Below are 56,094 nucleotides of genomic sequence, written 5' to 3' on the forward strand. Positions count from 1 at the left end.
GGCTGGGCCACGTTGTGGCTGCAGGTGCGCTACCCGAAAATTTTCGGCGGTACCTGGTCGACCTCGCCGGATCCTTCGGATTTCCACGATTTCACCGGCGTCGATCTTTATGCGCCCAACGCCAACATGTATCGCAAGGCCGATGGAACGGCCACGCCGCTGGTGCGCGACAAGGGCCAGGTGATCGCCACTTTTGAGACGTTCGCCAAGCTTGAGCAGGTGATCAACGCCTATGGCGGCCAGCTGGCCTCATTCGAATGGGTGTTCTCGCCGCGTGGCGCCGATGGCCGGCCCGTGCCGATGTTCGACCGCGCCACCGGCAAGGTGGATCCGGCCGTGGTGGCGTACTGGCGCGATCACTTCGACATTGCCTATCGTTTGAAGCGTGACTGGCCGCAGCTGAAGGGCGACCTGGACGGCAAGATCCACGTCTATGTCGGCACGGCCGATACCTTCTACCTCGACGGCGCCGCGCACCGGTTGAAGGACACGCTCGATGCCCTGCATGCAACGTCGAGCGTCCAGTTCATCGAAGGCCGCACGCATTTCAACCTGTATGTGGAAGGCGACGACCGCCAGGCGCTATTGAAGAAGATCGCCTGGCAGATGTACGCCGTGGCGCGGCCTAACGCGGCACCTGCAAGCCACCCATGACGCCGCGCGGGCTCAGGGTGAGCTGCCAAAGCTGATCGCGCCGGCTTCGGAAGATCGCGGCCGAGCACGACAGGTAGAACAGCCACATCCTGCGGAAGCGTTCATCGTAGCGGTCGCGCAACAACGGCCACCCGGCTTCGAAATTGGCACGCCAGCCCTGCAGGGTCAGGTCGTAGTCGGCCCCGAAGTTATGCCAGTCTTCCACCACGAACAGCCCTTCGAGCCCGTGTGTTACCTGGGATGCGTTGGGGATAAGCGAGTTGGGGAAGATGTAACGGTCAATCCAGGGGTCCGGACGGGTCACGGTGGCATGTGATCCGATGCAATGCAGCAGCACCAGGCCATCGTCGTTGACACAACGCCGCGCCATCTCGAACCACGCTCGATGGTTCTTGGCGCCCACGTGTTCGAACATGCCCACTGAAAGGATCGCGTCGAAGCGCTCGTCGAGTTCGTGGTAGTCCTGCAGGCGGATCTCGATCGGCAGGCCTGCGCACAACTGGCGGGCGTAGGCGGCCTGTTCGGCGGACACGGTGATACCCACGCCAGTCACGCCGTAGCGCTCGGCGGCGAATTTCAACGCCTCGCCCCACCCGCAACCCACGTCCAGCACGCGCTGGCCGGGCTTCAATTGCAGCTTGCGACAGATCAGGTCGAGCTTGTCTTCCTGGGCCTGGTCCAGGTCTCGGGCCCGGGACCAGTAACCGCATGAATACACCAGGCGCTTGCCAAGCATGACAGCGAACAGATCGTTGCCCAGGTCGTAGTGGCGCTTACCCACCTCCCAGGCATGGGCACCACGCTGCACGTTGATCAGCCGCGCCTTCAGGTGGGCAAGCAGGGTGTCGATGGTGGTGAGCGCGTCGTCCAGGTTCGCGCGAAGTACCCGGGTGAAGAAGCCGGCAAGGTCGGCCGCGTCCCACCAGCCATCCATGTAACTTTCGCCCAGGCCCAGGGTGCCGTGGGCGAACACGCGCGCATAGAAACCGTCGTTGAGCACGTGAAGGTCCGTCGGACCGGGACCGTCCAGGGCCACGCCGGCCTGGGCAAGCAGGTCGCGGGCGCGTTGCTTGAGCGAATCGGAATTCACGCCAAACCCCCCTTCGGTTAGCACGCCACGACTCATTGTGCCGTGGCAAGGGCATCAGGCGCTACGGGTAAGCATCCGCACCAGGGCAAGTCCGGCGATCACGGCGGCAATGGAGCCTGCGAGGTTAATCATGATGTGGGCGGCGAACCATCCGTACTGGCCCTTCAGAAGCAAGGTGGCGGACTCTGCGGCGAAGGTTGAAAACGTGGTGAGGCCGCCTAAAAAACCGGTGGCGATGAGCAGGCGCAGCTCCGGTGACAGGGCAGGGTAGTGCTCGACCACGCCCAGCGTGCAACCCATCAGCAATCCGCCCACCAGGTTGGCGGCAAGCGTGCCCATCGGCAGGTTCGGTACCGCCGCGTTGAAGGCCAGGGCCAGCCCCCAGCGCAACCAGCAACCGAGCATGCCGCCAACCCCAACGGCAAGGAACGCGTTCAAACCCATGTCGTTTAACCTGAGCATATAAAGGTTGGTCGTCACTATACTTGTCGTCTGATGACTTCGCCCGCCCATACCCTCCGGCGCAACCTGCCGTGGTTGCTGGCTGGCCTGTCGATGATCGGCCCGTTTTCGATCGACGCCATTTTCCCGGGCTTCCCGGACATCGGCCATGCCTTCGGCGTAGGCGAGGTCGCGCTGCAGCAGACCATCAGCGTCTACCTGTTTGCCTATGCCGCGATGAACCTGTTCCACGGCGCCATCTCCGACGCCTTCGGGCGCAAGCCGGTCATCGTCATCGGCATGGGGTTGTATGCACTGGCCTCGGCGGGCGCCGCCATGGCCACGTCCTTCACGGGCCTGCTTGCCTTCCGGATGCTCCAGGGGCTCTGCGCCGGCGCCGGCATCGTGGTTGGCCGTGCCGTGGTGCGCGACACCCTGCATGGGGAAGATGCACAGAAGATGATGTCGAAGGTGATGATGATCTTCGGCGTTGCGCCGGCGGTGGCGCCCATGGTCGGTGCATGGCTGCTCGGTATCGATGGCTGGCGCGGCATTTTCTGGGCGCTCACGGGTTTTGCCGTAGTTCTCACGGTGGCCCTGTGGCGTTTCCTTGATGAAACGCACCCGCACGAGGCCCGCACCAGCTTCCGTCCCAGGCCGCTGCTGGCTTCCTACGCGAACATCGCCCGGGACCGGCCGTTCTGGCCGCTGATGATCGCCGCATCCATCAACTTCTCCGGACTGTTCCTGTACATCGCCTCGGCGCCGCGGATGATTCGCGAACTGTTGGGGCTTTCCGCGCAGGGTTTTCCGTGGTTGTTCATTCCCGTGATAAGCGGCATGGTGGCCGGCGCCTTCGCCTCCGGCCGCCTGGCCGGGCGCATGACGCCCACGCGCACGGTGAACATCGGCTACGTGCTGATGCTGGGAAGTTGCGCCATCAACATCGTGCTGGCGCTCGCCTTGCCGCATCCGATGGTGCCGTGGTCCACGCTGCCCCTGCTGCTTTACGGCGCCGGCGTGCAGATGGCCTTTCCCACGCTCACCCTGCTGTTGCTGGACCGCTTTCCCCGCCAGCGCGGCGGAGCGTCTTCCGTTCAGGCCTTCGCCAGCCTGCTGTTCACGGCCATCGTCGCTGGCGTGCTGTCACCTTTACTGTCGGTGGACATGCTTGGGCTGGCATTGGGAGCCAGCGCCTTGTGCGGCATCGGTCTGGTGTCGTGGCGGTGGTATTTGAGGCTGGTCTGATCGTCATGAATCTGATCGTCATAAATTTGGGTGAAAAGTACAGGAAAGGCCGACTGTTGTCGGTTACGATTTCGCTCCCAGGAATCCTGGATCCGTCATGGGCCACTTAATTTCGTTGAAGGCCTTGCGCGATATCGTGGCTGCGGATGGTCTGCAGAATGTCCGCATCGTCCACGAGACGGCCCATTGGTGCATCGAGTTGGTGATGTGCGGCACGCGTAAGACACTGGCTACGGTTGCCGGCGACGTGCGCCGATTTTCTTCTCGTGACATCGCGATCAAACTGTTAGCCAAACCAGGTTCACATCAAGGGAGTTTCGCCATGGAATTGGCAGCGCTCGTGTTCGACGAGTCCTTCGACAACCTCGTTACCCCGTCATCGGGGAATAGTGCTTCCTACGAGGCTTACGTCGAGGAAGAAATTCGCAGATCGTACGCCACGAAAGGTCCTGTACTGCCTGCTGGGGAAGTGAACGGACGCATGGCGGTACTCAAGGCATCATTCCCCACCAAAAAACCAGGTTAGTTATGGCCGTAAGTTGGGCTCGCGCCGCTTATATGAGGCGCGCAGAGCTATTCCTTCGCCTAGCCACGATTGATCCGGCGGCTGCCCGTCGGCAGGACGACTATATCGAGCGCGCGGCGGACATGCTTGATGGTGTTGTCACGTATAAACGGGGATCCGTTCCCGGGACATACGTATGTCCATGCAATGATGGCAAGCACGTGCTTGTGTACAGCCGCGAGGGTGATAGTGTTCGTGTAGTGAGTCTAATTTCCAGCTCTAGTGGCTGGACGCTGTGATGGATCCAGCATTGGCCGGCTAGCTGGAGATGTACCCCGCGCCGGTGACATACGCCCTGGCTTCCGCGGCATCGTTTTCGAACCACGCCTTGGTCGATCCCAGTCTGAACGTGTAACCCCACGTATCCATGTCCTGCATCACGCGTTCGCTTCCCACGCCAGGCAAATCGTCGGCCAGCACGATCTGCAGATAACAGGTTGCGTCTTCTTCTTCGATCGAATCGGTGGCGTCGGTGTGCACGGCGACGCGGCGTTCCGGTGACATCACCAGCAGGTGGCTGGCTTCGTGCAGCAGGGAGTGCACGGGAGTATCGGGCCGGGCGTAGACGGTAAGGCCGATCAGCCCGGCTTCATCGTCGCCCCAATAACTGCCGGGGATGGCGTCGCCTTCGGGCACTTCGACAAGCTGCAAGCCATGTCGCCCCAGGAGTTCGCGCGACGCGGCAAAGCCGACGTCGCGCATGCGCAACACGTCCATGGGTGCCTAGCCGGGCTTGTGCTCGGGCAGGGCGACGGAGAGCTCGAGCACTTCGTGGCCGCTGTCGCGGTCAAGGGTGATGTTCACCGCATCCACATCGACGTTGACGTATTTGCGGATCACTTCGAGCAGTTCATTGCGGAGCAGCGGCAGGTAATCCGGAGCGCCGCGCGTGCTGCGTTCCTGGGCCACGATGATGCGCAGCCGCTCCTTGGCTACGCCTGCGGTGGCTTCGGGCTTGCGCTTGAGGAAATCGAGGATACCCATGCCTTAACCCCCGAAGACGCGCTTGAGGAAGCCCTTCTTCTGCACTTCAATGAAGCGCAATGGCCGCTCCTGGCCCAGAAGCCGCGAAACAACGTCTGTGTAGGCTTGCCCGGCAAAGGAATTTTCGTCGAGGATCACTGGTACGCCGGCGTTCGACGCGGCCAATACGTTTTCCGATTCGGGGATCACGCCCACCACCTTGATGCCGAGGATTTCCTCCACGTCCTTCACCGAGAGCATCTCCCCGGCTTCCACTCGCGTTGGGTTGTAGCGGGTAAGCAGCAGGTGTTGGGTGATGGCGCCCTCGCCGCGCTCGGCGCGACGCGTCTTGCTGGCAAGCAGGCCCAGGATGCGGTCGGAGTCGCGCACGGAGGAAACCTCCGGGTTCACCACCACCACCGCGTGGTCGGCGAAATACATCGCAAGGTGCGCGCCCTTCTCGATACCGGCGGGGGAATCGCATACGACGTACTCGAAGCCTTCGGCACCAAGGCCATCAAGGACTTTCTCGACGCCTTCCAGGGTGAGGGCGTCCTTGTCCCGGGTCTGCGAGGCGGCCAGCACGTAGAGGTTGTCGTAGCGCTTGTCCTTGATCAGGGCCTGCTTGAGCGAGGCTTCGCCCTGTACGACGTTGATGAAGTCGTACACCACGCGCCGTTCGCAGCCCATGATGAGGTCGAGGTTGCGCAGGCCGACGTCGAAGTCGATCACCGCTACTTTCTTGCCTGCCTGGGCCAATCCCACGGCAAGCGAGGCACTGCTCGTGGTCTTGCCCACGCCGCCCTTGCCCGACGTAACGACGATGATCTCAGCCAATGTTGTCTCCACTTGCTTGTTCTTGTTGTGGTGGTGTGTCGATTTGCGATCGCGGTTCGGCCCTAGAGCCGGGCGATCAATAGCTTTTCGCCTTCCAGCCAGCATTGCACGGCATGGCCTTCCAGGTCGGCGGGAATGTGTTCGAAAACCCGGTAATGGCCAGCGATGGCCACGAGTTCGGCGTGGAAGTCGGCGCAATAGATGCGCGCGCTGGTGTCACCCTGCGCGCCGGCCATGGCCCGGCCCCGCAGGCTACCGTAAACGTGGATGGAGCCGTCGGCAATGACTTCGGCGCCATTGGCCACTGCGGCGTTCACCACAAGGTCACGATCGCGTGCATACACCTGCTGTCCCGAACGCACGGCGCCGGACGCATGGCGCATCGCCGTGTACGCGGCGGCGGACTCTTCGTGGATGGGTTCGCGCACGGGCGCCGTTGACACGGCAGGTGCCGGCGCGGCGGCCTCCGGCAAGGGCTGGGTTTCGCCGCCTGCAGGCTCGTAGGCCGCGCGGAACTTGGCGATCAGCGGCAGGCCCATGCGCGTGGCCAGTTCCTCCGTGGCGGCCGTGCCATAGGCCAGGCCTACCGGCAGCATGCCTGCGCTGCGGATGGCTTCGAGCAGGGCATCGACCGTGCCGTCGTCGGGCAGGGCGGACAGATGGCTTAAGTCCAGCACCACGGCGGCGCGGGAGAACATCTGCGGCGCCGCGCGGACACGGCGCTCCAGTTCATCGCACAGTGCCGCGGCATCGGCGCGTCGCACGCGTACGCAGGCCATGCCTACCTGGCCGAAACGCAGGTCGCAGGCGGCTTCAAGGGTGTCCACGCGGGCATTCATCTTCAGTGCTTGTCTCCGGCCGCCAACGCATGCGGCGCGGCCATGTCGCAGGGACGGCTGCGCTCGCGCAGCCAGGCGGTGTCCGGCAAGCCATTACCTTCCAGGTAACGCTCGCGGACAAAGGAAAAACTGGGTAGTTCACGGGCCAGCAGGCTCACCTTGGGGCCGGAGGCGCCCATGGTCTGCTGGCCCACTTCCTGGAACCCTAAGGTGCCATGGAACAGCACGGCCATGTCGTCGCGCGGCTCCAGGAATACCTCGCAGGTGAGGATCGGCACGCGGACCTCGGCATAACTGCCCACGTCGCAGTAGAAGATGCGACCCAGGCCATGTCCCTGCCAGGCGGCCCCGATGACGATGCGGTCGATGTAGACGAAACTCTCGTAATGGGCCTGGAACCAGCGGTAATTGGGGCTTTCGTAGGCCGCGTCGGCGCGGAAGGCGATCAGGAAGCCGGCGATGACGCCGTTCATTTCCGCCACGCGGAAGTAGTGGGCCTGGTCGAAAAGGAACCGGAGACGGTCTGGATCCGTGGCGAGGATGCCCGCACCGGCGGTGTTGTTGAGCGCCAGCACGGCGTCCAGGTCGCGCTCTTCCACGTCGCGGATGGCAAGGGCCATTCGGTGCTCCGCCCAGTTGTTTCGACTAAAGACCGCGTTCGGGCCCCGGTAAGCCGGCATTATGGCATTTAAGGCATGACCTTAGCCATGTTCCGGGGGGCGGGGCTCGCCCTATGATGCGCCTATGCCCTGGCCTTATTTCAACCACACCCGGCTGCTGCGGTACGCGGCATTCTTCGTCTACATCTGCGTGGGCATGCCGCTTTCCACCCCGCTGACAGCCCAGCGCCTGCACCAGTTGGGGCGTCCGGAGCTGTCGCTCACCCTGTGGACGGTGTGCTACGTGCTCTTTGGCATCACCTATTGGCTGATGACGCGCGACCTCAACGCGAAAGTGAGTTCCTGGGCCAAGGTGGCGGGGCTGCTGATGCTCACCTTCATGGCCATGGCCATCGGCTGGTTCAGCCAGTCGGGCCTGCATGCGCTGCTGCTGGTGATCATCGCTGCGACCTTGCCGTGGCTGGTCCCGCTGCCGCTGGGCCTGGTATGGATGGTGATGGCGCACCTGGCACTTATTCCCGTTATCAGGAATACGCCGGGCTTCACCTGGCTGGTGGCGCTGATGCAGTCATGCATGTATTTCAGCTTCTCGGCCCTGACGTTCGTTACCTCCACCGTGGCCAGCCAGCAGGCTGGCGAGCGCGAAGAACAGCGCCGGCTCAACTCCGAACTCCGGGCCACGAGGGCGCTTTTGGCTGAATCCAGCCGCATCGCCGAGCGCATGCGCATCGCCCGCGACCTGCACGATCTGGTGGGCCACCACCTCACGGCGCTTACCCTGAACCTGGAAGTGGCAAGCCACCTTACCAACGAAGCGGCGGGCGCCCACGTGCGAAAGGCGCAATCCACCGCCAAACACCTGCTGGCCGACGTACGTGACGTGGTTTCGGAGCTTCGCCAGGACGATGCCATCGATCTCACCCAGGCGCTGCGCAGTCTCATCGAAGGCGTGCCGGGCCTGAACGTGCACCTGTCCACGCCGCCGCGATTCGAAGTGGAAGACCCTCGCCGCGCGCAGATGTTGCTGCGCTGCCTGCAGGAGATCGTCACCAATACCGTGCGCCATTCAGGCGCCCGCAACCTCTGGCTGGCGTTCGAACACCCCGATCCCGGCTCGCTGCAACTCATCGCCCGCGACGACGGCCGTGGCGCCGCACAATACCGGCCCGGTAACGGCATGAACGGTATGCGCGAGCGCCTGGCCGAGTTCGGCGGTACTGTTAACGTCGATACCAGCGTGCCCGGCGGCTTCAGCCTCCGCGTCACCTTGCCCCTCGGCGAGGTACCCTCGCTGGCGCATTCGCCGGCGCGTGGGCCCGGTGCGTGGCCGGTGGAGGCATGATCGCCTTGACTATCCGATACTCCATCCAATGGCCCATCGCAGGGGATAACCAATGATTTCCGTCTGTCTCGTCGACGACCAGAACCTGGTCCGCCAGGGCGTCCGATCGCTGCTGGACCTGGCCGACGACATCCGCGTGATTGCCGAATGTGCCGATGGCGCGCAGGCGGTGCAGATGATCCCCCAGGTCAAGCCCGACGTGGTGTTGCTCGACCTGCGCATGCCCAACATGAGCGGGCTGGAAGTGCTCCAGGCCCTTTCGGCGCGGAACGAGCTTCCCCCGACCATCATCCTGACCACCTTCGACGACGACCAGCTCGTGCTGCAGGGGTTGAAGGCCGGCGCCCGTGGCTACCTGCTCAAGGATGTCTCGCTGGAACAACTGGTGGAGGCGGTGCGTACGGTGGCCGCCGGCGGTTCCCTGGTGGCGCCGATGGTGACCCAGCGGCTGCTTGCAGGGGTAGGGCGCATCCAGAACCAGTTTTCCTCGCTGGAACAGCCCGATCCGCTCACCGAGCGCGAGACGGAAATCCTCAGGCTTCTTTCCGGCGGTTACAGCAACAAGGAAATTGCCAATTCCCTCCGGGTGGCGGAAGGCACCGTGAAGAACCACGTATCGAACATCCTTTCCAAGCTCGGCGTACGCGACCGTACGCGCGCGGTACTGAAGGCTCTGGAACTGGGTATCGTCTAGGAGGCGCGCCGCGCCTCAATATGGCCTTCCGGAAGGCTGTCGGAACCTGATGGCGTTCACGCGCCCAAGCAGCTACCATCGTCTACTTTGGCGCCGGCGAAAGCCCCGCCACGGGCAATCCGAGGGTGGGGAGTCCGTGCCGGCGACCAGCATCCCCAGGCGGCGGCCCGACCAAGTTGAGACGTTCGGAGAATCGTGGAATGACGCGTCTGTTAGAATTTCTTGCTGCCCTTGTGATCGTTGCCATCCTCGGCGTCGTCGCCGGCGTGGCCATGCCTTCGCAGGGCCACGTGGATCGTACGGTGAAGGTCAACAAAGACGTTCGCCAGCTCTACGATGTTTTTGCCAATTTCCGTCGGTTCCCCGAGTACTCCATGCTCGGGCAGCTCGACCGCCACCTGAAATACCAGCTCTCAGGCCCCGCCTATGGCCAGGGCGCCAAGACCTCCTGGACCTCCGACGACAAGTCCGTCGGTAACGGCAGCCTGGAAGTCGCTTCGTTGACTCCCGCCTTTGCGCAGGTCGGTGACGAGGGCAAGGCCACCATCGTGTGGAACCTCGACAACGACTGGAGCGGCACCGACAAGAAGTTCACCATCGACCTGGAACGCACCGGTCGCCAGGGCAAGCTGACGAACGTCAAGATGGCTTACGACGTAAATTACGGCTGGAACCTGATCAACCGCTATTCCAACCTGTACATCCACGGCCAGCCGGATAACTTCATCCAGTTCGGCCTCAGCAATATGCAGAACATGGTGGCCTCGATCCCGCAGGGCGACTACAGCAAGCTGTATCCGGAAATCGTCGATACGCAGCCTACCCCGGTGCTGTTCATCTCAAGCCAGTCGCCGCGCAACCTCACCGAGCTGGACACCGCGCTCGATGACGCCGTCAAGCAACTGGAGGCCGCCGCCAAGAAGTTGAATGTGCAGGTCACCGGCCCGCGCATCACCTTCACCACGAACTACGGCGACCAGAACTACACGTTCGACGTCGCGCTGCCGATCAACACCACCACGTTGAACCTGAACGGCCAGAGTGTTGAACTCACAGCTGCCAGCCGTCCGAAGCTCGATCCGGCCGCTGCCTCCACCAGTGGTTCGGCCGCTGCGCCCGCCGATGACACCACGCCGGGTAGCAAAGACAAGTTCAACAACGTGATCGTCGACGACAAGGTCCGCGCAGTGCTTGCCTTCGGTGGCAAGGCGCTTAAGGCCGAGTGGAATGGCAACCCCGCAGGCGTGCCCGTGGTGCGCATCCAGGAGCAGCAGTTCGCCCAGACCCACGGCTATAAGTACGACGACTTCACCAATCGCATCTATGACATCCAGGTCAAGGCACCGACCACCGACGCCCATGGCACGGTGCAGGGCTACGACGAGCAGAAGTTCGAGGTTTACCTGCCGCTGCAGGGTGACGTTCCGGAAAAGACCCCGGAACAGGAAGCTGGCATGAAGAATCCGGGCCTGCAGGACAACCCGGCCTCGTCCGGCACGGCTGGCGCCCCGGCGGCTTCCGGCACCGCGGCCGCCCCGGCGGCCGCAGGGACCGCGCCGACCCAGCAGTAAGCGCCTTAAGCACGCGCCTGGAAAAAAGGCTCCCCACGGGGAGCCTTTTTTTTCCCAGCTGAACTTGCCGGCGCCGAAGTGTTCTTAGAACGGTTACCCGCAATGTTACATTCGCGCTCAAACCAGGGGCCAGACGCGTCGCATGATCGAAACCGACCAGCTCACCCGTTGCTATGGCAGCCTTACCGCCGTCGACGCGTTGACCCTGCGGGCGGAGCCTGGCCAGGTGCTGGGCCTCCTGGGCCCCAACGGTGCGGGCAAGTCCACGGCCATGCGCATGATCGCCGGCTTCCTGACTCCCACGTCGGGAACAGCCCGCGTGTGTGGTTTCGACGTCCGCACGCAGCCGCGCGAGGCGCGCAAGGCTTTGGGATACCTGCCCGAAGGAGCGCCCAGCTATAGCGAGATGACGGTGCGTGAATTCCTCACCTTCGTTGCCCGCGTGCGCGGCATGACGGCGGATGTCATTTTCCGCCGCTTCGACGTGGTGGTCGGCCGGCTGCAACTGGATGAAGTACTGGACACCACGATCGCCACGTTGTCCAAGGGCTTGCGCCGTCGCGTCGGACTGGCCCAGGCCATCCTGCACGACCCTCCGGTGCTGATGCTCGATGAACCCACCGACGGACTGGATCCGAACCAGAAGCATGCGGTGCGGGCGCTCATCGATGCCATGGCCCGCGAGCGCACGATCCTGATCTCCACCCATCTGCTGGAAGAAGTGCACGCCTTGTGCAACCGCGTGGCGATCATTGCCAATGGGCGTCTGCTGGCAGACGCCACGCCAGCGGAACTGGAGGCACGGTCGCGTTATCACGGCGCGGTATCGTTCAGTGCACCCGGCAGCGGCGTGTCGCAGGAAATGCTCGGCCGCCTGCCGGATGTCGCCTCGGTGGAAGTGGATCCGCTCGATGGACGCGTCACCGTATTCCCGCGCGAGGGCAAGGCGATCATGGAAGAAGTGCAGCAATTGCTGCGCATGCAAAATCTCGCGGTGACCGAAATCCAACTCGAACGTGGACGCCTGGACGAGGTGTTCCGTCAGATCACCACCGGCGCGAGAGCTGCATGAGCGCCATCATCGCCATCGCCCGCCGCGAACTGGGCAGTTATTTCTCTACCCCGCTGGCCTATGTATTCCTGGTGATCTTCCTGGTGCTGGCGGGATTGCTCACCTTCTACGCCGGCGATTTCTACGATCGCAACCTGGCAGACCTGCAGCCTTTCTTCGCCATACATCCGTGGTTGTACCTGGTGCTGGTGCCAGCGGTGGCGATGCCACTTTGGGCTGAGGAATCGCGCAGCGGCACCATCGAACTGCTGCTGACCATGCCGGTGTCCACCACGCAGGCCATGCTGGGCAAGTTCCTTGCCGCCTGGAGTTTCGTCGCCATCGCCTTGGTGCTGACCTTCCCGATCTGGATCACGGTCAATTACCTGGGTCTTCCGGACAACGGCGTGATCCTGGCAAGTTACCTCGGTAGCTGGCTGATGGCAGGTGCATTCCTGGCCATCGGCATCTGCATGTCGGCGGCCACGTCCAGCCAGATCATCGCCTTCCTGCTGACCGCGACCGTCTGCTTTTTGTTACTGCTCGCCGGCCAGTCCCAGGTGCTTGATTTCTTCCAGGACGCCGTATCGCCTCGCTTGCTCGGCGCACTGTCCTACATGTCGATTACGCGGCATTCGGAGGCGATCGCGCGCGGCGTGCTGGACTTCCGCGACGTCATCTATTTCGTGGCGACGATCCTGGCTTGGCTGACAGCCGGCGTGATCCTGCTCGATTTCCGGCGGGCGCGATGAAGTTGCCATACCTGATCGGCAACCGCCGCCTGCGGGTATGGTTGGGCCTGTTTGCCCTGGCCGCCCTGTTCATCCTGGTGGTGCTGGTCAGTTCAAGGACCATGCGCACCGCACGGGTGGACCTCACTGCCGATCACCTCTATACGCTCACGCCGGGCACGCTCAGCATCATCGACAGCGTGGAGCAGCCGATCCAGCTCACCATGTATTTCTCCGACCACGCCACGCGAAACCTGCCGCAGCTGCGAAGCTACGAGCAGCGAGTGCGCGAGATGCTGCGCGAGGTCACCGCCCGCAGCCATGGACGCATCCGCCTGCGGGTGATCGATCCGGTACCTTATTCCGATGACGAGGACGCCGCCGAGGGTGCGGGCCTCAACACCATCACCGGCGGCAGCAACGGTGAGCACGGGTTCTTCGGCCTGGTGGGTCGTCGCCTGGCCGATACCTCGGCGAACGACACGCTGTCACTGCCCTATTTCGACCCGGCCCGCGAGGCTTTCCTCGAGTACGACGTTGCCAAGCTGGTGTATGAGCTCAGCGGCCGCACACGCCCTGCGATCGGCGTGCTCTCAAGCCTGCCGGTCAACGGCAACCCGCTGATCGGCGAAGAGCCCTGGACGGTGGTGCGGCAGATGAGCCAGTTGTTCGACGTGCGGATGATCGACGGGAACAACCTGAAGTCGATCGACCCGGCGATCAAGGTAATGATGCTGATTCATCCCAAGCACCTGGGCGATGAAGCGCTCTACGCACTGGATCAATACGTGCTGCGCGGTGGCCGCCTGCTGGTGTTCGTCGACCCCCTTGCCGAGATGGACAATGCACCCTTCGTCGATGCCAACGGCGTGGCCGACGACCACCAGTCGTCGTTGCCACGGCTGTTCGCCGCCTGGGGCATCGAATACAACGCCGACCAGGTGGTACTGGACCGAAGCCAGTCCCTGCCGATTGAGCTGGGCGGGCTGAGCGTCAACCATCCGGCGATGATCGGGCTGGGTGCGCAGAACCTCAACCACGACGACGTGGTCACCGCCAGTCTGCAGCGGGTGAATGTTTCCACTGCCGGGCATTTCGAGCTCGCACGGGACAGCGACAGCACTCTGGTTCCGCTGATCCAGAGTTCCAACGAGGCGATGCTCGCGCCCGTGGCGCGGGTGCGCGATGCCAGCGGCGATCCGTCGATGCTGCTCACCAATTACACCCCGGGCGACGAACACTATGTGCTGGCCGCGCGCGTGCGCGGCACCTTCCACACCGCCTTCCCCGAACGGCACGAGCAAGGCCATCTGGACCACGCAGCGACACCCAACGAGGTGCTGGTGGTTGCCGATACGGACATCCTTTCCGACCGCCTGTGGCTAAACACGTTGAATGTGCTCGGACCGCAGGTCGTGCAGCCCTTCGCCAACAACGGGGATTTCATTTCCAATCTGGTGGACAACCTGAGCGGCTCGTCGGCGCTGTTGTCGATCCGCGGGCGAGCGGGCTCCCAACGGCCGTTCACGCGGGTGGAGGGCCTGCGCGCCGAGGCCGATCAGAAATACCTGACCAAGAAGCGTGAGCTGGAGCGCGAGCTGTTCGAAACCCAGCGTCGGGTGGCCGAACTGCAGCCGGGCAAGGGCGGAACCGCCAGCGCCGAGCAGAAGCATGAACTTGAGAAGTTCCTGCAACGCAAGCTTGCCATCAGCAAGGAACTGCGCGATGTGCAGCACCAGCTCAACGCAGAGATCGACGCGCTGGGACTGCGGGTGAAGTTCGTCAACATCGTGCTGGTACCGGCCCTGGTAGCGCTGGCGGGTTTGCTCTATGGCTGGCGCCGCGGGCGCCGCACCCGCCGCCGGAACTAGGACAATCGGTCGCATTACCGTGGCCCAGGTGGCCGCAGGCGCTATCCTTGGGCAGCCGCATGCGGCGCCCAGGCCGGCCAGGAGATACCCGACGTGATGAAGTGGATCGATCCCTGGGAATTTTCCTGGACGTTCCTCGCGCTGTTCATCGGCACCGCGGTGCTCTACCTGCGTGGTACCCGCCATCGCCGTCCGTCGATCTCGCGCCAGGTGTCGTTCTGGACAGGCATGGCGATGTTCTATTTCTCGCTGCATACCTATTTCGACTACTACGCCGAGCATGAATTCTTCATGCACCGGATCCAGCAGGTACTGCTGCACCACCTGGCGCCGCTGCTGGTGATCGCCAGTTATCCCGGCATGGTGCTGCGTGAAGGCTTGCCTGTGCGTGCGCGAATCGTCCTGCGACGGGTAGAGGCGTCCTTGCCCTTCCGGGTGGCTTATGCCGTGTTGCTCAATCCCACCTTCGTCACGTTGTTGTTCGTGGCACTGATCCTGGTCTGGCTGATTCCGCCCATGCAGACACTGGCGATGCTGGACTGGCGCATCTATCGCGCGATGAACTGGTCGATGGTGTTCAGCGGCCTGGCTTATTGGTGGTTGGTGCTCGATCACCGCCCGCATCCACCCGGACGCATGACGGCCGGCATCCGCGTACTCTCACCCGCACTCACCATGACGCCGCAGATCGTCGCCGGCGCCATCGTCACCTTCTCAAAGACCGACCTTTATCCGATCTTCGAAATCTGTGGGCGGGCGTTTTCGATGAACGTGCTCACCGGCCAGCTGATCGGCGGCGTGATCATGTGGGTGCCCGCGGCCGTCATCGAATCGATCGGCGGCCTGCTGGCACTGCGGCAATGGTTGCGATTGTCCCGCTCGGGGCGTCTGCCAAGGCGCGCCGTGGTGGCGCGCCCGGTCCGCAGGGCGCCCAACGCCGGCTAGCCCGCCTGGGTCGTTGAATGGTCGGTCGAACGCGCTACAGCGCGTTGGCGGGCCGCGCCTGGAAGGTGACGTCCTTGTGGCTTCCGTCAGCAAAGGACAGTGTAAGCACCACGTTGTCGCCAGGCACGACGGCGGGCTTGGCGTGCATCAGCATCACGTGGTACGCGCCGGGGGACAGTTTCGCGCTGCCGTGGGCGGGAATCTCGAGCTTGTCCACGGTTTCCATGCGACCCATGCCGCCTTCGGTGCTGCTGCGATGGAGCATCGCCTGGCCGTAGCGGATGCTTGAGGCACCGGTGAGCGCCACGGCATGGTCGCTGGCATTGGTGAAATTGGCGAAGGCGCCGGCGGGCAGGTCACCGGGCAACACGCGGATCCAGGCGTTGCTTGCGGTGATGGCATCCGCGTCGCCGGCAACAGCATCACCTGCGATCAGCAGCCAGCTCGTGGCAGCCATGCAGGCAAGCAGGGAAGGGCGGGACATCATGCCTTGGCTCCAAGGTCGATCAACAGGGAAACGTCGTGCACCATGTCGTCCTGCGAGGCGGAAGGCGTGGCCAGCACGCGCGCCTTGCCATCACGGTCGAAAAGATAGATGGCCGAACTGTGGCTGACGTCGTACGCGCCGTCGCCCTTGTCCGGTTCACGTGTGTAGGCCGAGCGCAGCCGCTTGGCCAGCGCCTCGATGTCCTTGTCTGGCCCCACCAGGCCCACGGCGCGCTTGTCGAAGGCGTTGACGTAGGCGTGCATGGTTTGCGGTGTGTCGCGGGCCGGGTCGACGCTGACGAACAGGATGCGTGCGTCGTCGGCTTTTGCGCCCAACCGCTGCATGACCACGTGCAAGTGGGCCAGGGTGAGCGGGCACACATCGGGACAGTGCGTGTAGCCGAAATACACCAGCAGTACCTTGCCGCGGTAGTCGGCGGCGGTCACCGTCTTGCCGTTATCGTCGGTGAGCTTGAACGCAAGGTCGGGAAGGTGGCCGCTGACATCGGTCAGACGCCACGAAGGTTGTGCTTCATGGTGGCAGCCCGCGAGCAGGGCGAGGGTCAATCCGAAGGCCAGCACCCAGGCCCGTGGCAACTTCATGCGAAACTCCGCTCTTGCGATCCTATGAAGGATACGCCATGGCATCCCGGCCATGGCCAAGGAACCTGCCCTGATGCGACAACCTGTCCCCACTTCATTGGCCGTCCTGGTGGCGGTGGCCGGCGCCAGTGGTGTCGTTTGCGGCGCCTTTGGCGCCCATGCGTTACGCGGCGTGCTCGATGACCATGCCCTGGACATCTGGCGCACCGGCGTGGACTACCACTTGTGGCACGCGCTGGCGCTGGGCCTGGCCGTGGCAGGTGGAGCGGGGCGTTGGCGGGCCGCGGCGGCGTGGCTCTTCTTCGCAGGCGTCGTGCTGTTCAGCGGCAGCCTGTACGCGCTGGCGCTCGGGGCGCCGCGGCTGGTAGGCGTGGTGACGCCGTTCGGCGGCCTGGCCTTCATCGCCGGCTGGATCGCCCTGGCGGTATCGATGAAAGCCCGGGCGGGTGATGCCTAGGCGTCACCCGGATCCTCGGGGGCTTTCATCCGGCCGCTCTTGCGCAATGCCTCGCGCAGCACGTATTCGATCTGCGCATTGAGGCTACGCAATTCATCGTCGGACCAGCGCTGCATGGCCTCAAGGACCACCGCGCTGACCCGCAACGGATAGGCTTTTTTCTCCGATGCCACCGGACTAGCCGTACAGCGTGCCGGTGTTTACCACCGGTTGCGTCGATCGGTCGCCACACAGCACCACCAGCAGGTTCGACACCATCGCTGCCTTGCGCTCTTCATCCAGCTCCACCACGCCCTGCAGGCGCAACTGGTCCAGGGCCATCGCCACCATGCCCACGGCGCCCTCGACGATGCGGCTGCGCGCCGCGACGATGGCGCTGGCCTGCTGCCGCTGCAGCATGGCCTGGGCAATTTCCTGCGCATAGGCAAGGTGGCTGATGCGTGCCTCGATCACCTGCACACCGGCCTTCTGCAGGCGTGCCTCGATTTGTTCACGCAGGTGATTGTTGATCTCGTCGCCGTGGCTGCGCAGCGATGGCGTGCCATCGTCGTGGGTATCGTAGGCGTAGCTCTGGGCCATCTGGCGCAGGGCCGATTCGGTCTGGATGTGCACGAAATTCTCGTAGTCGTCCACGCAGAACACCGCTTCGGCGGTGTCCACCACCTGCCACACCACCACCGAGGCGATCTCGATCGGGTTGCCGTTTTTGTCGTTGACCTTCAGCCGGCCGCTTTCGAAGTTGCGCACGCGCAGGCTCACCGGGCGGCGGCTGTAGAACGGATTGGTCCAGCGCAGGCCCTCGATGCGTGCGGTGCCTGCGTACTTGCCGAACAACTGCATCAGCTGGCCCTGGTTGGGCTGCACCTGGAACAGGCCCTTGCCCAGGAAGGCGACCAGCGCGAACAGCACGATGCCAGCGACCGGTTGTTTCGGCATGGCTGGCGTGGTGGCGCCAAGTAATACGAGGCTCCCCGCCACGATGGCGAGCAGCAACAGCCCGATGACCACCGGGATCCCGGCGACGGAAAACGCAGTACGTTCGTTCATGGTGGTTTCTCCCTTTGTGGGAGAATTTGATATCAAAACGATATCATACGCAAGTGCCTTCTAGCGCATGCCGCTCCCAGAGGGTGCCGCCGGAGCGGAATCGGCGATCGGCATGGTGTCCATGATGCCGTCCAGCGGTGTGGCGCGGTCAATGCGGATATTGCCCAGCAGCGCCATGGCCGTATAAAACTTCCATGGGTCGCCGTTGCCGGTGGCCAGGGCAATGTGCGTGCTGTCGAAGCGACGCAGCGCTGCGTCGTAGCTGCGCCAGCGTCCCTCGACCCAGGCCTGCATCCATGCGTGGGGCACGAACACGCGCGAGGCGCCACCGTAGCGGGTGGCATAGACCACGCCGGTAACCACGCGGGCAGGAATGCCCAGCGAACGGGCCAGGGCAGTCAACAGCACAGCGTTTTCCGTGCAGTCGCCATGGCCGCTGCGCAGGGCTTCGAGCGCCGAGGCATAGCCCACGTCCAGCCCATGGCTGTCGATGTGTTCGGACACGAACGTACGCAGGCGCCGCATGCGCTGCAGGTCGGATCCGGCCTCGCCCACCGCGGCAAGCGCCGCGGCGTGCAGTTCCGGCGATGCCGATTGCAGCCAGGCATTGGCCGCTGTGTCATCGTCGGTGGGCGGCGATTCGTTACCGCGCTTGCCCACGCCGATATCCAGCGCGTAGAGGTCGGTGCCAAGCCGGGTGACGGATTGCTCGTCGGTCTGGATCAGTTCCCCCCGGGCGTTGCCGGTAACTTTCACCACGTAGCGGATCGGCGTCTCGCGGAGGTTTTGCGTCATCGGCCGCGGCGCGTCGATCATCGCCAGCCGCAGCACGTCGATATCCTGATCCGGCGCCATGGCACAGGTATGGTCGCAGGCCACCATTTCCATATGGAAGCCCAGGAAGGGTGTCATGCCACGCCTGACATAGGCCTGGTCGTCAACCCACAGATCCATCACCTGTTCGCCGCGCGTCAGGCGCAGCGTCTGACGCAGGTGTTGCAGACGTTCACGGCCACCGGGCAGTTCCACGACCTCGGGGCCGATCACCTCCATGCCCACATCGATGGCCGAACGGGAATTCGGGTCGAAGTTGCGCATGGTGTAGCGCGTGCCGGGAATGAACCCGCGGGCGAGCATGGTTTGTCGCTGGCCTTCCGCCAGCTGCGCACCGGAAGGCCAACCGAGCGTGTCCTGCTGGACCTGTCCACCCACGCTGGTGGTGACATCGAACAGGCCATCGGGGCGGCGCGATCCATGGCTGCCGCTGGTGACCTTCGACATGCCGGTTTCGGTGCTGAAGGCCAATGGCTGGGCCACGGTGTCTTCCACGGCCGTCGTGGTGGAGGTCAGCACCAGTGGCTGCCCAGCCCGCGAAATGCGGATGGCCAGTGCCTGGCGGGTGGTGAGGGTGTCACCTTCGTGGTTGCGGGCGATCTCCATGTGGCCGATCTTGCGGCCATCAAGCAGGACGCTCATCCAGGTATCCTGCGCATGGAGCGCGGGACTCAGGCACACCAGTACAACGACTATCAAACCGCGTCGCATGGCCATGGCACTCACCGGGTTTTCGTGGGGACGTGATTGCACTTAACTCCCGCCAAGGCCGCGCGTCAATAGCCACTTGAGTTGCCCTTCCAAGGCCAATTTCGGGTCGGGCCGCTAGAATGCCCACGACCTGCCCTGGAGTCGTCAATGAAGCCCTTTGCCACCCCCCATTCCCCGCACGCCTTGCGCGTACTGCTGCTCGGTTCCGGCGAGCTGGGCAAGGAAGTCGCCATCGAGTTGCAGCGCCTTGCGGTGGAGGTGATCGCCGTGGATCGCTACGCCAACGCGCCGGCGATGCAGGTAGCCCACCGCAGCCACGTGATCGACATGCTCGATGGCGCGGCGTTGCGTGCGGTCATCGAGCAGGAAAATCCGGACCTCGTGGTGCCGGAGATCGAAGCCATCCACACGCCCACCCTGATAGAGCTTGAAAAAGAGGGGCTGAAGGTGATCCCGACCGCGCGTGCGGCATGGCTCACCATGGATCGCGAAGGCATCCGCCGCCTCGCCGCCGAGGAACTGAAGCTGCCTACGTCGCCCTATCGCTTCTGTGGCACGCGAGAGGAATACCTCGATGCCGTCCAGGCGCTGGGCACGCCCTGCGTGGTCAAGCCGGTGATGAGTTCATCGGGCAAGGGACAGAGCGTGGTACGCACGCTTGCCGACGCCGATACCTCGTGGGACTACGCGCAGTCCGGTGGCCGCGCGGGCAAGGGACGGGTGATCGTCGAGGGCTTCATCGATTTCGATTATGAGATCACCTTGCTTACCGTGCGCCACGCCGACGGCGTGGCCTACTGTGAGCCGATCGGCCACCGTCAGGAAGACGGCGACTACCGTGAGTCGTGGCAGCCGCAGGCGATGAGCCCGACAGCGCTGGCCGACGCGCAGCGCCAGGCCGGGGCGATCACCGGCGCGCTGGGTGGCTGGGGCGTGTTCGGCGTGGAATTCTTCGTGCGGGGCGACGAGGTGATCTTCTCCGAAGTAAGTCCGCGCCCCCACGACACGGGCCTTGTCACGCTTATTTCCCAGGATCTTTCCGAGTTCGCGCTGCATGCGCGTGCGATCCTCGGCCTGCCGGTGCCGGCGATCCGGCTTTATGGTCCGTCCGCTTCCTGTGCCGTGCTGGTGGAAGGCGACGGCGTGGCGCCGCGTTACCACGGCATCGCCCAGGCACTGGCCGAGCCCGATACGATGGTCCGCATCTTCGGCAAGCCCGAGGTTCGTGGCCGCCGGCGCATGGCGGTGACCCTGGCACGCGGGGACAACCCGGAAGCGGCTCGTGACAAAGCCGTGCGCGCCGCAGGCAAGATCAAGGTCGAGCTCTAGACGAAAGGGAAAGCGAACATGGAACAGGTCGGATTCGCACATTGGCTCGTGGTGGTGGTGGAGATTTCCGTCGCAGCCATCTTGCTTGCCATGGCCCTGCTGACGGTGGTCATCGTCGTCACCTGGGTGGTCGACCGCAACCAGACGGCCAACGCGGTATTGCGTAACTATCCAGTGATCGGGCACTTCCGTTACGGCTTCCTGAAACTTGGCGAATTCTTCCGGCAGTACCTCTTCGCCATGGATCGCGAGGAAATGCCCTTCAACCGGGCCGAACGCACATGGGTGTACCGCGCGGCGAAGAACGTGGAAAACACCGTGGCCTTCGGGTCCACGCGCGACCTTCGCGCCGAAGGCGTGCCGTTCTTCGTCAACGCACCTTTTCCGGAGCTTGCCGTCGAGCACGTGGAGCCACGGCCGACCACCATCGGTCCGTATGCACGCGAGCCGTATTCCCACGCGGCGTTCTTCAATATCTCGGCCATGAGCTTCGGTGCGTTGTCAGCGCCCGCGGTCAGTGCCCTGTCACGCGGTGCCGCCAAGGCTGGTATCTGGATGGACACCGGCGAGGGCGGCCTGGCGCCGTACCATCTTGAAGGTGGCTGCGACATCATCTTCGAGATCGGCACTGCCAAGTACGGCGTGCGAAACGCGCAGGGCCTGCTCGACGACCAGCGCCTGCTCGAAGTGTGCGCTCACAAGCAGGTGAAGATGGTTTCCATCAAGCTGGGGCAGGGCGCCAAGCCGGGCCTGGGCGGCCTGTTGCCGGGAAGCAAGGTAACGCCCGAGATCGCTGCCATCCGCGGTATCCCCGTGGGCCAGGATTCACAAAGCCCGAACCGGCACATCGATATCGGTAGCATTGCGCAGCTGATGGATGCCCTTACCCATATACGTGACCTTACCGGCAAGCCCGTGGGCTTCAAGGCGGTACTCGGCGACCTCGACTGGATTCGTGACCTGTGCGACGAGATCTGGAAACGCGGCATCGAAAGCGCGCCGGACTTCATCATCGTGGATGGATCCGAAGGGGGCACGGGCGCGGCGCCGCAAACCCTGATGGAGGGCGTCGGCCTGCCGTTGCACGAATCACTGCCGGCGCTGGTGGACGTGCTGCTGGCCAAGCAATTGCGCGAACGGATCAAGGTGGTGTGCTCGGGAAAATGCATTACCGCGTATGACGTGGCCTGGGCACTTTCGATGGGTGCGGATTTCGTCAATTCCGCGCGTGGCTTCATGCTTGCGCTGGGCTGCATCCAGTCGCTTCAGTGCAACCGCAACACGTGCCCCACCGGCATTACCACGCACAACCGGCGCCTGCAGCGTGGCCTTGTAGTGGGCGACAAGAGCGAGCGCGTATATCACTACGCCACCAACCTCATGCACGAGGTGGGCACCATCGCGCACAGCTGCGGGGTGAAGGAGCCGCGGCAGTTGCGCCGGCAGCATTGCCGCGTGGTGGGCGACGACGGCCTGTCGATCTCACTGGCCAGACTGCACCCCTACCCGGTGCCGCCGCCCGTCTCCTAGGCCTGGGGTTGCCACAGGCCGTTGCGGCGTATCTCCAGCGGTCGGAAGCGCCTCTTGTAATCCATCTTCGGATGGCCTTCGATCCAGAAGCCAAGGTATACATGCGGCAGGCCGCGGCGACGCGCCAGCGCCACCTGGCTAAGGATGCCGAAGGTGCCCAGCCCGCGTTCGGCGTGACTGGGATCGAAGAACGTATAGACGGCCGAAACACCGTTCAGGCAGACGTCGGTGACCGCTACGCCGAGCAAGGTCGGCCCCTGGCGTAACTCCAGGAACAACGTGGGGCTCCAGGGTGCGGTAAGGAACCGGCCAAAGTCGTCGCTGTCGGCAGCGTCCATGCCGCCACCGGCATGGCGGGTGCGCAGGTAGCGTTCGTACAACCGGTGACGTTCGCGGGTGTAGCCCGGTTCCGCCTCGATCACGGTAAGGTCGGCATTGCGCCGCTCGCAGCGGCGCTGGCTGCGATCGGCTATGAAGTGGTCGGCATCGATGCGGCAGGGTACGCACGCCCGGCACTGGTCGCAGTTGGGGTGATACAGATGGCCGCCCGCGCGGCGGAATCCACCGGCCAGCGCCGTGCCGTATACCTTGTCCAGTTGTGGGGCCGCCGGGTCGATCACCAGGTTCTGCGCCGTGCGCTCGGGGAAATACCCGCAAGCGTGGGGCAGGGTCTGGAACAGGCGGACGCGTTCGGAGCGCATGGGAGGATTCTAGCCCCGTCCCGGTTTCATCCGTTCACCGCGCCTGGGCCATGGCGCCCGTCAGATGAACTGGACCATTTTCAGCGCCACCACCAGGAATACGCCCAGCACCACGGCCAGTGTCATCAGCCGGATACGCGAGGCGGTGCGTTGGGGCGCCGGCTGCCGGGAGGCGGCCAGTTCGTCGCCGAAGCGCACCACCGGCTCGATACCCAGGGCCTTGACCGTGGCGCGGGCGCGGGCGTAGTCGTCGGCGTGGATCACCCACACCTGTTCCCAGGCGGAGCGGTCCGGCTGCTTCTGCGTATAGCTGAAGCGCTGGTAGGTCGAGCGCTTGAGCACCGAACGGCCCTCGATCTTCGTTTCGATGCCGTCGTCGGCCAGTAACGCCACGACGCGGTCGATGTTGTCGGGGCGGGGGGAGGTATAGAGCTCACGCATGGTGGTGAGTGTAGCCAAGCAGCATCATGATCGCAGCCTGATCAGGCCTTCCTGCGCAGTGGAGGCCACCAGGCGTCCATCCCGGGTGAAGATCATGCCGCGGGCAAGTCCACGGCCGCCCTGCGCGGTGGGGCTGTCGAAGGAGTACAGCAGCCACTCGTCGGTGCGGAACGGGCGGTGAAACCAGATGGCGTGGTCCAGGCTTGCCATCTGGATGTTATGTGTGAAAAGCGAAAGCCCGTGCGGGAGCGTGGCCGTGCCGATCAGGTGGAAATCCGAGGCGTAGGCCAGCAGGGCACGGTGCAGGGCCTGTTCGTCGGCTACCGGCGCGGTGAGGCGGAACCAGATGTGCTGGTAAGGCGGACGTTTGGCAGGGCGCAGTTCATCGCGCGGCCACACGTGGCGGAATTCGAAGGGGCCCTGGCGATCGAGCCAGCGCCGGGCTTTCTCGGGCAACTTCGCCAGTTCCTCGGCAGGCAGCGGCGGCAGGGGCTCGACATCTTCGGGCAGCGGGACTTCGGGCATGGCCATCTGGTGTTCGACGCCTTTTTCATAAGCCTGGAAGGACACCGAGCAATCCAGGATGGGCTGGCCGTGCTGGATGGCCACCACGCGCCGCGAGGAGAATGAACCGCCGTCGCGGGTGCGCTCGACGTTGTAGACGATCGGAGCGCTGATGTCCCCGGCACGCAGGAAATAGCCGTGCAGCGAGTGTGCCTCGCGGCTGGGATCAGTGGTCTGCTGGGCGGCGGAAAGCGCCTGGCCCAGCACCTGCCCGCCGAACACGTAAGGCGTGCCGATGTCGCGGCTCTGTCCGCGGAACAGGTTGTCCTCCAGACGCTCAAGCTTCAGGAGGTCGACGAGTTCGGCGACATGGTTGTCGTGCATGGGTCCGGCCCGGTCATGAAAGCGGGCCATTATAGGGGAACCCCCTGGACTTACCCGGTGGCGATGCGCCGCAGCCGGCATCCGTCGAGCACGCGCGCCCAGGGGAATTGGGGGCCCGGGTCGCGCTTGCGGGGTACTTCCACCGAATCGTCATTGCTGGCGGGCACCTGGGCGGTGTCCAGGTCTTCGTGGCCGGCGATGCACGCAAGGTTGGGCAGCTGCATGCGCAAGCTCGCCAGCAGGCTGCCCAGTGCGTGTATCTGCGCCGCGGGGTAGGGCTCAGTCATCACTTGCCGGCGCGAGTCGAACCAGTCGGGATAGCGGCCGATGTTCACAAGCTCAATGCCGACCGAACGGGCGTTGTAGCCGCGGCAATGATGGGCCACCCGTTCCGGTGGCACGTAGCAGACGATGCTGCCGTCGCGGTCGATGTAGTAGTGGCCGCTGTTGCCCGCGCCGCTGTCATGCACGATGCGCTCGCCATACTCCCGTGCCATGGCCATGTCTGGCAATTCCGTGCAGTGGATGACGATCAGGTCGATGGCCGCGAGCGGGCGCTCGGCCAGGATGTCGACATAAGGCAGGAATTGTTGGGCGATGGCGGGCATGGCGGGAGTCTGCCATGGGCGGCGCCTGATACGATACGCGGTCACCCGTTACCCCCGGAGGCAGCCATGGCCGGCCACATCATTCTTTCCCATGGCTCCGACAGCGGCCCGGATGCGACCAAGGTCAGCGTGCTGGCGGCCCTGGCAACCTCCGTCGGCTGGACCTGCCAGCGGCCGGACTACCGCCAGGACGACCTCCAGGGCCACGCAAGTTCGGTAGCTCCCCGCCTGGCACGGCTGCGCGCCGCTATCGACGCCTCGCCCAGCCCGCCGGTGTTGGTGGGTTCGAGCATGGGCGCCTTCGTCTCTTCCCTGGTATCGCTTGACCGCGCCGTGGCCGGGCTTTTCCTGATGGCCCTGCCGGTGGAAATCCCGGGGTTCGAAAAGGGCCTGGACCTGGCGCGCGACGTGCCTTCGTTCCTCGTCCACGGCTACGATGATGATGTCTGCCCTGCCGACCGCGCGCTGGGCTTTGCCGCCGGGGCCGGCATGCCCGCCCTGCTGCTGGCCGACGACCACCGGCTTAGCGCGCATGTAGAGGCCATAGCCGGCCAGTTCCTGTTGTTCCTGGAGCAGTTCGGCGAATGAATACCTGGTTCGCTACCTGTCCGAAGGGCCTGGAGTTGCTGCTGCGCGACGAATTGGTCGCTGTGGGCGCCACGGACGTACACGAAGCCCTTGCCGGTGTGCATTTTTCGGGCGATAAGGCCGTGGCCTACCGGGCCTGCCTGTGGTCAAGGCTGGCCAGCCGCATCCTGATGCCGCTGGGCGAGTTCGACGCAGCCGATGGCGACGCGCTGTACCAGGCCATCGGCTCGATCGACTGGTCGGTGCACCTGGCACCCCATGGCACGCTGGCCGTGGACGCCAACACCGCGCAATCGAAGCTGACGCATAGCCAGTACATCGCCCTGCGCGCCAAGGACGCCATCGTTGACCAGTTCCGCCAGGCCAGTGGCTCCCGGCCCGATGTCGACCCGGAAGAACCCGACCTGCGCGTGAACCTCCGCCTGCGCCGTGACCGGCTCACCGTGTCGCTGGACCTGGCCGGTTCCCCGCTGCATCGGCGTGGCTGGCGCGAGCTGCAGGGCGAAGCTCCCCTGAAGGAAAACCTCGCCGCGGCGATCCTGCTCCGGGCGCGCTGGCCGGAAACCTACGCCGCTGGTGGGGCGTTGTTCGACCCGATGTGTGGCTCAGGAACCCTGCTGATCGAAGGCGCGCTGATGGTGGCCGATGTCGCGCCTGGTCTGCGCCGGGAATATTTCGGTTTCCTCGGTTGGCGCGGGCACGACATTGCGCTCTGGCGCGGCCTGCTGGAGGAAGCCAATGCGCGGGCGATGGCGGGGCTGCGCGAGCTTCGTCCGGTGTTCTTCGGCAGCGACGCCGACCCGCGCATGGTGCAGACCGCCAAACGTAATGCCCAGGAAGCCGGCGTCGCCGGGTTCTTCCATCTGGACAAGCGCGATGCCCTGCACGTGGAACCGCCGCCGGCGACATCCACGGGCCTGGTGGTGACCAACCCGCCCTACGGCGAGCGCCTGGGCGACCGCGCGGAACTGCCTGCCCTCTACCGTGATTTCGGCGATGTGCTGCGTAGCCGGTTCGGTGGCTGGCGCGCCGCGGTGCTGGCCGGCGACACGGAGCTGGGCCAGGCCATGCGGTTGCGCCCGGACAAGCGCTACGCGCTCTTCAACGGCGCCCTGGCCACGGTACTGCTGACATTCGACCTGCATGCCCGGGACGACGCATCCCCTCGCGAAGTCAGGCCGTTGTCGCCCGGCGCGCAGATGCTGTCCAACCGGCTGGAAAAGAACCTAAGGCACCTGCGCAAGCGCCTGGCCCGCGAAGGCATCGAGTGCTATCGCGCCTACGACCAGGACCTCCCCGAATACGCGGTGGCGATCGACGTCTACGGCGACTGGCTGCACGTGCAGGAGTACAAGGCGCCGGAATCGGTGCCGCCGGAGATCGCCGCCACGCGCCTGCGCGAGGCGGTGCGGGTGGCGGGGCAGGTGCTTGGTGTCAGTCGCGACCGCATCGCGGTGAAGACGCGCTCGCGCGGCAAGGGTGGCTCGAAGTACGGCCAGATGGACCAGCGTGGGGAATTCATCATCGTCCACGAGGGTGGACTGGACTTCGAGGTGAACCTCACCGACTACCTGGACACCGGTCTGTTCCTGGACCACCGCCTGGTGCGGGACAAGGTGCGCCAGCTCGCCGGCGGAAAGCACATGCTCAACCTCTTTGCCTACACCGGCTCGGCCAGTGTCTATGCCGCGGCCGGCGGCGCACGCGACACCACCAGCGTGGACCTCTCGGCCACCTACCTGGATTGGGCATCGCGTAACCTGGCGCTGAACGGGTTTAGCGGCGAGCGCCACCGGCTCGTTCAGGAAGACGCGATGTATTTCATCAACAAGCCGGGCATGAAATACGGGCTGATCTACGTGGATCCACCCACCTTTTCCAACTCCAAGCGCGCGGAAGATTTCGACGTACAGAACGACCACGTGGCGTTGCTGAAGGCTTGTGGCGCGCGGCTTGCGGTGGGCGGCGCGATCGTGTTCTCGAACAATTTCCGGCGCTTCCGCCTGGACCGCGAAGCACTGCAGGCCGACTTCACCATCGAGGACTTTTCGGCGGCCAGCATACCGTTCGATTTCGCCCGCCGTTCAGACATCCACGGTTGCTGGATCCTTCGCGGCCACGCGGTTGATCCCTGGGGCAAAAACGGTTAGCAGGCATTCATGGAATTAGAGGAAAATGTCAACCATCAACCGGAGGTGGTACCCATGAAGATGTCGAAGTCCAAGACGGTCCTGGCACTCGCCGCGGCGGGCCTGATGGCATTTGCACCGGGCGCGTTCGCCTACGGTCCGCACGGTGGTTACCGCGGTGGCTACCACGGTGGCGGCTATCACGGCGGTTACTATCGCGGTGGGCATGGCGGTTACTGGAGCGGCGGCCGCTGGATTGGCGGTGCGATCATCGCCGGTGTGGTCGGTGGCGCCATCTACAGCGCTACGCGCCCGGCGCCGGTCTACTACGACGCACCCGTGGTTTATACCCGTCCTGCCACGGTGGTTTACGATGACCAGCCCGTGGTCCGTCGTACCGTGACCACCACGACCTACGAGGATGGCTACGGCACGCGTTATGTGCGTGACGACGGCTATTGATCGATCGCTCGAAGGTGTCAAAAAAAACCCGGCTCAGGCCGGGTTTTTTTATGTATCAACGTCCGCCGGGTGGCGGCACGGTGGGCTGGTCGGCGCCGCTGCCATGGTGGTGTGCCTTCTTCGCCAGGCTGTCATAAGCGTGCTTGTCGATCTTTTCCACCGAAGCGATGGCGCAGGGTGGCTGGTCGCGGGCGAATACCGCTTCGCCGGTCTCGCCGCAGATCGCCGAGAGGCCGAGGGAATTCTTGTCGGGCGCGGCGCGGAAGCGCAACGAATTGCCGGTTCCCAGGCGGGGACATGAGGCCTGGGTCGTTATCTTGAAGCGGTTCGGGCCGTTGCTCACGATCACCGTGCGGTCGTTGACCACCGCCCAGTCGTTGATGCGGTCGATGCGCATGCAGTCGGAGACGGGTCGGATCGGCTGGCGGGAAGCGTCCTGCGCGGACAGGACACCGGCAGGCAAGGCAAGCAGCAGCGCTAACACATTGGCATGGGTCCGTTTCATCCTCATTACCTCCGGCCTCTGTGAGGAGGATAAGAATGCTCGCGGTGGTTCGGGATCACAAGTCCTGAACGATCCGGGTGGGATCATGAGCGGATGACCCTGCCAAGGCCACCGCTGGTGACGATGACCCCGACGGAGCATTTCGCGTGAATTCCCCCATGCCGCTTAAAGCGGCGGCGGGGGCGCCGGAAGCGGAACTTTCGCTTCGGTTCGCAGCTGTTCGAGCACGATCGCTGTCATTGGCCGCCCCCTTGTCGGCAGAGGATGCCATGGTGCAGTCGATGCCCGACTGCAGTCCGGCCAAATGGCACCTTGCCCATACCAGCTGGTTCTTCGAGCAATTCCTGCTGACGCCAAGGCCGGGCCACCGGCCCTACGACGAACGGCTCAATTACCTGTTCAATTCCTACTACCAGAGCGTGGGTGCGATGCATGCGCGCCCTGCGCGCGGCCTGCTCACGCGTCCCTCGCTCGATGAAGTGCGCGACTACCGCGCCTGGGTGGACGAGCGTGTCGCGCGTCTGCTCGACGACAACGCCCTGGATGACACCGAGCATGCCATCGTCCGCCTGGGGACCGAGCACGAACAGCAGCACCAGGAATTGTTGCTGACCGACATCAAGCATGCATTTTCGTGCAACCCCTTGCTGCCGGCTTACCACGAGGCGCCCAAACCCTTGCCGCGCCAGGCCGTGCCGCTGACCTTCGTGGCCGGCGCTGAGGGCATCGTGAAAGTGGGTCATGCGGGCGAGGACTTCAGTTTCGACAACGAAGGGCCGCGTCATCGCGTGTTGCTGCTGCCACATGCGCTGGCCAACCGCCCGGTGACCAACGCTGAGTACCTGGCCTTCATCGCCGATGGCGGTTACCGCACGCCCACCCTGTGGCTGTCCGATGGCTGGGACCTGATCCAGCGCGAAGGCTGGCAACGGCCGCTGTACTGGCAGGAAGACCTTGCAAGCGAATTCACCCTCGCCGGCGTCCAGCCGCTGGATCCGAATGCCCCGGTGTCGCACGTGAGCTACTTCGAGGCCGATGCCTTTGCCCATTGGACCGGCGCGCGTCTGCTGCGCGAGGAAGAGTGGGAGCACGCGGCCAGCGGCCTGGATGTCCAGGGCAACCTCCAGGACACCGGCCGCTTCCACCCGTTGGCGGCGGAATCCGCGCCCGGCCTGCTGCAGATGTTCGGCGATGTCTGGGAATGGACGATGAGCGCCTACACCAGCTATCCGGCATTCCGGACGGCGCCTGGGGCGCTGGGCGAGTACAACGGTAAGTTCATGAACGGCCAGTGGGTACTCCGGGGTGGCTCCTGCGCCACGCCAGCCAGCCACCTTCGTGCCAGCTACCGCAATTTCTTTCCTCCCCACGCGCGGTGGCAATTTTCGGGGATCAGGTTGGGACAGGATAGATGAGCGCATTACCGAACGACATTCGCCTGGACGACCGTCATCCGGCGGTAGCCGACACGCTCGATGTCGTGCGTCGGGGCCTTCGCGCCAAGCCCAAGCGCCTGCCCTCGCGGTTGTTCTACGACGAACGCGGCTCGCAGCTGTTCGAGGCGATCTGCGAGCAGCCGGAGTACTACCTCACTCGGGCGGAAATCGCGCTGATGCGCGAGCACACCGGCGACATCGCCGCCACCCTCGGGCCCGATGTCCGCCTGGTGGAATACGGCAGCGGCAGCGGCATCAAAACGCGATTGTTGCTTGAGCATCTTGCAACGCCCGTGGCCTATGTTCCGGTGGAGATCTCCCGCTCGGCCCTGCTCGATTCGGTGGCCACGCTGTCCACTGCGTTCCCGCAGGTGCCGATGCAACCGGTCTGCGCCGATTTCACCCAGCCGCTGCGGCTGCCGGTGGCCACGCGTTCGCCGCGCCGCACGGTGATCTACTTTCCCGGTTCCACCATCGGCAACTTCGTTGCCCGTGATGCAGTGGCGATCATGCAGCTGATGCGCGCGGAGATGGGCGACAACGGCGCGGTGCTGATCGGTGTCGACCTGAAGAAGGATCCCGCCCTGATCGAGGCTGCGTACAACGATGCGGCTGGCATCACCCGCGAGTTCACCCTGAACATGCTGGTGCGGCTGAATCGCGAGGTCGGTACCGACTTCGACCTTTCCGCCTTCGCCCATCGCGCTCATTACAACCCGATGGCTGGCCGTATCGAAACCACCCTGGTCAGCACGCGGCAGCAGGATGTCCACGTCGGCAACGAGGTATTCGCCTTCGGCGAAGACGAGGCCATGCAGGTGGAATACAGCTGCAAGTATTCGCTGGAGGATTTCGCCGAACTGGCCCACAAGGCCGGCCTGCGGGTGGAACACGTATGGTTCGACGCGGAAAAACAATTCAGCGTGCAGTACCTGGTTCGCTGACCTGGCACCAACGGCGCCCTTATCCGGGGCGCCGTGCTCCCAGTGACACCAGCACGTCGATGGCCGTGCGGACCCGCTCGGTGGCGCCGGGCAGTTCAAGGATCACCCGCAGCTTGTCCTGGCCGTCGAGTTTGTAAACCCTCGGCTGCTGCTGCACCAGCTTGATGATCGCCATCGGGTCGACGTCCGGTTTCTCGCGAAATGTCACGCGTCCGCCACTGGGGCCGAAGTCAAGCTTGCGAACGCCCAGTGGCGTTGCCATCAGCTTCAGCGTCGCCAGGGAGAACAATTGTTTCGTCTGGTCGGGCAGCAGGCCGAAACGGTCGATCATCTCCACCTGCAGTTCGCGCAATTCATCTTCGTTGCGCGCACTGGCGATGCGCTTGTACAAGGTAAGCCGCTGGTGCACGTCGGGCAGGTAGTCGTCGGGGATCAACGCCGGCAGGTGCAGCTCCACTTCTGTTTCGTGTTCGCTGGACAGGTCGAAATTGGGCACCTTGCCCGATTTCAACGCCCGCACGGCGCGGTCGAGAAGCTCGGTATAAAGGCCGAAGCCGATTTCCTGGATCTGACCGGATTGCTCCTCGCCAAGCATCTCGCCGGCGCCCCGGATTTCCAGGTCGTGCGTGGCCAGGGTGAAGCCGGCACCCAGTTCCTCGAGTGAGGCAAGCGCTTCCAGTCGCTTTTCCGCATCACCCGTCATGGCCTTTCGGTCGGGGACGATAAGGTAGGCGTAGGCGCGGTGGTGAGATCGTCCGACCCTTCCACGTAACTGATGCAGCTGCGCCAGACCGAAGCGGTCGGCGCGGTTGACCACGATGGTGTTGGCGCTGGGAATGTCGATGCCCGATTCGATGATCGTGGTGCATACCAGTACGTTGAACCGCTGGCGGTGGAAGTCGGCCATGACCTGCTCGAGTTCGCGTTCGGGCATCTGGCCGTGGGCGATGCGGATGCGCGCCTCGGGCACCAGTTCGCCCAGTTCGCGAGCCGTGCGGTCGATGCTGCTGACCTCGTTGTGCAGGAAGTAGACCTGGCCGCCGCGTGCCAGCTCGCGTTGCAAGGCTTCGCGGATCAACGCCGGCTGCCAGCTGCTGATCAGTGTGCGCACCGCCGTGCGGTGGGCGGGCGGGGTGGCGATGATGGACAGGTCGCGAAGGCCGCTCATGGCCATGTTCAAGGTGCGCGGGATGGGCGTGGCGGTAAGGGTCAAGAGGTCCACTTCCGCGCGGAGCTTCTTGAGCTGTTCCTTCTGGCGCACACCGAAACGCTGCTCCTCGTCGACGATCACGAGGCCGAGGTTCTTGAAGCGGACGTCGGCCTGCAAAAGCTTGTGCGTGCCTATGATGACATCGATGCTGCCATCGGCAAGGCGCTTGAGCGCTGCGTCCACGTCTTTCTTCGACTTGAAGCGCGAGAGCACGTCGACCCGCACCGGCCAGTCGGCGAAGCGATCGGCAAAATTGCGGTAATGCTGCTGGGCGAGCAAGGTGGTGGGTACCAGTACCGCCACTTGCTTGCCCGCGGTAGCGGCGGCGAACGCCGCGCGCAGCGCCACTTCAGTCTTGCCGAAGCCGACATCGCCGCAAACCACGCGATCCATGGCCCGGGGCGCTGCCAGGTCGACGATGACACTATCGATCGCCTGCTGCTGGTCGGGGGTTTCCTCGAAGGGGAAGGTGGCGGCGAATTCTTCCACCAGCTGGCGGTCGACGGCGAGCGACTCGCCCTGCCGCGCCTCGCGCTGCGCGTAGATGGCCAGCAGTTCCGCGGCAACGTCGCGAACTTTCTCGGCCGCGCGCTTGCGGGCTTTCTCCCAGGCATCGCCACCGAGCGAATGCAGCGGCGCCAGTTCCGGCGCGGTGCCGGTATAGCGGCTGACCAGCCCGAGCTGCGCCACGGGTACGTAGAGCTTGTCGCCCTTGGCGTATTCGATGGTGAGGAACTCGCCCGGCATGTCGCCGACGTCCAGCGACACCAGGCCCTGGTAACGGCCCACGCCATGATCGATGTGCACGATCGGCGAGCCGATGGAAAGCTCGGTGAGATCGCGGATGATGCTTTCCGGATCGCGCGCGGCGCCCCGGCGCTTCTTGCGGTCCGTGCGCACGCGCTCGCCGAAGAGTTCGCGTTCGGTGAGCACGGTGATGAGCGGCGAATCCAGGGCGAAGCCCTGTTCGAGCGAGGCCACGGCGATCGCCAGCGCGTCGTCGCCGTCGAGGAACGCACGCCAGCCCTCCAGCGCCACCGGCCGCAGGCCGGCAGCGGCAAGCTGTTCGTTCAGGGCCTCACGCCGGCCAGCCGAATCCGCCGCGATCAATACCCGGCCGCGGTAGGACGCCAGGAAATGGCGCAGGCCCGTGCCCGGTTCCTCGCCCTTGCGGTTCAGCGGAAGATCCGGCGCAGGCTGCGTGCCGAGCGATACCGCATGCTCGTGAGTGGCCGGCACCACCTCTACCCGCACCCGGGTATTCAGGCGCTCACGCAGCCGATCGGGCGGCAGGTAGATCTCATCGGGCGGCAGTACCGGCCGCTCGATGTCATGGGCGCGCTGGTCGTACCGCTCGGCGGTCTGGGTCCAGAAGGCATCGGCGGCATCAAGCACATTCTCGCCAAGGACGAAGAGCGCGTCGTCGGCGAGGTAATCAAAGAGGGTTTCAGTCTTCGGGAAGAACAGTGGCAGGTAGTATTCGATGCCGCCTGGCGTAACGCCTTCCTTCATGTCCTGGTACAGCGGGCAACGGCGAACGTCGATCGGAAACCGCTCCCTCAGCGCGTTGCGAAAATGCTTCGCCGCTTCATCGGTGAGCGGGAATTCGCGTCCGGGCAGCAGTTCGACGCTTTCCACCTGATGCTGGGAACGCTGTGTTTCAGGGTCGAAACTTCGGATCGAATCGATCTCGTCGTCGAACAGTTCCACGCGATACGGTTCACGTGCGCCCATGGCGAAGATATCGATCAGGGCGCCGCGTACGGCGAAATCGCCAGGTTCCGCCACCTGTGGCACGTTGCGGTACCCAGCCGCTTCCAGACGCCGTTGCTCGGTTTGCAGATCGAGTTTCTGTCCCTTTTTAAGGACCAGGCCCGATCCGGTGATATGCGAGCGCGGCGACAGCCGCTGCATCAGCGTGCCCACCGGCACCACCAGCACCCCGCGCTGTACCAGGGGCAGCTGGTAGAGCGTGGCGATGCGCTGGGAGACGATCTCCGGATGCGGGCTGAAGACATCGTAGGGAAGGGTTTCCCAATCCGGGAAATGCAGCACCGGCAAGGCGCCTGCAAAAATCTTCAGCTCATCTTCGAGCGCGTGCGCCCGTTGCGTGTCCCGGGTGACCACCACCAGCAGGCCCTGGTGCTCCCGGGCGGCCTCGGCCACGTTCAGTGCCCACGATGAACCTGCCGGCGCCGCCCAGTAGCGGCGTTGTTTCACGGTGGCGGGCAGGGGCGGGCGTTTGAGGACAGACGGCATGCGGGAAAGGCGACGGCTGGAAGGGCAGGACCGACCATTCTACCGCCACCGGGGGCATGGGTTCTTCAGTCGGCGATGTCAGGCTCGAAGAAGCTCCAGCGGATGTCACGAAAGGCCCGCTTGAAGTCGACCTCGACCCGATTGATGGCTTCCACCAGTTCGCGGTTGTTGGGCGTGGGATTCATCTTCGCCTTCACCGCCACCATCACGTCATTGCCCATCTGCAGGGTGAGCAGGTTGTAGACCTGGGCGATTTCCGGGCGTGCATTGAGGAAGACGAGCATTTCGTCGCGGCGATGTGGCTCGACGCCCTGGCCGATCAGCAGGGCCTTGACCTCGATGGCCACCGCCACCGCCACCGCGATCAACAGCACGCCGATGCCAATGGTGCCGATGGCGTCGAAGAGCAGGTTCCCGGTGGCCATGGTCAGCAGTACCGCTACCAGGGCGAAGGCCAGGCCAATGAGCGCGGCGAGGTCTTCACCGAAGATCACCAGCAGTTCGCTGGCACGGGTCTGCCGGAACCAGCGCCAGATGCTGCGGTCGCCACGTACCTTGTTCACTTCCTTCATGGCGCCGTGCATCGACACGCCTTCGGCGATGATCCCGAACAGCAGCACGCCCACGGCCAGCCACGGCCACTTCAGCGGCTCGTGGTGGGTGAGCTTGTGGATGCCCTCATAGAGGGAAAACATGCCGCCCACGCTGAAAAGCAGCATGGCCACCAGGAATGACCAGAAATACAGCGCGCGGCCCCAGCCCAGCGGGTATTCGCTCGATGGTGGCCGCTTGGCCTGCCGCATGCCCAGCAACAGCAGGCCCTGGTTGCCGCAGTCGGCCAGCGAATGCACTGCTTCGGCGAGCATGGCACCGGACCCGGTGAAGACCGCCGCCACCAGTTTGGCGATGAAAATGGCGAAGTTGGCACCCAGGGCCAGCAGGACCGCCCTCAGCGAATTGGCATCACCTGACATGCGCGCGTATTCCCCGTGGCAAGAACCTGCGATTCTAGCGGATCACGCCCACGCCGACGCCGAAGCTGAAATTGCTCTTGCCACTGCGAAGTTCCGCGGCGGTCCACACATGCGAGGCGTTGGTGGTGACCACGGGGAACACATAAGCCGCTTCGCCGACGCGATCATTCCGCGTGCCGGCCAGACGGCCGCTGACCGTGACCAGGCTGCCGGAAGGGTAGTTGAACGATTCGACGTACCCGGGCAAGACGGCGATGAAGCGACCGTTGCCGTTGTCGCTGGGTTTCGGCCGCTGGGAGTTGTCCAGCGGGTAGGCCAGGATCTCGATCTCGCTGTGGTCAGCCAGGTTGCTGACACTGACAATGCGGCCTCCCCAGACCACATCACTATTGAGATAGCGCTGCGGCGAGGAAGATACCTGCTGGGGCGGCACGTTGAGTGTGTTGCCGGCGGTCTTGTAGATCGGCGCCGGGGCACAGGCGGCCAGGGTAACCACGAACATCGGGGCAAGCAGGCGAATGGCTGAGGCGGTCATGGCGTTGTCCTTCGGGCCTGGGCCCTGACGATCGGTGCCCGTGGCGTCATCGTAAGGGCGCCGGGCTTATCCGTTGATAACCGGCGTGGCGTGATTCAGGCGTCGTTATCCTGCGCCAGCCATGTGAGGCGGCTTTGAGCTCCCAAGGTCCGGGCCAGTACATCCATGGACTCGGACAGGGCCTGGTCCAGCTGCCAGGGCGCGTTCAACACCAGCATGCCGGTGCCATTCAGGCGCAGCGGCGTGTTGTCCGGATGAAGCATGATCTCGGCGCAGAGTACCCTTCGGGCTGCGCGTGACGCCCAGCGCAGGAAGGGCTGCACGGTACTGCGCAGCTTTACCGGATACCACACCGCGTACATGCCGGTAGGCCAGCGCTGTAGCGCGTGGCGCAGGGCGGTTTCGATGGCGCGGAATTCATCGGCACGTTCGAAGGGGGGATCGATCAACACCAGGCCGCGTTTTTCCGGCGGCGGCAGCAGACCGCCCATGGCCTCATAGCCGTCGCGTTTGTGCACGTGCATGCGCGCATCGTTGCCCAATACGGCTCGAAGCGTTTCCGCTTCGTCGGCGTGCAATTCGCAAAGCTGGGCCGAATCACCCGGGCGCAGGACGCGCTGGGCCAGGAGCGGTGAGCCCGGGTAAAGACGGATGGCCTCGCCTTCGTTGATCGCCCGCACATGGCCCAGCAAGTCCCATAGCAACGGGGGCAGCCCGCTGGCCACGGCCAGCTTGCCGATGCCCAGCTCCGCCTCGCCCGTCTTCTGCGCCTGCGTGCCCTTCAGATCGTAGCGGCCAGACCCGGCGTGCGTATCGATGTAACTGAAGGGTTTGTCCTTGGCCTTCAAGGCGTCGAGCAGGGCAAGCAGAACGGCGTGCTTGAGGAGGTCGGCAAAATTGCCGGCATGGAAGGCGTGGCGATAGTTCATCGGGCGATTGTAGCCCGAGGGGCCACGGGCTATCGTGGCCGCATGCATTGCCGCCGCCACCGTCGCCTGTTCCTGCTGGCCATGCTTGCCTGGCTGGTCATGGCGTTCGGCGCGCATGCCATGCCCTGCGGCGCCATGGCAGCCTGCATGGACCACGGCATGGCCATGGCCCAGGGGGCCGATCACAACCAGTCCGATAACCATGGGCATGGTCACGGTGCGTGCACCTGCGCGGCTGCCTGCGCCGTCGCCGGCGTTCCTTTGTCGTCGCTGCCTGCGCATCCCCTGGTGGCGAGCGCGAATCCGCCACTGGCAAAGCCGGCATCCATCGGCGACTTCCCGCAGACACCGCCGTTGCGCCCTCCTTCGGCCTGAGACGACGGCGGTGCATGGCCACCCCTGGCGGGTGGTTTGGTGTTGCGTGGGAGGTATCCATTGGTGAATGAGAAGAGCAAGCGGCCTGGCGGGCCGCATGGTGGTCGTCGCCGTTTCGTCCAGGGCCTGGCTCTGGGCGGCGTCGCGATGGGCCTGGATCTGCGCGGCCGCCTGGCGGTCGGGGCGCCCGCTGCGGCGCGAGGTGAACTATCCGGTTCGCAACTGGTGCTGGACGTCGGTGAGCTGCCGGTCGACTTCACCGGTCGGCGACGTGTGGCGACAGTTGTCAATGGCCAGCTGCCTGGGCCACTGCTGCGCTTGCGGGAGGGCCAGGAAGTTTCGATCCTGGTGCGAAACCATCTGGCGGTGCCCACTTCACTGCACTGGCATGGCCTTATCGTGCCGGCCGACATGGACGGCGTGCCTGGCTTGAGTTTCGATGGCATTGCGCCCGGAGGGTCATACCTCTATCGCTTTACCGTGAACCAGTCGGGCACATACTGGTACCACGCCCATTCACGCTTCCAGGAACAAACCGGCCTGTTCGGACCGATCGTGATCGAGCCGCGTGCCGACGAGCGTTACCAGGCCGATCGAGATTACGTGGTGCTGCTGGCGGACTGGACGGACGAAGATCCCGAGCGCGTGTATGCCACCTTAAAAAAACAGGGCGATGCCTATAACTATGGCAAGCAGACGGTGGGCGATTTCATCCGCGACGCACGCGGGGAGGGTGTGCGCCCTGCACTGGCGCAACGTTCGATGTGGAACCGCATGCGCATGGACCGGACCGATCTTGCCGATGTTTCCGGCGCTACCTTCACCTACCTGATGAATGGCGTCACGCCCGTGGGCAACTGGACGTGCGCTTTCGCCGCCGGGGAGAAGATCCGGCTGCGTTTCATCAACGGATCGTCGATGAGTTTCTTCGACGTACGCATCCCGGGCCTGGCGATGACGGTGGTGGCTGCCGATGGCCAGGACATCGAACCGGTGACGGTGGATGAATTCCGCTTCGGTGCGGCCGAGACATACGACGTGATTGTCCAGCCTGATGCCGATCGCGCCTATACGATCTTTGCCCAATCGATCGACCGTTCCGGGTATGCGCGCGGCACGCTGTCGCCATCGCCGGGCATGGTGGCCGAAGTGCCGGCGATGGATGCTCGCCCGCTGCTTGGCATGGCCGACATGATGGGTGCCATGGGCACGATGGCTGGCATGGACGGGGCGCACGACATGCACGGCATGCCTGCTGCGCAAGCGATGACGGCCATGGGCCATGCCGACATGCAACGCACGGGCAATCCCGGTGTGGATATGAATGTTTCCATGCCGAGGACCAACCTGGACGATCCAGGCGTGGGCCTGCGCGCCAACGGTCGCCGCGTGTTGACCTACGCGGACCTGCATGGCGTGGATAGCCCGATCTCGCCGGGGGTGGAGCGCGAGATCACCCTGCGCCTCACCGGCAACATGGAACGCTACATGTGGTCGATCGATGGCGTGCCTTATGCCAAGGCGCCGCCGATCAGCCTGCGGCTTGGCGAACATGTGCGTTTTACCCTGGTCAACGACACGATGATGCACCACCCGATGCACCTGCATGGGATGTGGAGCGAACTGGAAGCACCCGACGGCACGTACCAGGCGCGCAAGCACACGGTGACCGTGCAACCGGCGCAACAGGTGAGCTATCGGGTCAGTGCCGACGCCCAGGGGCGGTGGGCTTACCACTGCCACATGCTGTACCACATGGAGGCGGGCATGTTCCGCGCGGTGGTGGTGGCATGAAGACGAAGCTGGCACGTGTGCTGCTGGTGGCATCGCTGGCGGTCGCGGTTGAAGCCGGCGCCCAGACCGAGCACCAGACCCATGACATGCACGATATGTCAGGCATGCAAGGCATGGACATGAATCAACCGGCGCAAGTGCCGACGCCGGCATCGGTGCAACAGCAGGACACTCCCGCAGCAGCTTCGACCGTCACCCTGGTGCCCAATGGCCATGTCGCGCCCGCGCCGCCTTCGACCTACCCGACGCACGCTGGCATGGGTGAAATGGACATGCACGGTACGCCCTTCAACGTATTGACCCGGGTCGACGAACTGGAGCGTGGTTTCGGCTCCGGCGCTGCCGCGACATCGTTCAATGCCGGCGGATGGGTGGGCGGCGACCTCGACCGTTTTGCCTGGCGCGCCGAGGGCGAGCACGACCATGGCATGGGCCAGGCCAGCATCGAGGCCTTCTTCAGTCACGCCGTGGCCGCTTTCTGGGACATACAGGCCGGCGTACGCCAGGACGTGGGCCACGGAGCGTCTCGTTCGTGGGCGGCCTTCGGGGTGCAGGGCCTGGCGCCGTACTGGTTCGACCTGGAAGCCACCGCTTATGTGGGTCGGGGCGGACGGACCGCGGTACGCGTGGAGGCTCGTTACGATGTGCTGTTCACCCAGCGCCTGGTGCTCACGCCAAAAGTCGAACTCAATGCCTATGGCAAGGACGATCCTTCGCAGGATATCGGCTCGGGCCTGAGCGATGTGGAAGCCGGCCTGCGCCTGCGCTATGAATTCACCCGTCGCTTCGCTCCCTATCTTGGCCTCGACTGGCAACGCCGCATGGGAAATACGGCCTCGATGGTGCGCGCACAGGGACAGGACGCGGGACAATGGCGTTGGGTGGCCGGCCTGCGGCTGTGGTTCTGACAGGACAAAAACAAACCATGACCAAGCGGGACCTCGCCGGATGGCTCCACTACCAGGAACGGATCAATCCACGCACCATCGAGCTTGGCCTCGCGCGCATCCACGCCGTCTGGCAGGCCATGGGTGCACCCCGGCCGGCACCAACAGTGATCACCGTTGGCGGTACCAACGGCAAGGGTTCGACGGTGGCCTTCCTCGAGGCCATGCTGCAGGCGGCCGGTTATCGCGTGGGCTGCTTCACGTCCCCGCATCTGCTTCGCTACAACGAACGCATCCGCATCGACGGGCAGGACGCAACCGACGCATCGCTGGTGGCGTCGTTCGAACGGATCGAGGCGGCGCGCGGCGAGCTACTGCTCACGTATTTTGAGTTCGGCACACTGGCGGCGATCGACCTGATCGCCCGCGCCGGGGTGGATGTAGCCGTGCTTGAGGTGGGTCTGGGCGGACGCCTTGATGCGGTGAACATCATCGACGCGGACGTGGCAATCATTACTTCGGTGGACCTGGACCACCAGGAATGGCTGGGCGGCGACCGCGACACCATCGGCCGGGAAAAGGCTTTCATCGCGCGCGCTGGCCGGCCCCTGGTGCTCGGCGAGGCGAACCCGCCCGCGCGGCTCCTTGAAACAGCCAGGCAGATCGGAGCGGTCATCCGTGTTCGGGACGCCGATTTTGGCGATGCCCCGGGCATCCCCACCATGGCCGGCAACTTCCAGCGCTTCAACGCCGCGGCGGCGGTGGCGGCGCTGCGTGCGTTGCCCGGCCTTGCGGTGAGTGACGCTGCGATGGCTGCCGGGCTCGCCGGCGCGCGGGTGCCAGCCCGCTTGCAGGTGCTGCCGGGCCTTCCGACCGTGGTGGTGGACGTCGGTCACAACCCCCATGCCGCCCGGGCCCTGGCCGCCTGGCTGGATGAGAGCCAGCCAGGGGCGGTGCAGGCGGTGTTTGGCGCCCTGGGCGACAAGGATGTCGAGGGCGTGATGGCGGCCATGGGCCCGCGTATCGCAGCCTGGCACCTGGCTTCGCTGGACGCCGACTCACCCCGCGGGCTCGCCGCTTCAGTGCTGGCGACGCGCCTGGATGCGGTGCTGCCTGGTGCACCGAGGCACTTGCACGCCAACGTGGCCCAGGCCCTGGCCGCAGCGCGCGTGGCGGCTGGTGCCGACGGCCTGGTACTGGCCTTCGGCTCATTCTTTGTCGCCTCGGCCGTATTGGCGGGGTCTTAGGAAGGTATAATCCCGTCGATACATGTTTGCGCCCTAAGCTGGAGCCCGCATTTGAAAACCCGCCTGCTCGGTGCCGCCGTCCTGCTTGCCCTGGCCGTGATTATCGTGCCGATGCTGTTCTCCAGCGCTCCGCCGAAGACGGACGCCGAGCAATCACTTAGCCTGGAAATTCCCGCCGCGCCCGATCGTGACCTGCAGTCGCGCACGCTGGACGTCTCCTCACCAGGCAGCGCCCCGGCAGCCGCCCGCACCGCGTTCGGCACCCCACCGGCCACCACGGTCACCCCGGGCAACGGCGGCCAGCTGGCGTCGGTGGACATCGCCTCGCGCCGCCCGCCCGATGTCGAGGCCAACGCACCGGCAGCCACCCCGGCCGGCCCGACCCCCTCCACGGCGCCCGCCGCGGCGCCTACGCGCGCGCCGGCCAACAAGCCTGCCGTCACCCCACCGCCAGCGGCCAGCCCGGCGCCCGCGGCGCCGCTGCCCACCGGCACCGCTGCCCGCGGCAGCTTCAACATCAATCTCTCCGCCTACGCCGACCGCACCAAGGCCGATGCCCTGGTGCAGAAAGTCCGCGGCCTGGGCTATCCGGTGAGAACCGCCATGGTCACCCAGGCGGGCAAACAGCTCACCCGCGTCAATGCCGGTCCCTTCGATACCCGCGCCGCCGCGGAGGCCGCGCGTCTGAAGATCAAGTCCGCCGTGCCCGGCGTGCCGGCCAGCCTGTCTGGCCAGGTTGCTGACCAGAAGGGCGATGCCCCTGCCGTGGCCGGCGCCGCGCCGCGTAGCAGTGTGCCGACCGCTCCCGCAGCCGCTAGTCCTGCTGGGGCCATGTCCAGGGCCGGTGGCTGGGCCGTTCAGCTGGGCGCATTCTCCAACGAAGCCGATGCCAACAAGCTGCGCGACAAGGTCCGTGCGGCCGGCGTGGCTGGCTACGTGGACGGCATTGCCAGCAGCACCGGGGCCAAGCTCTGGCGCGTCCGCGCCGGGCCCCAGACCCAGCGCGACGACGCCATGCGAGTACGTGACCAGCTCAAGGCCAAGCTCGGCGTCGACGGCAACGTCGTCACCGTTCCTTAAAATCCATGCTTCGGGCATTGCGCCCGCCTTTACTACGGTGAGCCTGCGGTGACCTGGGTCGACTACATCATCCTCGCCGTGCTGGGCGTCTCGGTCTTGATCGGCCTGTGGCGCGGCCTCATCTCCGAGGTATTGGCACTAGCCGTGTGGATTGCGGCGTTCTGGTTCGCCTGGACCTTCGGACCGTCCGTGGCGACGTATTTCGAGCACGCCATTTCGCAACCGTCAGTGCGGGTCATCGTGGCGTACGGATTGTGTTTCCTGGTGGTATTGCTGCTCGGGGCGCTCTTGCGCTTCCTGCTGGCGCGGTTGGTCGAGGGCACGGGCCTGGGCGGTACGGATCGCCTGCTGGGCATGGTGTTCGGCTTCGTCCGCGGCGTGCTGATCGTGACCCTCGCAGTATTCCTGCTCGGGTTCACGCCCTTCACGCGCGACCCGTACTGGCGCGATGCCACCTTGCCGCCGTATTTCCAGGGCGTGGCGGACTGGCTGGGTGAGCGCGTGCCCGAAAACGTGCGCCGCTACCTGCACCCGCCGGCCGATGTGCTGGACAAATTACCTAAGTTGCCCGCACCTGCGGGCAGCCATGAACGACATAACCTTCCCGCCGCCAGCACCACGACGGCCTAAGCTAAAAAAGAGAAACACCCATGTGTGGACTCATCGGTATCGTCGGCACCGCCGAAGTCGCCTCGTCGCTTTACGACGGGCTGACCGTGCTGCAGCACCGTGGGCAGGACGCCGCCGGCATCGCCACCGTGGACGGCGCCCGCCTGCAGCTGCACAAGGGCAACGGCCTGGTGCGGGATGTCTTCAACCAGCCTGGCGTTCGCACGCTGCACGGCCGCATCGGTATCGGCCATTGCCGTTACCCCACGGCAGGCTCCGATGGCACCGACGAAGCCCAGCCGTTCTATGTGAATTCTCCCTACGGCATCGCCTTTGCCCATAACGGGAACCTGGTCAACACCGAGCAACTTCGCCGCGAGATGTTCGAGGACGACCGCCGCCATATCAATACCGATTCTGACTCCGAAGTACTGCTCAACGTGCTGGCCCACGAGCTACAGCTGAACGAGCGCAATGCACTCACCCCCGACCAGTTGTTCAAGGCCGTGGCCGGCGTGCATGCCCGCGCGCGCGGCGGCTACGCGTGCCTGGCGATGATCCAGGGCTACGGCATCCTTGCCTTCCGCGACCCCAATGGCATTCGTCCCCTGGTGATGGGTGAGCGCGTTACCGCCCTGGGCAAGGAATACGCGGTTGCCTCCGAGTCGGTGGCACTGGACATTCTGGGCTTCACCCGCATGCGCGACGTGGAGCCTGGCGAAGGGGTATTCATCAGTGACGGTGGCGAACTCTTCACCCGCCACTGCGCACCGCCTGCGGTGCACGCACCGTGCATTTTCGAGTACGTTTACCTTGCACGCCCGGATTCCATGATCGAAGACGTGTCGGTGTACAAGGCACGCCTGCGCATGGGCGAGAAGCTGGCCGAGAAGATCATGCGCGAGCGTCCCGACCACGGCATCGATGCGGTGATTCCCATCCCGGATACTGCACGCACCGCGGCAAGCTCCCTGGCGCAGGCGCTGGGTGTGCCGATGCGCGAGGGATTGGTGAAGAACCGCTATATCGGCCGCACCTTCATCATGCCGGGGCAGGGCGAGCGGGTGAAATCGGTACGTCGCAAGCTCAACGCGATCGACCTTGAGTTCCGCAAGAAGAACGTGCTGCTGGTGGACGACTCCATCGTGCGTGGGACCACCAGCAAACAGATCATCCAGATGGCCCGCGATGCCGGCGCGAAGAATGTTTACTTCGCCTCCGCGGCGCCACCGGTGCGCTATCCCAATGTGTATGGCATCGACATGCCGGCCACGGCCGAACTCGTTGCTGCCGGGCGTACCGACAAGGAAGTGGAAACGATCCTCGGGGCCGACTGGCTGATCTACCAGGATCTGGAAGACCTCATCTGGGCCGTGAACGACGGCAACGAAGAGCTCAAGCACTTCGATACGTCGTGCTTCTCCGGTGAATATGTCACCGGCCTGGACAAAGACTTCCTTGCCCAGCAGGAAACCCTGCGTTCGGACGATGCCAAGCACAAGCGCCGCACCGCCTGACCTGCACGCCGCAGCGAAGGCCTGCCTGGATTGCCCGGACCCGTCGGAGAAGATCCGCCTGACCGCTGCCACCTGGCAGGCCCTCGTCGATGGCATGCTGGCGCCCGATGCCTCGGCACCTGCGCCCGAACCTATCGGGCCGCCCGGCCGTCCAGACCGGCCCCGCCTGATCTCATCCCGAGGCTTGCCACAACGCGGACTGGGTAGCGCGCAGGGACGTGCCGCCCTGGTGCATGCGGTCGCGCACATCGAATTCAACGCGATCAACCTGGCATGGGACGCTGTCTACCGTTTCCGCGGCATGCCCGATGCGTACTATCACGACTGGGCATCATGCGCGGCGGATGAAGCCCGGCATTTTTCGATGCTCACCGCGAGGCTCGCGGAACTAGGCCACGCCTACGGCGACTTCGACGCGCACAACGGCTTGTGGGACATGGTCGAACGCACGGCGCACAGCGACACCGTACGCATGGCGCTGGTGCCACGGGTGCTGGAGGCGCGGGGCCTGGACGTGACACCCGGCATGATCGAACGCCTGCGTGGCTGCGGCGACACGGCGACCATCGCCGTCCTTGAAGTGATCCTGGCCGAGGAAGTGGCCCATGTGGCAGCCGGCACGCGATGGTTCCACTTCTGTTGCGCGCGTGACGGGCTGGACCCGACGCCTACCTTCGTGCGCTACCTCGATGAATACATGCGCGGCAGCTTGCGCGGTCCCTTCAACGTAGAGGCGCGCAAGCAGGCCGGCTTCAGCGACGACGAACTGGCGTGGCTTGTCGCGCTATAGCGCCGCTACCGAAGTAAAGGTGCTACGCGCCTTGCCGGGGGCACCTGACGCCAGCCGGGTCCGCAACAATCCAAGCCGGGCCAGGTCGATGTCATTGGTTGCCGAGGCTTCCATGCGCATGGCCCATCGCCCGGCAGCCTCGGCATCACTGAGGTCGTACAGGCATACATAGGCAAGCTCATTGGCGATCCCCGGCGCAAGCGCAGGCTCGTCCTGGACAGCTTCCCAGGCACGCAGGTAGAAACCGATGGCAGAGGTGATGTCGCGGTTGGCGTAGGCCGCCTGGGCCAGGCCCTGGAGAGTGCGCGGGTGCATGGGAATTTCCGGTTTGCTGGGAATTCCGGACAGCTTGCAGCGCGCCGGGGCCGGCGGGAATCAGAAGAAACTCAAAGAACGTGAAGCCCGTGTGTTCGTTCAGGCGGTGGGCGGGCCAACGCCGCTCGCCAGGCCGTGGCCGCATTGCGAACAGAAGCGGGCATCGGTTTCCGCTCCCGCGTGACTACAAGCAGGGCAGGTCGGGCCTACTGGCTTCAACCGGCTCCAAAGCGTCACGGCCATTTCCGCACCGACGATGCCCGTAGGCAACGCGATGATGCCGTAGCCGAGCAGGATGGTCACCGACGTGATGAACTTGCCCAGCACGGTCTGTGGAGTGATGTCGCCGTAGCCCGTGGTGGTCATCGTCACCACTGCCCAGTACATCGACGCAGGAATGGATTCGAAGCCCGGAGTCGGGCCTTCCACCACATACATCACGGTGCCCAGGATCACCACCAGCACCGCCACCGTGCAGATGAACACCATGATCTTCCGCCGCGCATGGGTGAGCGCATCCATGAGGTCTTGTGCTTCGCGGAAGTAACGGGTGAGCTTGAGTACCCGGAACACCCGCAAGAGGCGCAGCAGGCGGATGTCGATAAGGTAGTGGGCGCCGGGAAACATCAGTGCAAGAAGGGTGGGCAGCAGGGCGATGAGGTCGACCACGCCGAAGAAACTGGTGGCATAGGCCAGCGGTCGCCGCACGCTAAGCAGGCGCACCAGGTATTCGATGACGAACATCGTGGTGAATACCGTTTCGGCCAGCAGGAACCACGATCCGAAGCGCTGGTGCCAGGTCGGCACGCTGTCGAGCACCACCACAGCCACACTGGCCAGGATCGCCACCAGCACGGCGATGTCAAAGGCGAGCCCGGCGGGCGTATCGGCGCGGAACACCACCTGGTAGAGGCGTCGGCGCCAGTGCCTGGGGCTGGGCTCTTCGCCGCGATGGACGGGATTGACGTGGGTCACGGGGCGTTCCTCGCTCAAGTCGGAAGCCGGCGTCCATCGCCGGCTGCATCGTGGTCCTAGGCCAACGTCAGGCCACGGAGCCGGGCCTGTCCAGGATCCACTTCCAGCACCGAACCCTGCTCGTACCAGTCGCCGAGCACAATACGCCTGGCGTTTTCCCCGTCAAGGGAGAATTCGTGGATCGCGGGACGGTGGGTATGGCCGTGTACCAGATACCGGACCCCGGCATCGCGCATGGCCCTGGCCACGGCATCGGCATTCACGTCCATGATGGTTTCGTCGGTTTTACCAGTGTAGGCGCGGCTGTCTGCACGGGCCTTCGCGGCAAAGGCGCGGCGCTGATCGAGCGTCATGGCCATCATCTGCGCCTTGAACTGCGGCGTGCGCACCTGCGCGCGGACGGCCTGGTAGGCGGTGTCGTCGGTACACAGGACATCGCCGTGCATCAGCAATATCCGCTCGCCGCCGATATCGTGCACCACGCCATCGGGCAGGATCTGCATGCCTGCCCGCTTGGCGAAATCCTCGCCGAGGAGGAAATCACGGTTGCCTGCCATGAAGTAGACCGGGATCCCGGCCTCGGCCACGCCGCGCGTAGCCGAGGCGATACGGCTGGGAAGCGGGGCATCGTCGTCGTCGCCGATCCACGCTTCGACCAGATCGCCGAGGATGTAAAGCGCGTCGGCTCCGCGTACTTCGGGGCCGGCCAGGAACCGTTCAAAGAGATCGGTGATCGCGGGCCGCGTTTCGTCCAGGTGGAGATCGGCGATGAATAGCTTGGTCATGCCTTCTTCTTCGGCGTCGCCGGGGCTTTCACGGGAGTTTTTGCCGGTGGCTTGGCCGCGGCGCTCGTCGCGGAAGCCGGCGCGGCCTTCGGTGCGGGTTTCTCCTCGCCCACCACATTGGCGCCGTCGATCACCACCAGCGGATTGGGCACGTCGTTGACGAAGGGACCCAGTGGACGCGTAGGGAGCCCTGCCATTTTGTCGACGACGCTCATGCCCTCGACCACCTTGCCGAACACCGCATAGCCCCAGGTCAGCCCGCTCTGGTTGCCGGCGTAGTCAAGGCGACGGTTGTCCACCAGGTTGATGAAAAATTGCGAGGTACCGGAGGCCGGGTCCGCCCCGCGGGCCACGGCGACCGTGCCACGGAGGTTGGACAGGCCGTTGTCGGCCTCGCTGGCGATGGCGGCACGGGTGCGCTTTTGCTGCAGGTCTCGGGTGTAGATGCCGCCTTGCACCAGGTAGCCATTGACGACACGGTGGAATACGGTGCCGGCGTAGAAGTCGTCGCGTACGTACTGCAGGAAGTTGGCCACGCTCTTGGGGGCCTTGTCCGGGAACAGTTCCAGCGTGATGTCGCCCAGGCTGGTATGCAGCACCACACGGGGATGCGCCTCGGCGGCGGGCGCCTCGGGCTTGGCCGCCTGGCCAAGGGCCAGGACCGGGAGGACGAGGAGGGCGAAGGCAGCCAGGTATCGGGTCATCGGCACATGATACCGCCGCCGGCCGGGCCGCGCGCCCCGACACGGCGCCGTCAGTAGGTGATCAGTTCAAGTTCCAGGCCGAGGTCGGCCATCGGGCCCTTTTCCTGCTCGAGGTCGGCTTCGGTAAGCGGATGTTCGTCCAGCCATTCGGCAGGCAGCGCCAGGCGCAGCCTGGTACGGGTGGCGGCAAGCTTCAGTGGTGGCATCGGCTCGGCACGGCGCGAGCGGCGGAACAGCACGGCCAGCCGCAGCAGTGCGGTGGCATACCGGGCCAGCGCGCGGTATCGAGTGGGCAGCGCCAGCAACACGGCCTTGTCGGGTTTGCGCCGGTGGCATTCGACGATGGCCGCCAACAGTTGTTGTTCCTGTCGCGAGAAACCGGCGAGATCGGCATTGCGCAGGATGTATCCGCCGTGTCGGTGGTGCTGGCTATGCGCGATGGCCAGGCCCAGTTCGTGCGCGCGGCTGGCCCACGACAGCCATTCGCGGGCGTCCGGGTCGAGCTTCCAGGCCTTGGCGACCTGATCGAACAGTGCCAGCGCGGTGGTCTCCACGCGGCGCATGTGCGCCCGTTCCACGCCATAACGGGCAGCCAGCGCATCGATGCTGGCGGCACGCGGATCGCTGCCGCCGGCGCGGCCGATGAGGTCCCAAAGCAGGCCCTCGCGCATGGAGCTTTCGCATACCTGCAGGCGCGTGATCCCCAGGGCCTCGAAAGCAGCCTCGAAGATCACCACGCCCCCCGCGAAGACGCCGGTACGGTCTTCAGCCAGGCCGGGTAATTTCAGTGCCTGGATCGAACCTTGTGCCAGCAGCGCCTCGCGGATGCCTGCAAGCGCCGCCGGGGTGATGCAGTCGTCGGTCAGGCCCATGGCCTGGGCCACGGCGCCGATCGCCTTGGCCGTGCCCGACGAACCATAGGCATTGGCCCAGCCTGCTTCACGGTATTCCTCGACGAACTGTTGCAACAGCACTTCGATCTCGCGCCGCGCGCGTTGCCAGCGCTTGCGCGTGATCTTGCCGCCTGGAAAGAAACGCAAGGTGGAGGCAATGCATCCTACCTGCACGCTCTCGGTGTGTTCGGGGGCGACATGCCGCCCGATGATAAATTCAGTACTGCCGCCGCCAACGTCGATCACCAGTCGGTTGTCGCGCGAGACAGGCAGGTCGTGCGCAGCGCCGAGGAAGATCAACCGGCCTTCCTCGCGGCCGGAGACGATCTCCACCGGCGTACCCAGGGCCACTTCGGCGGCGGCAAGGAAGGCCTGCGGCGAAGCCAGGCGTCGCACGGTGTTGGTGGCGACGGCGCGCACGCGTGCGCCGGGCAGGCCGGCGATGCGCTGGCCGAAGCGGGCCAGGCTCGCCAGCGCGGCGGCACGGTGGCTGGCGTCGAGGGTGCCATCGGCGCGCAGGCCCGCGGCCATGCGCACGGTGTCGCGCAGGCGATCGATCACCCTGGGTTCGCCATGCTCGAAGCGGGCCACCACCATGTGGAAGCTGTTCGAACCCAGGTCGATCGCCGCCAGCAATTCACCCTCGGCGATCTGCGGCCGTGCCGACGCCGCGCTGGCGGCCTGCAGGCTGCCGCCAGCCGCCGCGCTGCCACGAAATGCCTTACCCACAAAGCTTCTCCAACAGGTATAGCTGCGCATTGTGCGGCGGATCATTGCCAGGTTCACTGCGCGTGTAATGGCCGTCGTTGCCCAACAGCCAGGCATGGGTGTTGTCGCGAAGATAGTTTTCGAGGGTTTCCTGGTACACGCGCGCTGCGAGATCTGAATCCATGATCGGCACGGCGATCTCGATCCGCCGGCGCAGGTTGCGTTCCATCCAGTCGGCGCTGGCGGTGTAGATCTCAGGCTCCCCGGCGTTGCCGAACCAGTAGATGCGGCTGTGCTCCAGGAAACGGCCGACAATGGAACGTACGCGGATGTTCTCGGAGATGCCCTTCACACCGGGCCGCAAGGTACACGCCCCGCGAATGATCAGGTCCACCTGCACACCAGCCATCGAAGCACGGTAAAGCGCCTTCACCACCTGCGCCTCGTTCAGGGCGTTGAGCTTGGCTACGATGCGGCCGCCGCGGCCCTCCCGGGCGTGGACGATCTCGCGTTCGATCTTCGCCATCACCGAGCTGTACAGGGTGAAGGGTGAATGCAGCAGTCGTTTCAACTCGATCATGGGACCTAAGCCGGAAAGCTGCTGGAAGATCTTGTGGATGTCCTGCCCGATGTCCTCGTTGGAGGTCATCAGGCCGATGTCGGTATAACCGCGGCTGTTGCCCTGGTGGTAGTTGCCGGTGGAAAGATGGACGTAGCGCCGGAGCTTGTCGCCCTCGCGGCGCACGATCAGCAGCATCTTGGCGTGGGTCTTGTAGCCCACCACGCCGTACACCACCTGCACGCCGGCTTCCTGCAGCCGCGTGGCCAGGCCGATGTTGGCTTCCTCGTCGAAGCGTGCACGAAGTTCCACCACGACCGTGACGTCCTTGCCGTTGCGCGCGGCCTCTACCAGGAGGTCCACCAGCGGGGAGTCCTTGCCGGCGCGGTAAAGCGTCTGCTTGATCGCCAGCACGCCTGAGTCCTCGGTGGCCTGGCGAAGCAATTCAACTACCGAGGCGAATGATTCGAAGGGATGGTGCAGGATGATGTCGCGCTGGGTGAGCAGTTCGAACGGCTTGCCATCCTTGCAGATGGCAGTGTTGAGCTTCGGCGCGAAGCGCGGGTACTTCAGGTCGGGCCGGTCGATCAGGTCGTAGACGGTTTCCAGGCGGATCAGGTTCACCGGGCCGTCGCAGCGGTAGACGTCCTGTTCTTCCAGCTGGAAATTGCCGATCAGCATCTGCGTGATCGCGCGCGGGCAGTCGGCGCCCACCTGAAGCCGTACCGGGCGTGCATAACCCCGGCCGAGGAGTTCCTCGGTAAGGGCACGGGCAAGGTTCTCAACCTCAGCTTCTTCCACCACCAGTTCGCCGTTGCGGGTCACGCGGAACTGGTATGAGCCCTTGACGTGGAAGCCGGGGAACATCTCATCGGCGAAGGCGTGCAGCACTTCGCCCAGGAAGACAAGATCCATGCTGCCATCACCGACTTCATCCGGGAGGCGGATCAGGCGTGGCAGCGAACGCGGCGCACGCACCAGGGCCATGTGGCCCTCGCGGCCGAACGCGTCCCGACCTTCCAGCACCACGGCGATGTTCAGCGTCTTGTTGAGGATGCGCGGGAACGGATGCGCCGGGTCCAGGCCAAGGGGCGAGAGCACCGGCATGATTTCGTTCTGGAAATAGCCTTGAAGCCAGCGGCGTTGTTTCTCGTTCCAGTCCCCGCGGACACGGAATCCGATACCCTCCGCGGCCAGGGCCGGTCGCAGGTGCGCCTGCCAGGTCTCGTATTGCGCGTCTACCAGGGTGAGCGCGCGTTCGCGGATGCGCGAGAGGATCTCGCCGGAACTCAGTCCATCGGCGCCAGGCAGGTGCGCATCAAGCGCATGCTGGTGCTTGAGCACCGCCACGCGCACCTCGAAGAATTCATCCAGGTTGCTGCAGACGATGGCCAGGTAGCGCAGCCGTTCCAGTAGCGGCACAGCCGGATCCTGCGCCTGGGACAGTACGCGGAAGTTGAATTCCAGTGCCGCCAGCTCGCGATTGAGGTAAAGCGCGGGAGCATCGAGTGCCGGAGCGGCAGGTGTACGCGATCGGGGCATGGGCTGACGGTGGACTGGCGATCCGTCGAGGATGGAAGATGCGGCGGGGGCTTGCAAGCGATGGCGCGAAACGGCGCCGGGCCATGGCTTTAGCTGGCCAGGCTTTCCTCGCCGCCCGGTGCCAGCAGTCGCTCGGCACCGAAGATCGCCGAGAACGTGGAGCCCTTGCCCGGTTCGCTCTCGATCTGCAGGCGGGCGTGGTGCAGGTTCAGCACGTGCTTGACGATGGACAGGCCCAGCCCCGTGCCACCGCTGTCGCGCGAGCGGCTTGACGATACGCGGTAGAACCGCTCGGTAAGCCGCGCCAGGTGGGTGGCGGGGATGCCATAACCGGAATCGGCCACGGAGAAGATCACCCCGGCGGCATGCGGCTCAAAGCGGATGTCAATCCGGCCGCCTGTGGGTGTGTAGCGCACCGCATTGCTCACCAGGTTGGAGAAGGCGCTGTGCAGGTCTTTCGATGAGCCGAGCAGGTCGCTCATGGCGGTATGGGTGAGCGTGATCCGGTGCCTGCCCTGGCTCAGTGCCTCGGCCTCGCGGCGCAGGGTGGCCAGCAGGGGTTCGATGTTGACCCGTTCGTCGGCGATGCGATCCTGGGTTTCCAGGCGCGAGAGGGTGAGCAGGTCTTCGACGATCTGGCCCATGCGCCGCGACTGCACGCGCATTTCGCCCAGTACCGGCGCCAGTTCCGGCACGTCTTCGGGATCGAGCAACTCAAGGTAGCCGTGGATGACCGTCAGCGGCGTGCGCAGTTCGTGCGAGACGTTGGCGACGAAGTCGCGGCGGATCTGCTCCAGACGGGTCATGTGGCTGATGTCGCGCACCAGCAGCAGGCGCTGGCGGCTGCCGAACGGCAGCAGGGTTGCTGAGATGTGCCGGTTCGCATGTCCCGGGGCGGCAACGTCGTTCAGCGGCTCGCGGCCCCCGTCGATCAGCCACTTGGCAAGATCGGTCGTCTGCAGGCACTCGCTCAGTACGCGGCCGCGGTCGGTGGGACGGCGCAGGCCAAGGAGGTCTTCGGCGGCGTGGTTGAACCAGCGGACATGCTGGGTCTGGTCCATCAACACCACCGCATCGGGCAGGCTGCCGGCGGCGCTGCGAAGGTCGCGCAGTTGGGAGGCGATACGGCGGGAGCGTGTCATCAGACGGTCATGCCTGGGGTCAGTCGTTTGGCGAGGCGCGGCCATGATGGGATCGGTTTGATGACGGATCGAAGACAGCAGTGCGACGAATTGCGACAACGCGACCACGCTCACGCCAACCAGCGCATTTCCCATCGCCCAGCCCGCCAGTACACCGGCAATGACGCCTGCGGCGGCCAGCAGAACTGCTCGGCGGGAGGTCGGTTCAAGGCGCATCGGTGCTCCAGTGGACGGGCGATGGCCGCCACCTTAGCTTGGACCGCGCGCCTTTTGTCAGGGGCTGGCCGAAAACCGGTAGCCGGCGCCGCGCACGGTCTGCACCATGTCGTCCAGCTTCCAGGGTTCCAGTGTCTTGCGCAGGCGGCGGATGTGGACATCGACGGTGCGCTCTTCCACGTAGACACTGCCGCCCCACACGTGGTCGAGCAACTGTGCGCGCGAGTACACGCGTTCAGGATGGGTCATGAAGAAGAACAGCAACCGGTATTCGGTAGGGCCGATCGGTACCGGTTCCTCGGCGGCGTAAACGCGGTGCGCCGGGCCGTCGATGCGCAGGCCGCCGATCTCCACCATGCCCGTGCCGTCGTCGCCCTGGCTCCGGCGGAGTACCGCCTTGATGCGCGCGACCAGCTCGCGGGTGGAGAAGGGCTTGATGACGTAGTCGTCCACGCCGGCTTCCAGGCCGTTCACCCGGTCCATTTCCTCACCGCGGGCGGTGAGCATGATGATCGGGATTTCGCGGCTGAGTTCCTCTTTCCGAAGCCGCCGGGCCAGTTCCAGGCCGCTCATGCCCGGCAACATCCAGTCGAGCAGGATGAGATCGGGCACGCGCTCGGAAATGGCCATCTGCGCCGCTCGTGCATCGGCGGCATGGACGGCATCCATGCCTGCCTTGCGCAGGGCGAAGGCGACCATGTCGCGTATCGAGGCTTCGTCTTCGACGATCAGGATGCGCTTGTGCACGCGGGAGGCGCCTATAGGGGGAAAGGGCTGTGACGCGGAGATTGCAGCGGGATTTTGTTACATCAAGATGACATTTACGAAAAATCCGTCCCGAATGCTGTCATCGTTTCCCCAAGGCTACTGTGCGCCGGCGCTCAGGCAGAAGTTTCCCATGCAGGCCTGGTTGGGCTTTTTGCCGGTTTCGCCCAGCTGGTCACGACGCCCGTCCGGATTGTCGTCGGTGGGAATCTTCCGCTTGCGTAGTTCCAGTACCAGGGGCGTGAGGTCAGCAATGCGGGCCTGGATTCGCGAGCGCTCGTAAAAATCCAGGTTCGGCCGGTCCAGAAGGCGCTTGTATTGCTCCATGGCGTCGAATGGGCGTCCCGAGAGCGCCGCGGCATCGGCGTAAGCTTCCTGGCCGCGCACGGTGTCTCCCGCCAGCTCGCTGGCGCGGGCGAACGCGCGGTAAACCTCAGCATCGTCGCTGTTGTCCAGCAGGGGCTTCAGCATGACCGCGGCCTTGCGGCCGTCGGCTTTGTCGCCCCCCATCACCAGGGCTTTACCGTAGTCGATCGCCACGGCGCGATTCCTCGGGCTGCGCTCGTGCAGGTCGGCATAGATGCGCAGGGCGTCGGCACGCTGATCACTCACGCGCAGGGCGTCGGCCATGGCCAGGCGCAGCACGATGTCGTCGGGTGACTTGGCCAGCAGGGGCTTGAGCTCGGCCTGGGCCTGTTGGGGCCGACCGCTACGGGTAAGGGCCAGCGCCAGGCCGTAGTGGTTGGCCGGAGTGTTCTGGCCAGGCCGGTCCATGTTCTGCGCATACAGGGTGGCCTGTCGCCCCGCATCGCCGCTAAGCACACGGGCCCGCTCACGCATCATCGCGTAGATGCCCGTATCGCCGTTGCCGTTACCGCGCCGGGTGGTGACGATGCGGGTGGGGTCGGTCACGAACGGAATGGGTGCGGTGGCCTTGTTCCAGGACGATGGATCGAGCGTGGCGGTGACCGGGCGCTGGACCTGCTGGTCGATCAGTGTCTTGGCCCGGGCCTTGGCATCGCTGATGCGGTTGGCCGTGACCGGATGGCTTTGCAGTAGTTCCGGCAGGCTATAGATCGACTCACCCTGGCCCGCGCGCATCGCATCACTCATGCGCTCGAAGAAACTGGCCATGGCGTTGGGGTCGTATCCGGCGTTGGCGAGCGTCTGGATGCCGGTGCGGTCGGCCTCGGTCTCATCGGCGCGGGTGAAGTTGATCTGCTTCTGCATGATCAGCCCCTGGCCGCCCACCAGCACTCCCGCCGCGGCATCACCGCCTGCGCCGCCGGCGGCCAGGGCGCCCAGCAGCACCAGGGCCATCATCGGGCCGGCTTTCTTCGATTCTTCGAACGCGCGTACCAGGTGGTTCTGCGTGATGTGGCCAATTTCGTGGGCCATCACGCCCGCCAGCTCGCTTTCGCTGCGGGTGATGGTGACCAATCCCGTGTTCACCGCAATGTAGCCACCGGGCAGGGCGAAGGCATTGATGTCGTCGTCCTTGACCATGAAGAAGGTGTACTTCTGCTTGGGCTTGGCGCTTGCGGCGACAAGCCGGTAGCCAATGTCCTGCAGCCAGCTTTCCAGCAGCGCATCGTCGACCACCATGCCCAGGGCGCGCATCTGGCGCATCTGCTCGTTGCCGTAGTCGTCCTGCTCCTGCGGGGTTACAAGGGCATCGGCGGAGCTTCCCAGCTCTGGCAGGCGTACGTCATCCTGGGCGCAGGCTACGCAGGTGATGCCCGCGGTGAGCAGGGTGGCGAAGAGGCGGGTGAATCCCTTTTTCATGGCCGGAACATTAGCACTGGGCAGCCCCTTTTGACCCCTCCAGGGGCCGCCTGGTTCCCGCCCCGGGCTATTGCCCAAACCCCATTTGCCCCTATCTTTGCGCCATAGCCTTCACTGGAACCTGTATGAGCCAGCCTGACATCACCATTTATTCCACCGCCGTCTGCCCTTACTGCGTAGCGGCGAAGAATCTCTTGAAGTCCAAGAGCCTGGAATGGAAGGAAATTCGCATCGATACCGACCCCGCCCAGCGTGACGACATGCTGGCCCGCAGTGGCGGTCGCCGCACCGTACCGCAGATCTTCATCGGCGAAAGCCACGTGGGCGGTTACGACGAC

General features: G+C 64.8%; 55 protein-coding genes and 1 pseudogene (1 of these 56 only partly in view). 26 read left to right on the forward strand and 30 right to left on the reverse strand.

Annotated features, from left to right (window positions below; all coding sequences use genetic code 11):
- Positions 1-654, forward strand: a pseudogene (locus tag VGM61_RS08305) (enterochelin esterase); the annotation flags it as partial.
- Here the strand turns inward: VGM61_RS08305 and cfa are convergent.
- On the reverse strand, positions 626-1,744 hold the full coding sequence (cfa, locus tag VGM61_RS08310) for a cyclopropane fatty acyl phospholipid synthase (RefSeq protein WP_331522297.1): 1,119 nt from the start codon (positions 1,742-1,744) through the stop codon (positions 626-628). The pseudogene VGM61_RS08305 and the gene cfa overlap by 29 nt on opposite strands.
- Before the next feature lie 54 nt (positions 1,745-1,798).
- Positions 1,799-2,188: a fluoride efflux transporter CrcB gene (gene crcB / locus VGM61_RS08315; RefSeq protein WP_331522298.1), complete on the reverse strand. Its 390-nt coding sequence runs from the start codon at positions 2,186-2,188 to the stop codon at positions 1,799-1,801.
- Between the two features lie 51 nt (positions 2,189-2,239).
- Between crcB and VGM61_RS08320 the strand changes: the two genes are divergently transcribed.
- Positions 2,240-3,433: a multidrug effflux MFS transporter gene (locus tag VGM61_RS08320; protein WP_331522299.1), complete on the forward strand. Its 1,194-nt coding sequence runs from the start codon at positions 2,240-2,242 to the stop codon at positions 3,431-3,433.
- 97 nt (positions 3,434-3,530) lie between these two features.
- Positions 3,531-3,959 carry a hypothetical protein gene (locus VGM61_RS08325; RefSeq protein ID WP_331522300.1) on the forward strand — a complete coding sequence of 143 codons (429 nt, stop codon included), beginning with the start codon at positions 3,531-3,533 and terminating at the stop codon, positions 3,957-3,959.
- A gap of 297 nt (positions 3,960-4,256) precedes the next feature.
- On the opposite strand, the gene VGM61_RS08330 is transcribed toward VGM61_RS08325, so the two are convergent.
- The 5 genes from VGM61_RS08330 to VGM61_RS08350 all read right to left on the reverse strand — a co-directional run bounded on the left by VGM61_RS08330 (position 4,257) and on the right by VGM61_RS08350 (position 7,257).
- Positions 4,257-4,715, reverse strand: a complete 459-nt coding sequence (locus VGM61_RS08330; RefSeq protein WP_331522301.1) for a hypothetical protein — start codon at positions 4,713-4,715, stop codon at positions 4,257-4,259.
- Positions 4,716-4,721: 6 nt separating this feature from the next.
- A complete protein-coding gene (gene minE / locus VGM61_RS08335; protein WP_331522302.1) occupies positions 4,722-4,982 on the reverse strand; it encodes a cell division topological specificity factor MinE in 261 nt (86 codons plus the stop codon).
- 3 nt (positions 4,983-4,985) lie between these two features.
- The gene (minD, locus tag VGM61_RS08340; protein WP_331522303.1) at positions 4,986-5,798 is read right to left on the reverse strand and encodes a septum site-determining protein MinD; all 813 of its coding nucleotides are present in this window, start codon (positions 5,796-5,798) and stop codon (positions 4,986-4,988) included.
- 62 nt (positions 5,799-5,860) lie between these two features.
- On the reverse strand, positions 5,861-6,637 hold the full coding sequence (gene minC / locus VGM61_RS08345; RefSeq protein ID WP_331522304.1) for a septum site-determining protein MinC: 777 nt from the start codon (positions 6,635-6,637) through the stop codon (positions 5,861-5,863).
- Positions 6,638-6,639: 2 nt separating this feature from the next.
- Complete coding sequence (locus VGM61_RS08350; protein ID WP_331522305.1) at positions 6,640-7,257, reverse strand: GNAT family N-acetyltransferase; 618 nt, start codon at positions 7,255-7,257, stop codon at positions 6,640-6,642.
- Between the two features lie 124 nt (positions 7,258-7,381).
- On the opposite strand from VGM61_RS08350, the gene VGM61_RS08355 reads away from it, so the two are divergent.
- The 7 genes from VGM61_RS08355 (at position 7,382) to VGM61_RS08385 (ending at position 15,462) form a co-directional block, all read left to right on the forward strand.
- Complete coding sequence (locus VGM61_RS08355; protein ID WP_331522306.1) at positions 7,382-8,599, forward strand: sensor histidine kinase; 1,218 nt, start codon at positions 7,382-7,384, stop codon at positions 8,597-8,599.
- Positions 8,600-8,651: 52 nt separating this feature from the next.
- Positions 8,652-9,293, forward strand: coding sequence for a response regulator transcription factor (locus VGM61_RS08360; RefSeq protein WP_331522307.1), 642 nt, complete (start codon positions 8,652-8,654; stop codon positions 9,291-9,293).
- Between the two features lie 200 nt (positions 9,294-9,493).
- Positions 9,494-10,864, forward strand: a complete 1,371-nt coding sequence (locus VGM61_RS08365; protein WP_331522308.1) for a polyketide cyclase — start codon at positions 9,494-9,496, stop codon at positions 10,862-10,864.
- A 142-nt stretch (positions 10,865-11,006) separates the two neighbouring features.
- Positions 11,007-11,936, forward strand: a complete 930-nt coding sequence (locus tag VGM61_RS08370; RefSeq protein WP_331522310.1) for an ABC transporter ATP-binding protein — start codon at positions 11,007-11,009, stop codon at positions 11,934-11,936.
- Positions 11,933-12,667 carry an ABC transporter permease gene (locus VGM61_RS08375; RefSeq protein WP_331522311.1) on the forward strand — a complete coding sequence of 245 codons (735 nt, stop codon included), beginning with the start codon at positions 11,933-11,935 and terminating at the stop codon, positions 12,665-12,667. Before VGM61_RS08370 ends, VGM61_RS08375 begins: the two co-directional genes overlap by 4 nt.
- Complete coding sequence (locus VGM61_RS08380) at positions 12,664-14,517, forward strand: GldG family protein (protein WP_331522312.1); 1,854 nt, start codon at positions 12,664-12,666, stop codon at positions 14,515-14,517. The genes VGM61_RS08375 and VGM61_RS08380 overlap by 4 nt, the downstream gene beginning before the upstream one ends.
- Before the next feature lie 96 nt (positions 14,518-14,613).
- Positions 14,614-15,462 (forward strand): cytochrome c oxidase assembly protein, encoded by an 849-nt coding sequence (locus tag VGM61_RS08385; RefSeq protein ID WP_331522313.1) that lies wholly within the window; start codon positions 14,614-14,616, stop codon positions 15,460-15,462.
- A gap of 34 nt (positions 15,463-15,496) precedes the next feature.
- Here VGM61_RS08385 and VGM61_RS08390 read toward each other — a convergent pair whose 3' ends face one another.
- Positions 15,497-15,949, reverse strand: a complete 453-nt coding sequence (locus VGM61_RS08390) for a copper chaperone PCu(A)C (protein ID WP_331522314.1) — start codon at positions 15,947-15,949, stop codon at positions 15,497-15,499.
- The gene (locus VGM61_RS08395) at positions 15,946-16,551 is read right to left on the reverse strand and encodes an SCO family protein (protein ID WP_331522315.1); all 606 of its coding nucleotides are present in this window, start codon (positions 16,549-16,551) and stop codon (positions 15,946-15,948) included. Before VGM61_RS08395 ends, VGM61_RS08390 begins: the two co-directional genes overlap by 4 nt.
- A 73-nt stretch (positions 16,552-16,624) precedes the next feature.
- Between VGM61_RS08395 and VGM61_RS08400 the strand changes: the two genes are divergently transcribed.
- A complete protein-coding gene (locus VGM61_RS08400; RefSeq protein ID WP_331522316.1) occupies positions 16,625-17,008 on the forward strand; it encodes a DUF423 domain-containing protein in 384 nt (127 codons plus the stop codon).
- Here the strand turns inward: VGM61_RS08400 and VGM61_RS08405 are convergent.
- From VGM61_RS08405 to VGM61_RS08415, 3 genes are read right to left on the reverse strand one after another with little or no spacing between them, the layout of a single operon-like run.
- Positions 17,005-17,181 (reverse strand): Arc family DNA binding domain-containing protein, encoded by a 177-nt coding sequence (locus VGM61_RS08405; RefSeq protein ID WP_331522317.1) that lies wholly within the window; start codon positions 17,179-17,181, stop codon positions 17,005-17,007. The genes VGM61_RS08400 and VGM61_RS08405 overlap by 4 nt on opposite strands.
- A 4-nt stretch (positions 17,182-17,185) precedes the next feature.
- Complete coding sequence (locus tag VGM61_RS08410) at positions 17,186-18,055, reverse strand: SPFH domain-containing protein (RefSeq protein ID WP_331522318.1); 870 nt, start codon at positions 18,053-18,055, stop codon at positions 17,186-17,188.
- A 60-nt stretch (positions 18,056-18,115) separates the two neighbouring features.
- Positions 18,116-19,531 carry a transglutaminase-like domain-containing protein gene (locus tag VGM61_RS08415; RefSeq protein WP_331522319.1) on the reverse strand — a complete coding sequence of 472 codons (1,416 nt, stop codon included), beginning with the start codon at positions 19,529-19,531 and terminating at the stop codon, positions 18,116-18,118.
- Between the two features lie 216 nt (positions 19,532-19,747).
- Here VGM61_RS08415 and purT point away from each other — a divergent pair, with 216 nt between their 5' ends.
- Together purT and VGM61_RS08425 are read left to right on the forward strand one after the other, a co-directional pair.
- The gene (gene purT / locus VGM61_RS08420; protein ID WP_331522320.1) at positions 19,748-20,929 is read left to right on the forward strand and encodes a formate-dependent phosphoribosylglycinamide formyltransferase; all 1,182 of its coding nucleotides are present in this window, start codon (positions 19,748-19,750) and stop codon (positions 20,927-20,929) included.
- A gap of 18 nt (positions 20,930-20,947) precedes the next feature.
- Positions 20,948-22,459, forward strand: a complete 1,512-nt coding sequence (locus tag VGM61_RS08425; RefSeq protein WP_331522321.1) for an FMN-binding glutamate synthase family protein — start codon at positions 20,948-20,950, stop codon at positions 22,457-22,459.
- Here the strand turns inward: VGM61_RS08425 and VGM61_RS08430 are convergent.
- From VGM61_RS08430 to VGM61_RS08445, 4 genes are read right to left on the reverse strand one after another with little or no spacing between them, the layout of a single operon-like run.
- Positions 22,456-23,160, reverse strand: coding sequence for an arginyltransferase (locus VGM61_RS08430; protein WP_331522322.1), 705 nt, complete (start codon positions 23,158-23,160; stop codon positions 22,456-22,458). The two genes, VGM61_RS08425 and VGM61_RS08430, sit on opposite strands and share 4 nt — an antisense overlap.
- A gap of 60 nt (positions 23,161-23,220) precedes the next feature.
- On the reverse strand, positions 23,221-23,619 hold the full coding sequence (locus VGM61_RS08435) for a hypothetical protein (RefSeq protein WP_331522323.1): 399 nt from the start codon (positions 23,617-23,619) through the stop codon (positions 23,221-23,223).
- Positions 23,620-23,625: 6 nt separating this feature from the next.
- Positions 23,626-24,489 carry an acyl-CoA thioesterase II gene (locus tag VGM61_RS08440; protein ID WP_331522324.1) on the reverse strand — a complete coding sequence of 288 codons (864 nt, stop codon included), beginning with the start codon at positions 24,487-24,489 and terminating at the stop codon, positions 23,626-23,628.
- A 50-nt stretch (positions 24,490-24,539) separates the two neighbouring features.
- Entirely contained in the window at positions 24,540-25,097 is a 558-nt protein-coding gene (locus VGM61_RS08445; protein ID WP_331522325.1) for an N-acetylmuramoyl-L-alanine amidase, read from the reverse strand.
- 66 nt (positions 25,098-25,163) lie between these two features.
- On the opposite strand from VGM61_RS08445, the gene VGM61_RS08450 reads away from it, so the two are divergent.
- The 3 genes from VGM61_RS08450 to VGM61_RS08460 are packed head-to-tail and all read left to right on the forward strand — an operon-like array spanning position 25,164 to position 28,276.
- Positions 25,164-25,685 (forward strand): alpha/beta hydrolase, encoded by a 522-nt coding sequence (locus tag VGM61_RS08450; protein WP_331522326.1) that lies wholly within the window; start codon positions 25,164-25,166, stop codon positions 25,683-25,685.
- Positions 25,682-27,835: a bifunctional 23S rRNA (guanine(2069)-N(7))-methyltransferase RlmK/23S rRNA (guanine(2445)-N(2))-methyltransferase RlmL gene (gene rlmKL / locus VGM61_RS08455; RefSeq protein ID WP_331522327.1), complete on the forward strand. Its 2,154-nt coding sequence runs from the start codon at positions 25,682-25,684 to the stop codon at positions 27,833-27,835. The genes VGM61_RS08450 and rlmKL overlap by 4 nt, the downstream gene beginning before the upstream one ends.
- 54 nt (positions 27,836-27,889) lie before the next feature.
- Positions 27,890-28,276: a hypothetical protein gene (locus tag VGM61_RS08460; protein ID WP_331522329.1), complete on the forward strand. Its 387-nt coding sequence runs from the start codon at positions 27,890-27,892 to the stop codon at positions 28,274-28,276.
- A gap of 55 nt (positions 28,277-28,331) precedes the next feature.
- Here the strand turns inward: VGM61_RS08460 and VGM61_RS08465 are convergent, their stop codons facing one another.
- Positions 28,332-28,781 (reverse strand): DUF6491 family protein, encoded by a 450-nt coding sequence (locus VGM61_RS08465; RefSeq protein WP_331522331.1) that lies wholly within the window; start codon positions 28,779-28,781, stop codon positions 28,332-28,334.
- 158 nt (positions 28,782-28,939) lie between these two features.
- Here VGM61_RS08465 and egtB point away from each other — a divergent pair, with 158 nt between their 5' ends.
- Positions 28,940-30,196, forward strand: coding sequence for an ergothioneine biosynthesis protein EgtB (gene egtB, locus VGM61_RS08470; protein ID WP_331522364.1), 1,257 nt, complete (start codon positions 28,940-28,942; stop codon positions 30,194-30,196).
- On the forward strand, positions 30,193-31,161 hold the full coding sequence (gene egtD / locus VGM61_RS08475) for an L-histidine N(alpha)-methyltransferase (RefSeq protein ID WP_331522332.1): 969 nt from the start codon (positions 30,193-30,195) through the stop codon (positions 31,159-31,161). Before egtB ends, egtD begins: the two co-directional genes overlap by 4 nt.
- A 19-nt stretch (positions 31,162-31,180) precedes the next feature.
- Here the strand turns inward: egtD and mfd are convergent, their stop codons facing one another.
- From mfd to VGM61_RS08495, 4 genes are all read right to left on the reverse strand, one after another.
- Positions 31,181-34,630, reverse strand: a complete 3,450-nt coding sequence (gene mfd, locus VGM61_RS08480) for a transcription-repair coupling factor (RefSeq protein ID WP_331522333.1) — start codon at positions 34,628-34,630, stop codon at positions 31,181-31,183.
- 65 nt (positions 34,631-34,695) lie between these two features.
- Positions 34,696-35,604 (reverse strand): cation diffusion facilitator family transporter, encoded by a 909-nt coding sequence (locus VGM61_RS08485; protein WP_331522334.1) that lies wholly within the window; start codon positions 35,602-35,604, stop codon positions 34,696-34,698.
- Positions 35,605-35,638: 34 nt separating this feature from the next.
- Complete coding sequence (locus VGM61_RS08490; protein WP_331522335.1) at positions 35,639-36,139, reverse strand: Slp family lipoprotein; 501 nt, start codon at positions 36,137-36,139, stop codon at positions 35,639-35,641.
- A 95-nt stretch (positions 36,140-36,234) separates the two neighbouring features.
- Positions 36,235-37,068, reverse strand: a complete 834-nt coding sequence (locus VGM61_RS08495; RefSeq protein WP_331522365.1) for a 23S rRNA (adenine(2030)-N(6))-methyltransferase RlmJ — start codon at positions 37,066-37,068, stop codon at positions 36,235-36,237.
- A 438-nt stretch (positions 37,069-37,506) separates the two neighbouring features.
- On the opposite strand from VGM61_RS08495, the gene VGM61_RS08500 reads away from it, so the two are divergent.
- Genes VGM61_RS08500 through VGM61_RS08530 form a run of 7 tightly spaced genes read left to right on the forward strand, consistent with a single transcriptional unit; the run spans position 37,507 to position 45,367 of the window.
- Entirely contained in the window at positions 37,507-39,237 is a 1,731-nt protein-coding gene (locus VGM61_RS08500; RefSeq protein WP_331522336.1) for a copper resistance system multicopper oxidase, read from the forward strand.
- Complete coding sequence (locus tag VGM61_RS08505; protein ID WP_331522337.1) at positions 39,234-40,145, forward strand: copper resistance protein B; 912 nt, start codon at positions 39,234-39,236, stop codon at positions 40,143-40,145. Before VGM61_RS08500 ends, VGM61_RS08505 begins: the two co-directional genes overlap by 4 nt.
- A gap of 17 nt (positions 40,146-40,162) precedes the next feature.
- Positions 40,163-41,371 carry a folylpolyglutamate synthase/dihydrofolate synthase family protein gene (locus VGM61_RS08510; RefSeq protein ID WP_331522338.1) on the forward strand — a complete coding sequence of 403 codons (1,209 nt, stop codon included), beginning with the start codon at positions 40,163-40,165 and terminating at the stop codon, positions 41,369-41,371.
- Between the two features lie 51 nt (positions 41,372-41,422).
- Positions 41,423-42,451 (forward strand): SPOR domain-containing protein, encoded by a 1,029-nt coding sequence (locus VGM61_RS08515; protein WP_331522339.1) that lies wholly within the window; start codon positions 41,423-41,425, stop codon positions 42,449-42,451.
- A 48-nt stretch (positions 42,452-42,499) separates the two neighbouring features.
- Entirely contained in the window at positions 42,500-43,081 is a 582-nt protein-coding gene (locus VGM61_RS08520) for a CvpA family protein (RefSeq protein ID WP_331522340.1), read from the forward strand.
- Between the two features lie 20 nt (positions 43,082-43,101).
- Complete coding sequence (gene purF, locus VGM61_RS08525; protein ID WP_331522342.1) at positions 43,102-44,577, forward strand: amidophosphoribosyltransferase; 1,476 nt, start codon at positions 43,102-43,104, stop codon at positions 44,575-44,577.
- Positions 44,549-45,367: a ferritin-like domain-containing protein gene (locus VGM61_RS08530; RefSeq protein ID WP_331522343.1), complete on the forward strand. Its 819-nt coding sequence runs from the start codon at positions 44,549-44,551 to the stop codon at positions 45,365-45,367. Before purF ends, VGM61_RS08530 begins: the two co-directional genes overlap by 29 nt.
- Here VGM61_RS08530 and VGM61_RS08535 read toward each other — a convergent pair.
- The 9 genes from VGM61_RS08535 to VGM61_RS08575 form a co-directional block, all read right to left on the reverse strand.
- Positions 45,362-45,682: a hypothetical protein gene (locus tag VGM61_RS08535; protein WP_331522344.1), complete on the reverse strand. Its 321-nt coding sequence runs from the start codon at positions 45,680-45,682 to the stop codon at positions 45,362-45,364. The genes VGM61_RS08530 and VGM61_RS08535 overlap by 6 nt on opposite strands.
- A gap of 99 nt (positions 45,683-45,781) precedes the next feature.
- Entirely contained in the window at positions 45,782-46,657 is an 876-nt protein-coding gene (locus tag VGM61_RS08540; protein ID WP_331522345.1) for an ion transporter, read from the reverse strand.
- A 56-nt stretch (positions 46,658-46,713) separates the two neighbouring features.
- A complete protein-coding gene (locus tag VGM61_RS08545; protein ID WP_331522346.1) occupies positions 46,714-47,442 on the reverse strand; it encodes a UDP-2,3-diacylglucosamine diphosphatase in 729 nt (242 codons plus the stop codon).
- The gene (locus VGM61_RS08550) at positions 47,439-48,146 is read right to left on the reverse strand and encodes a peptidylprolyl isomerase (RefSeq protein WP_331522347.1); all 708 of its coding nucleotides are present in this window, start codon (positions 48,144-48,146) and stop codon (positions 47,439-47,441) included. Before VGM61_RS08550 ends, VGM61_RS08545 begins: the two co-directional genes overlap by 4 nt.
- A 50-nt stretch (positions 48,147-48,196) precedes the next feature.
- On the reverse strand, positions 48,197-49,726 hold the full coding sequence (locus VGM61_RS08555; RefSeq protein ID WP_414694834.1) for an exopolyphosphatase: 1,530 nt from the start codon (positions 49,724-49,726) through the stop codon (positions 48,197-48,199).
- Between the two features lie 34 nt (positions 49,727-49,760).
- Positions 49,761-51,848: a polyphosphate kinase 1 gene (gene ppk1, locus VGM61_RS08560; protein WP_331522348.1), complete on the reverse strand. Its 2,088-nt coding sequence runs from the start codon at positions 51,846-51,848 to the stop codon at positions 49,761-49,763.
- Positions 51,849-51,937: 89 nt separating this feature from the next.
- Positions 51,938-53,206, reverse strand: coding sequence for a phosphate regulon sensor histidine kinase PhoR (phoR, locus tag VGM61_RS08565; RefSeq protein WP_414694833.1), 1,269 nt, complete (start codon positions 53,204-53,206; stop codon positions 51,938-51,940).
- A gap of 57 nt (positions 53,207-53,263) precedes the next feature.
- Positions 53,264-53,953, reverse strand: coding sequence for a phosphate regulon transcriptional regulator PhoB (gene phoB / locus VGM61_RS08570; RefSeq protein ID WP_250623743.1), 690 nt, complete (start codon positions 53,951-53,953; stop codon positions 53,264-53,266).
- Positions 53,954-54,070: 117 nt separating this feature from the next.
- The gene (locus VGM61_RS08575; RefSeq protein WP_331522349.1) at positions 54,071-55,756 is read right to left on the reverse strand and encodes a M48 family metalloprotease; all 1,686 of its coding nucleotides are present in this window, start codon (positions 55,754-55,756) and stop codon (positions 54,071-54,073) included.
- 125 nt (positions 55,757-55,881) lie between these two features.
- Between VGM61_RS08575 and grxC the strand changes: the two genes are divergently transcribed.
- Positions 55,882-56,094, forward strand: the 5' portion of a protein-coding gene (grxC, locus tag VGM61_RS08580) for a glutaredoxin 3 (protein ID WP_331522350.1). The gene runs 54 nt beyond the window's last position; 213 of the gene's 267 nt are visible here — the first part of the coding sequence; its start codon is at positions 55,882-55,884; its stop codon lies off the right edge, out of view.

Origin of the sequence: Pinirhizobacter sp., assembly GCF_036499745.1 — a bacterium.
In the GTDB taxonomy this organism is placed as follows: Bacteria; Pseudomonadota; Gammaproteobacteria; order Xanthomonadales; family Rhodanobacteraceae; genus Pinirhizobacter.

Bases quoted from the DNA above. Each gene is read 5' to 3' on its own strand.
- VGM61_RS08325 (WP_331522300.1), top strand. From the start codon at position 3,531: ATGGGCCACTTAATTTCGTTGAAGGCCTTGCGCGATATCGTGGCTGCG.
- VGM61_RS08535 (WP_331522344.1), bottom strand. From the start codon at position 45,682: ATGCACCCGCGCACTCTCCAGGGCCTGGCCCAGGCGGCCTACGCCAAC.
- VGM61_RS08445 (WP_331522325.1), bottom strand. From the start codon at position 25,097: ATGCCCGCCATCGCCCAACAATTCCTGCCTTATGTCGACATCCTGGCC.
- VGM61_RS08450 (WP_331522326.1), top strand. From the start codon at position 25,164: ATGGCCGGCCACATCATTCTTTCCCATGGCTCCGACAGCGGCCCGGAT.
- purT (WP_331522320.1), top strand. From the start codon at position 19,748: ATGAAGCCCTTTGCCACCCCCCATTCCCCGCACGCCTTGCGCGTACTG.
- VGM61_RS08385 (WP_331522313.1), top strand. From the start codon at position 14,614: ATGAAGTGGATCGATCCCTGGGAATTTTCCTGGACGTTCCTCGCGCTG.
- VGM61_RS08495 (WP_331522365.1), bottom strand. From the start codon at position 37,068: ATGAACTATCGCCACGCCTTCCATGCCGGCAATTTTGCCGACCTCCTC.
- VGM61_RS08485 (WP_331522334.1), bottom strand. From the start codon at position 35,604: ATGTCAGGTGATGCCAATTCGCTGAGGGCGGTCCTGCTGGCCCTGGGT.
- VGM61_RS08380 (WP_331522312.1), top strand. From the start codon at position 12,664: ATGAAGTTGCCATACCTGATCGGCAACCGCCGCCTGCGGGTATGGTTG.
- phoR (WP_414694833.1), bottom strand. From the start codon at position 53,206: ATGCGCCTTGAACCGACCTCCCGCCGAGCAGTTCTGCTGGCCGCCGCA.
- VGM61_RS08545 (WP_331522346.1), bottom strand. From the start codon at position 47,442: ATGACCAAGCTATTCATCGCCGATCTCCACCTGGACGAAACGCGGCCC.
- VGM61_RS08410 (WP_331522318.1), bottom strand. From the start codon at position 18,055: ATGAACGAACGTACTGCGTTTTCCGTCGCCGGGATCCCGGTGGTCATC.
- VGM61_RS08415 (WP_331522319.1), bottom strand. From the start codon at position 19,531: ATGAGCGTCCTGCTTGATGGCCGCAAGATCGGCCACATGGAGATCGCC.
- VGM61_RS08355 (WP_331522306.1), top strand. From the start codon at position 7,382: ATGCCCTGGCCTTATTTCAACCACACCCGGCTGCTGCGGTACGCGGCA.
- mfd (WP_331522333.1), bottom strand. From the start codon at position 34,630: ATGCCGTCTGTCCTCAAACGCCCGCCCCTGCCCGCCACCGTGAAACAA.
- crcB (WP_331522298.1), bottom strand. From the start codon at position 2,188: ATGGGTTTGAACGCGTTCCTTGCCGTTGGGGTTGGCGGCATGCTCGGT.
- minC (WP_331522304.1), bottom strand. From the start codon at position 6,637: ATGAATGCCCGCGTGGACACCCTTGAAGCCGCCTGCGACCTGCGTTTC.
- VGM61_RS08490 (WP_331522335.1), bottom strand. From the start codon at position 36,139: ATGACCGCCTCAGCCATTCGCCTGCTTGCCCCGATGTTCGTGGTTACC.
- VGM61_RS08460 (WP_331522329.1), top strand. From the start codon at position 27,890: ATGAAGATGTCGAAGTCCAAGACGGTCCTGGCACTCGCCGCGGCGGGC.
- VGM61_RS08375 (WP_331522311.1), top strand. From the start codon at position 11,933: ATGAGCGCCATCATCGCCATCGCCCGCCGCGAACTGGGCAGTTATTTC.
- VGM61_RS08350 (WP_331522305.1), bottom strand. From the start codon at position 7,257: ATGGCCCTTGCCATCCGCGACGTGGAAGAGCGCGACCTGGACGCCGTG.
- VGM61_RS08465 (WP_331522331.1), bottom strand. From the start codon at position 28,781: ATGAAACGGACCCATGCCAATGTGTTAGCGCTGCTGCTTGCCTTGCCT.
- egtB (WP_331522364.1), top strand. From the start codon at position 28,940: ATGCCGCTTAAAGCGGCGGCGGGGGCGCCGGAAGCGGAACTTTCGCTT.
- VGM61_RS08365 (WP_331522308.1), top strand. From the start codon at position 9,494: ATGACGCGTCTGTTAGAATTTCTTGCTGCCCTTGTGATCGTTGCCATC.
- VGM61_RS08360 (WP_331522307.1), top strand. From the start codon at position 8,652: ATGATTTCCGTCTGTCTCGTCGACGACCAGAACCTGGTCCGCCAGGGC.
- VGM61_RS08575 (WP_331522349.1), bottom strand. From the start codon at position 55,756: ATGAAAAAGGGATTCACCCGCCTCTTCGCCACCCTGCTCACCGCGGGC.
- VGM61_RS08430 (WP_331522322.1), bottom strand. From the start codon at position 23,160: ATGCGCTCCGAACGCGTCCGCCTGTTCCAGACCCTGCCCCACGCTTGC.
- VGM61_RS08400 (WP_331522316.1), top strand. From the start codon at position 16,625: ATGCGACAACCTGTCCCCACTTCATTGGCCGTCCTGGTGGCGGTGGCC.
- egtD (WP_331522332.1), top strand. From the start codon at position 30,193: ATGAGCGCATTACCGAACGACATTCGCCTGGACGACCGTCATCCGGCG.
- VGM61_RS08395 (WP_331522315.1), bottom strand. From the start codon at position 16,551: ATGAAGTTGCCACGGGCCTGGGTGCTGGCCTTCGGATTGACCCTCGCC.
- purF (WP_331522342.1), top strand. From the start codon at position 43,102: ATGTGTGGACTCATCGGTATCGTCGGCACCGCCGAAGTCGCCTCGTCG.
- VGM61_RS08330 (WP_331522301.1), bottom strand. From the start codon at position 4,715: ATGGACGTGTTGCGCATGCGCGACGTCGGCTTTGCCGCGTCGCGCGAA.
- minE (WP_331522302.1), bottom strand. From the start codon at position 4,982: ATGGGTATCCTCGATTTCCTCAAGCGCAAGCCCGAAGCCACCGCAGGC.
- VGM61_RS08440 (WP_331522324.1), bottom strand. From the start codon at position 24,489: ATGCACGACAACCATGTCGCCGAACTCGTCGACCTCCTGAAGCTTGAG.
- VGM61_RS08320 (WP_331522299.1), top strand. From the start codon at position 2,240: ATGACTTCGCCCGCCCATACCCTCCGGCGCAACCTGCCGTGGTTGCTG.
- VGM61_RS08550 (WP_331522347.1), bottom strand. From the start codon at position 48,146: ATGACCCGATACCTGGCTGCCTTCGCCCTCCTCGTCCTCCCGGTCCTG.
- ppk1 (WP_331522348.1), bottom strand. From the start codon at position 51,848: ATGCCCCGATCGCGTACACCTGCCGCTCCGGCACTCGATGCTCCCGCG.
- VGM61_RS08425 (WP_331522321.1), top strand. From the start codon at position 20,948: ATGGAACAGGTCGGATTCGCACATTGGCTCGTGGTGGTGGTGGAGATT.
- VGM61_RS08530 (WP_331522343.1), top strand. From the start codon at position 44,549: ATGCCAAGCACAAGCGCCGCACCGCCTGACCTGCACGCCGCAGCGAAG.
- VGM61_RS08390 (WP_331522314.1), bottom strand. From the start codon at position 15,949: ATGATGTCCCGCCCTTCCCTGCTTGCCTGCATGGCTGCCACGAGCTGG.
- VGM61_RS08505 (WP_331522337.1), top strand. From the start codon at position 39,234: ATGAAGACGAAGCTGGCACGTGTGCTGCTGGTGGCATCGCTGGCGGTC.
- VGM61_RS08370 (WP_331522310.1), top strand. From the start codon at position 11,007: ATGATCGAAACCGACCAGCTCACCCGTTGCTATGGCAGCCTTACCGCC.
- VGM61_RS08510 (WP_331522338.1), top strand. From the start codon at position 40,163: ATGACCAAGCGGGACCTCGCCGGATGGCTCCACTACCAGGAACGGATC.
- rlmKL (WP_331522327.1), top strand. From the start codon at position 25,682: ATGAATACCTGGTTCGCTACCTGTCCGAAGGGCCTGGAGTTGCTGCTG.